The sequence below is a fragment of the Ignavibacteriales bacterium genome (assembly GCA_016700155.1).
GTDB lineage: Bacteria > Bacteroidota > Ignavibacteria > Ignavibacteriales > Ignavibacteriaceae.
Map to the genome: position 1 here is coordinate 519,042 of CP065001.1, position 57,671 is coordinate 576,712.

Here is a 57,671-nt window from a genome sequence, read left to right on the forward strand (position 1 = left end):
AAATGCAAGCCTGATCGATATATCATCTTCAAAAGGGGAAACAGTCTCTACATAAAGTGACGTAGAGAACGAACCGATAGACGGCGTTTCTCCGCTAATAGTTCCGCCGCCTATTGACGCGCCTGCGCTGATTGTCTGCGCGTTTGAGATAAAAGTTAACAACAGGCTTATTAAAACTGAAAATATAAAAGTTTGTATTCTCATAAATTTTTCTGAAATGATTTCAAAAATCTTAATCCCAAAATGAAGAATTAATTGTTAAATTTGAAGAAAGAAATTTAGTATGGATGATGGTTGAGTGTTGATGTGTGTGGCAAAAGAAAAGAGAAATTTCAATTAAACTACTTCTTACTGATCGTAAGCAAGAATAATCAATATCGAACAAGAAATACTGAATTTTAAAGTAGCGTCAAAATATCCGGTATCCGGTATCAGCTAATCACACAACACTACCAGATCATTGTATGAATTATCATTATAAAAAATAACGAGTACAAATCATGCCCAAAACAACTTTTATAAATCTGAGAATACAACTTGATGATAACCGCGTGCCTGAAAAAATTGAATGGGAAGCGCCGGACTCCGGCAACGAATCACTGAGCGAATGTAAATCACTGATGCTTTCTTTGTGGGATAAAAAAGATAGTGTGACGATGGGAATTGATCTGTGGACGAAAGAAATGACTGTCGATGAAATGAACATACACTTTCACCAGACATTGATAAAAATGGCTGATACATTCCAGCGCTCAACAAAAAACACTGAAGCCTCAGATATGATTAATGATTTCAGCAGAAAATTTGCTGAGAAGCTTGAGCTTGAGAAGAAGGTGAATAAGGGGTGAGGAATCAAATCTGAATACAAATATATAAGTTGTGGTTGTATTAACTCGATGGGAAAGTACTAAACACTTAAAGAATATGTAATTTTATCTCAGTAACATCATTAAAATCTTTTTCATTAAATGTTGCTATTGTATTGATTTGATGTGATAATCCAATGCTTATAATTTCATAATCGTGTATTTGTAAACCTTTAGGCTGATATTTACTTAACAATTCTTTGAAAATTTTAGATGATTCTCCATCTGGATATAAAATTGTCATAACCCTAGCAAAGTCATCGAATAACAATAGGGCATCACTTAACGACAATGGATTTGGTATTCTTGTTATTACCGAAAGGAATTCGGATATGTTTTTTGATGTAGTAAAAAGTTCGTGTTCTTCTGAAAAGATATTTTGTGCTTGTCTGAAATATTTTGAATCCTCATCAATAGAGTAAATAAGAACATTCGTATCGAGTAAAAGTTTACTCATAGGCTCTTTCTCTTATATTTACATTATCTAACTGTCCTTTTAGGTTAAATGTATGAATCTTATTTTTCGTAGTCTTTTTGGTACTTAGAGAACTAATATACTGATACACTTTTTCTAATAGTTCATTTGGCATCTTCTCAATTTCTCTTTTAACTTTTTCTTTTGTTGTCATTTCGACACCTATATTTTATTTATTGAGTCAAAATATAAATTTTATAAATAAGCAACCAATGATTTCAGCAGAAAATTTGCTGAGAAGCTTGAGCTTGAGAAGAAGGTGAATAAGGGGGGGGAACTATTTACTGAATGGATCCATTAATAATAAAAATTGCTATAAACAACTCATAGAGAGTTGTTACGGTTAAATTGTTTTATAAATTTTAAAAGAGATATATCGTTATTGATATCTTTTGCAATCAATCCTCTTTTTGTTTCAATAACATGTTCTAGTATTTCTTCGCTATTCCTATCAATCTTCAAAAAATTTAACACATTATTAAAGAGAATAAATGGCGCTATAATAATGCCAATTCCCCACCAACCCAAGAAAAAAGTAATTAAAGAATATTTTATGACATTTTTTCTGGCGCATCTTTCACAAAGAAATTTAATCGAGGTATGATTATTAGTAAAACGCAGAAAACAAATTATGAAACTATTTTTTATGCCAATAATTCTTGTTTGCTTACTCCCACAACTAGGACAATTTAAAGAAGAAATTCTTTTTTTTATTTGATCAATAGGTAATTCACGATTTTCTAAATCAATCCAAGTTATAAGCTTGAGATTTAATTTACGTCGTTTAATTTCTTCAATGAGTATTGGCCGTACATCATCTCTTAGTTCTTTCGATTCATTTCGTGCGATAATATATATTTCTTCATCTGATTTATCTCTCAAGTTTTGTTTTATTTTTTCATGTTCAAGCATATTATTCTGTCATCTATTTTATTGCTTAGACTGCGTGAATATGTTTTTTAAAACATAAGTATGAACGCTGTTCAATATCTATAACACAGTCGTTTTGTTCTCTATCCTATTTCTTGATATTAAAATTTGCTACTGCACAAGCCAGATCAAATTATCCTGAATCTGTCATCCGGTATCAAAGACTGAATAACAACTTAGTGTTTCTAAGTGCTCTTAGTGTCTAAGTGGTAAAGTCACACCGTCACATTTCGATCCCAAAGGGTCAAGCAGCTCAGGGTGACAAAGTGATCAACTCTGTTTTTCAAGTTTAAACACTTTAAATAAATAATACAGCGATGGAAAAATTATTAACGAACCGATTATCAATGCCCATCCTAGATATGCGAGTGTAACATCAGGCGCTTTGTGTATCATCAGGTCATAGCTTCTTCCGTTATCCAAAATTAATATCGATGGAAAGTAAACAGCGTAAAATGCGGCGAGTATCAAAAACAATTGCGCACCGACTAAAACTCTCGCCAGCCAGTTCATCACTTTATCCAATGAATACCATAAGAAAGGAAGAAGCAACGTCGCTGCGGCGATAAGAATATTTGCAAGTGTGTTATCCATAAATGATTCAGCGAAGTGAACCTGCTCAATTAAGGATGTAACAAAAACGAGTCCGCCGCTTAATACCATAATTATTGCTGAGCGTTTAGCTTTTTTAACGATCATTAATTTTGTCTGAATATCTGATGCTTCACCAATAAGGTAAACCGAAGCGGTGAATGCAAAAATTGCGGATATAAAAATTCCCGTTGAGACTGAGAATAAATTAAGCCAAGGGTATATGTAACTCTCGGCAAATCCTGTTGATGATGATTGTATTTTTCCTGAAACTAATGCGCCGATTATCAGTCCGAAGAAAAACGAAACCATTACACTTGAGTACGCAAAAATCCTGGAATAAATTTTTTGTGAATCATCTTTTATCGCATCATAGTAGCGGAATGTAAAAGCTGTTCCCCTTAAGATTATTCCCACTAATAAAAGTATAAGTGGAATGTAAAGTGAGATTGAAATTTTACTGTATATCATCGGGAAGCCGTTGAACAAAATCACAACTGCAATTATCAGCCACATGTGATTTGCTTCCCAAATCGGAGCCATTGCTTTGTTTACAAGTTTTTGTGTTACTTCTTTAGAATTCTTTCCGGAAAATAATTCAATTATTCCCGCACCAAAATCAGCGCCACCTAATAAACAATATAGGTAAAGAGAAACGAGCAGGAAGAATATTACAACTTCAAGCATTTGCGCCTCCGTTCAGTTCGGGATCGTTATCTAAAACTTTTATTTGCCTCTTCAACAACCAGAACGCAATGACGGAAAGAGCAGAATAAATAATTGAGAATAATGCGAGATGAAAAGCCTGTCCGGGAACAGGCGTAACAGCTTCACTTGTTTTCATTATGCCGTAGATTATCCATGGCTGCCGCCCGACTTCTGTTACAATCCATCCGGCTTCAACTGCAATAAAGCCGAGTGGTGTGCAAAGAAAAATTATTTTTAAAAAGTTTTTATTGAGCAGCAAATGTTTTTTCTTCCATTGAAAGAAAAGAAAAATAACACCTACCAAAGCAAGTACTGTTCCGCATCCAACCATAACCTGGAATGCAAGATGTGTTATTAAAACGGGAGGCCAGTGTTCTTCAGGAAATTCATTTAGTCCCTTTACTTCTGCATTAAAATCACCGTAAGAAAGAAAACTTAGTGCGTGTGGAATTTTTATTCCGAAAGAGGTTGTTCTTGTTTTTTCATCCGGTATGCCGCCGATCGTTAACGGCGCTCCTTTAAGAGTTTCAAACTGTCCTTCCATCGCAGCTAATTTTATCGGCTGTCTCTTTGCTACATCTTTCGCACTGAAGTCCCCACTTAGTGGTTGTGCGATTGCGGCAACGGCTCCAAACCACAATGCAATTATCATAGCTTTTTTATGAAGAACATTTTCTTTTTTCTTTAATAATAAAAACGCGTGAACACCCGCGACAGCAAAAGCAGTTGCTTCAATTGCTGCAATAGTCATGTGAAGTGTCTGGCTTACCCATGCATCATTGAACATCGCGGCAAACGGATCAATGTTGTGTGCCTGTCCGTTTATCCAATCGAATCCTGCGGGAGCGTTCATCCATGCGTTTGCACATACAACAAAAATTCCAGAGGCAATTCCTGATAAACCAACAAGTAATCCTGAGAACCAGTGAATCCATTTATTAATTCTGTTCCATCCGTAAAGGAATAGTCCAAGGCATATTGCTTCAACAAAAAAAGCGGTGCCTTCCCAGCTAAAAGGCATGCCTATAATTGCGCCGGCGTGTTCCATAAATCCGGGCCAGAGTATTCCAAGTTCAAACGAAAGTGCTGTACCTGATACTGCGCCTATCGCAAAAAATATTGCAACTCCTTTTGACCATGCTTTGGTGAGTTTGAGGTAAACATTTTCTCCTGTTTTAATGTGAAGCCAGTGTGATACGACCATTAGCAGAGGCATTGTCATTCCAATGCATGCAAAGATGATGTGAAAGGCTAATGACAGGGCCATTGTGGAACGGGCAGCGAGAAGATCATCCAATTTTAACTCCAGAGAAAAAAACAATAATCAATAGTTAGTAAGACTTACACTGAGAACCACGGAGTAGACACAGAGGAACACGGAGTTAAAAAACAGATTCCGGACAAGTCGGAATGACTTTTAGTTTATGCCGCAGTATTCTGTTGCTTCTCCATGAAATTTTTAATTTTTATTCGGGTCTTTGATAAGTGACACGATAAATTCTTCCACCGTAATCATCGGAAATTAGCATTGAACCATCGGGCATTATCTGAACATCAACAGGTCTTCCGCTTACGGCTTCACCTCTTAGCCAACCTTCAATGAATGGTTCATAGCTTACGGCTTTGTTATCTTTTAGTTTTACAACGCTTACTCTGTATCCGATTTTTTCTGAACGGTTCCATGAACCATGTTCAGCAATGAATATCTGGTTCTTATATTCTTTGGGAAACATATCTCCTGTATAAAATCTCATTCCCAATGCGGCAACGTGCGGACCGAGTGCAATTGCAGGGGTTCTATAAATACTCAGGTCTTTATCTTTACTGAATTCAGGATCGGGAACATTATTGCCGTGTAAAAATGGAAAACCAAAATGATAACCTGAATCCGGTGCGTTATTCAATTCATCGGGAGGAATATCATCACCAAGCATATCGCGACCATTATCTGTAAACCACAATTCCTTTGTCTGCGGATCCCAATCAAATCCAACAGTGTTCCGTATTCCTTCAGCATAAAGTTGAAGATCACTTCCGTCGGGATTCATTCTTAATATCGATGAGTATCTTGTGTCCTTCTGAAAGCAAACATTACAGGGCGCACCAACTGGAACATAAAGTTTTCCATCAGGACCAAAACGAATGAACTTCCATCCATGATGAGTATCAGTCGGAAAGCTGTCATTCACAACCGTGTAGGAAGGTGAGTTTTTATATGTCGATTCTATATTTTCAAACTTTATAACGCGATGAACTTCCGCCACATAAAGATCGTTACCGCGAACGGCAACTCCATTAGGCATATTAAGATTTTCAGCCACTACATAAATGCGGTCAGCTTTGTAATCTTTATTGTTATCTTCAATCGCATAAACCATTCCGTTGCGCTGACGGGTACCAACAAACAAAACTCCGTTATCGCTAAGAGCCATAGACCTGGCGTTGGGAACTTCATCAGCATAAACATCAATCATAAAACCATCAGGTAAATCCATACCAAGATTATCATGAACCTGTGACTGGTTTTCCGAATTACACACAATCCCCAAAAGCATCATAAAAAAAACGATCACATAGGTGAAGTTATTTTTCATACTTAGTCCAGACTTAATTATTAATGATATTTCAATAACGCTGTTCTGCGGGCGGCATCACTACCCACAGAATTATATAAACAAGTATTCCCGGGAATGCTGCGCTGATAACAGAGAGCAGAACGTAACCGACTCTGACAATTGTCGGATCCCATCCAAGCCACTCTGCGATACCTCCGCAAACTCCGGCTAACATTGCATTGTTTGATCTTTTTAAAGGCATAAGAATATGATCTTTCAGAAATAAAAATTTTAACACTCAAATATTAATGATTATTGATGAAAGAAAGTATGAAAAACGAAATGATGTAGAATCCGTTTAAATTTGGATTCCGGAAAAGTGGTTACAGTTTAAACAGATTAACACCGTGCCCGATTTTAAAATCAGTATAAGGTAAAGTAATTGGCAATCTTCCCGATACATCACTCAATCCGAAAAGCGCATTCGTCATTGCTCTTTGCGATGAAGGTGTATTACCGAACGAGCAGATGTATGTTTCTGCATTATCGAAGAATGACAGCATATACGGACTATCAAAACTAATGAACACAACCGGCTTCTTTAGTTTTAAAATATTTTTTATCAGATCAGTATTCGTTTTTGAGACAACCGGTGCATCACTTCCTGATTTTACTTTGATGAATGATGATATAATTACAAGGTCTGATTTTTTTATTGTATCAAGAGCTTTTCTTAATGCGGCTTTTTTTGTTTTCTTATTGATGAAAATCTTTTTCACACCATTGAGATGTTTATCAAGTCCGTTCTGAAAATTCATTATTGAAGATGAACCTATTCCATCTGTTATTGTAACGCAAACTGCTTTTTTATATTTGTTTGCCTGTAACGGAAGAAGTGAATCAACATCCTTTACAAGTGTTATTGATCTTTGTGCAATGGAGTCAGCTAGATTAATATGCTCGGGTTTTGTCAATTCATTTTTTACAGCGGATAATTCCTTTGTCTGATATTTATTTATTCCAAGCCATTTCTTTGAAGCAAGTATTCTTCTTACACTTTCATTAATTCTTTCGAGTTTAATTTCGCCGGACATTACAGCACGGTAAACAGCATCAATCGCTGTGAATTCATCAGGCGGCATTAGCAATATATCCGCACCGGCTTTCACTGCAAGAATAGCGGCTTCTTCATCGGTGTAATAATTTGTAATCGCGTTCATATTTAATGCATCGGTAATTACCAGACCGTCAAATGAAAGCTCACCGCGCAAAAGATCATCTATAATTTTTGGTGAAAGACTTGAAGGAATATTATCGGGCTCAACAGCAGGTACATTCAAATGTCCTATCATTATTGCCTGAACACCGGCTTTAATTGATTCAATGAACGGGACAAATTCATTTTGAAGCAGACTGTTCCGGTCAACATTTATTATGGGAAGATCATGATGCGAATCGATTCTTGTATTACCGTGACCGGGAAAATGTTTTGCCGTAGAAATGATTCTTCCTTCAATTGAACCGCGAATGAATGAAGAACAGAATTGCGATACCATCCACTTATCTTCTGAATAAGCACGAAGATTAATAACCGGGTTTGCATAGTTATCATTTATATCAGCGACAGGTGCAAAGTTAAGTCCGATACCTAATGCGCGTGATTCTTCTGCAATGACTTTACCCATCTTGAATGCAAACTCATAATCACCGGTTGCACCAAGTGCCATGTTATATGGGAATTCAGTAGCATCAATAATTCTTGTTCCGAGACCTCGTTCAAAATCTGCTGAGAAAAGTAAGGGAAGATCGCTAAGATTATTAAAATAATTTATGATGTTGATCCGGCTTTCAAGATCACCCTGGAAAATTATAAGTCCGCCTACTTTACAATCAGCTACAAGTGATTTTAATTTTAAATTATCACTTGAACCTTCCACAATAGCAGATGAATTCACCATCGGCATAATCATTTGGGCGCAGCGCTCACGGATGCTCATTTTGCTTAGTGTTTCTTCTATCCAGTCTTTTTCGTCTTCGGTTAAATCAAATACGGTGGGATATTTTTTTAATGAAACTGTTTCAGAAGAAGCATCTTCATCACTATTAAAAATTACGATTGAAGAAATAATATCAGGCGGGAATAGTATCAGTACGCTTATTAAAAATAACCGTGAGAATAATTTATACGAGAGTTTCCTGAAAAATATTTTCATCAGTTAATTTTATTCTTAGAGATCGTTTTGATGATTAAATCGTGAAGTGCCGGACGCACATTAATAATTTTTTTATTCTCACGCGAAGGATAAACTCTATTTGTCAAAAAAACAACAATTAAATTTTGCTCAGGGTCAGCCCAGATGGAAGTTCCGGTAAAACCGGTATGACCAAATGAACTATCACTAAAATACTGTCCCGCAGATGAACCTGTTTTGCTTTTTGCATCCCAGCCGAGTAGTCGGGATTCAGTGTTGGATTCTCTCTTCAAAAAATCCTTTATTGTTGATTGCGATATGAATTGCGTATTCTCTTTCTGTCCATCATTCATTAATACTTTAACAAGTTTGTACAGATCTTCGGCTGTTGAAAATAACCCTGCGTGACCTGATACACCATTCATTATAGATGCGGTTTCATCATGTACTTCACCTTGAAGTAACCTGCTGCGCCAGTAGTTATCAACTTCAGTTGGTGCAATCGTCGTCTTTAAATTTTTTTCATCGGGGTTGAAGAAAGTATTATTTATTTTTAATGGTTCAAAAATCTCTTTAGTGCAAAAACTATCCAGGCTAATACCGGAAATTTTTTCAATTATTATACCAAGAGTAATAAATCCAAGATCGGAGTATTGAGTTTTACTTCCGGGCTTAAATTCGGGTGTTATGTTACAGATATCATCGAGAATTTCCGTCTTATTTTTTTTATCGGGATAAAATTTCTTCCAGGCAGGTAAACCGCTGTTATGCTTAAGTAAGTTCCGGATGGTGGTTCCTTCTTTACCATTCTTACCAAATTCTGGAATGTAAACGGAAACTTTATCATCAAGTGATAATATCTTTCGGTCAACCAATAACATGATTGCTGTGGTTGTGGCGATTACTTTTGTAAGTGAAGCCAGGTCGTATATTGTTGAAGTTGAAACATTCGGCGAATTCTTATCATAAGTAAAATGACCAAAAGCTTTTTGATATAGGATGCTGTCCTTATTCCCAATCAATAACACCGCACCGGGGAATGCAGAATTGGAGATCGATTCTTTAATGAATTTTTCGATGGTTGAAAAATCAAATTTAAACGGGTAGGGATTTGTAGAAACACTTCCAGAAGATTCTTTTTTACAACTAAATAATAAAAAGAAAACCAAAAGAAATAGTAGAGCAGTATTCCTTACGATGAATGTAATTATTTTTTTTAGATGTTGCTTCAAATTTTGAATAAGATAATAAGGTTAATATTTTGATTTATAGTACTGGTTACTAAGGTTAAAACATTTTTATTTTTTGTCCGGTTGTCAAAGTTTGCTTGAAACTATCTAACGCTTTATAAATTGCCTCTTCTAATGTCCAAAGTTTTCTGGTAGAATTTTATAAATTTTTCATACTCTTCTGTAAAACTGAATTTTTTATGATGTCTGGGCTGATTCAAAATATATTTGCATACTTTGTCCACATCGGACTTTGAGACAGAAAAAGCTGATGCTGATTGCTGCCAGGCAAATTTATCATTACATAATTTATTTTCCTTAATGAATCTTTCGGTACTATCAGCAATGCGCGTTGCTAAAGATTCTTCAGACACTTTTGGCGAACGTGATACTAAAAAATGAACATGCTTGGGGTTTGCATATATAGAATACAACCTGCACTCATTATTGTTTACAATACCTGTGATGTACTTTTCGATACGTTCACGATTCATTTCATTTATGAAAGGGAAACGATCTTTAGTTATCAGTATAAAATGTGTGTATAAGTTATTGAATTCTATTTTCATCATTAAAAAAAGAAATGATATGATTTACTTTCACCTAACCAAATAACAGGAGATATAGAGTCATTTTTTACTATTAAGAAAAAATAATCATTATGCACAAGCAATAACTGAATAAATGAAACATAATAAAACTCTTATCATAATAACTGTAATTAACCTTAGTAACATATATTAAAGCAAAACTACTCAACCTTATAACCTTATATCCATTGGCAATATTAAAATTATTAAAGTGTTATCACAAGCATGAGTAATAAGAGGATTCAATTTTCATGTTTCTTCCCAAACTCTGGATCAACTTTAACAAACAATGCCATCATAAAACATGGAATGGTTGATATACACACCCATACAAAAAAGCTTTTGTAACCAATCAACTCCTGCAGCCATCCGCTGAACATTCCAGGAAGCATCATCCCGAGAGCCATTATTCCTGTCGCGATAGCATAGTGGGAAGTTTTATGTTCGCCATCCGATATATAAATAAGATAAAGCAAGAACGCAGTGAAACCAAATCCATATCCAAATTGTTCTATGGCAACACAAACATTTATTAATATAAAATCAGCGGGTTGAGTGAAAGATAGAAAAACATACACAAGGTCGGGAATATTGATAGCAGCTATCATCCACCACATCCAGTATTTTAAACCGTTGCGTGATGCTACTACTCCGCCAAGTATTCCTCCGGCTGCAAGTGCTGCAACACCAACGGTTCCATATACAAAGCCTACCTGACCAGTGGTGAGATTCAATCCGCCTTTTGAAAAGTTATCCAATAAAAAAGGAGCTGCTAATTTTACAAGTTGTGCTTCTGCAAAACGGTATAAAAGGATAAATCCAATTGCTGCAATAACATTTTTCTTTTTGAAAAAGATGACAAACGTAGAAAAAAAGTTTCTGAATAATTCCGGTGTATTGGAAATACTCCTTTTATAATCTTCTGCTGGATGAGGAAGCATAATTTTGTGGTAAACAAAAAAAGCGATGAACATAACCGCAAGCAGATAAAATGAAATCGACCACGCCGAAGTTATGTTTCCTGATTGAACAGTAAACTCAGCATCAGTTGACTCACTAAGTTTATGATCTAATTGTATTAATACTGCGGCAGGTTTATTAAAGTTATTTTTGTTGAATGAATATCTTCCACTGCTGACAAGTGAAATACTTTTGTCACCGGAAGTCTGATCAACATGAACAATTAACTCATCCTGCTCATTATCAAACTTTGATATGCCAATCCAAACCAAAGCAATATTACCTGTGGAATCAGTTTGTTCTACATTAAATTTATTTTCACCGAAATTATTCCTAAGAAATTCTTCAAGAGGGATGACAAAATGTTTTCTAAACCAGGATGGTTCTGCTTCTAAATTTGTTCCGGTATTTGTAGTCGCAATGGGCTTTTCAGTAAAATTATTTTCTTCATTCCAGTTCTTTGCAAACGAAATCAATGAATCAGCGTAAGACGATGGAACATTTTTATAATTTAATTTTATTTCTGAAACCGAGGTGAGTATCCGAAAATCTTTTAACGTCGAATCATTCTTTGCGACGAATGATTCAGCATCTATATGTTGAATAACACTAACTGAGTCGGCATTAACCGTTATTGTTGTTTTGAATCCCGAACTACTTTCCAGATAACCGGCGAAAATTATAAGGATACCCTGTCCGAAGATCATTGCGAACCTGTAAAACAAACTTCTTATCCCTACAAAAAATGCCTGCTGGTGTTTTGATAAACCAAGCATATAAAATCCATCAGCCGCGATGTCGTGAGTTGCTGAACTAAATGCAACTAACCAGAAGAATATTAATGTGTATCTAAAAAAATCAGGAGCGGGAATGCTTAAGCCGATAGCTCCGAAAGAAACTCCGATGACTAACTGCATACTTATCGTCCAGAATCTTTTCGTTGATATGTTATCAACAATCGGACTCCACAATGGTTTTATAACCCACGGTAGGTATAACCAGCTTGTATATAATGCAATGTCTGTGTTTGAAATACCGAGCCGCTTATACATTATAACTGAGATAGTCATAACTGCTACATAAGGCAGTCCTTCAGCAAAATACAGTGATGGTATCCAACTCCAAGGATTTTTTTGCCTGCTTTTGCTCATCATCTGCTTTCAGTTCCAATCAGCTTTTTTGCGATTAGTACTGCACCATACTCAGGAGAATGTTGAGGTTGAATTATTTTGATCCCGGGAAAATTTTCTTTGATTTTTTTCTTTAAAAGTTTTGAATAGAAATTATCATTTGAGATCAGGCTGCCGAGCAAACATATTTCAGATTCATTTGAGTTAGTAAATTTTAAATATGGAGGAATGTGATTGACAAGTTCGTCACATCCTTCATTCAATATTTTTTGAGCGGACTTATCATTTTCATCTGCCGCCTGCAATACAAGAGGTGCAATTGAAGCTATATCAAAATTACCCGAATAAATATTCTTAATAAGTGAACCTGAATCATTAACTTTCATTGATTCAGAAATTAGTTCGTCAAGTTTTGTTTTCTCTTTTCGATTATCCAGGAAATGTGAATAGAGTTGTAGTGCTTTTCTTCCGATAGAATAACCACTTCCTTCATCGCCAATTATTTTTCCAAATCCACCGGCTCGGAAGAAATTATCATCCTTATCTTTCCCAAATAATATTGAGCCTGTTCCTGCAATTAGTATTGCGCCTGCTTTTCCGGTAAACGCACCTTCAAGAGTAATAACGGCATCGGTCACAATCTTTATAAATATTTTGGGAGAGTATAGTTCGTTTAACTTTTGCCTAAGAATCTTTTGTAATGATTCAGCTTCATCTGGTCTTCCAGCACCCGCAAGACCTGCAACGACTGAAATATTTTGGGTTGAGGATAAATCAACTGAGTCTATAAACTGAATAATATTGTTTAAGATCAGGTTAAAAACATTTTCTATTCCATAAGTTGTAAGATTTGAAGCACCTGCCGAAGAGGTATGAAGAGTATTTAAGTTATCTTCCGCGAATAAAAAGTTTGTTTTAGTTCCGCCGCCGTCAATACCAATTAAAAGATTTTTTGATTGAATTACATTTAACTTTTGCGGCATACTTTAACCAGGATAATTTTTGTTTTACAAAATAGAAAAAAAGCATCTGGCATAAAATACTGTGATTCTGCAAATTGAAAGCAATGTCATAGTTTCTCAGTTAAAATGCTGCTATAAATTGTCTATCTGAACATAGCTTGCCGTCAGGCAGGTTTAATTTAGATTCTTCTTCATCAAAAAGATCCCGAAATAAATTCGGGATGACGAGTTGTAGAATTAGGTCACCTCAAATTTGGCTGTTCTCTTTCCATAAATTTTTATTTATTTTGCCATCAAATAAGAGAGCAACTGATGAATATGTTAGAAGAACATTTTAAACCATTCCGCGAAAATACAATCGGTTTTGATAAATCGTTTTTAACTCCTTATGGAGAGCAAAAACTTATTTATGCAGATTGGATTGCAAGTGGAAGATTGTATGCACCGATTGAAAAAAAACTTGTTGAGACTTTCGGTCCGATGGTGGGTAACACACATTCTGAATCAAGTGTTACGGGAACATCAATGACTCTTTCTTATCATAATGCTCACAAAATTATTAAGCAGCATGTTAATGCAGGACCTGATGATGTGATAATATCTGCAGGATCAGGTATGACCGCAATGATCTGTAAGTTTCAGAGGATATTAGGATTGAAAATTCCAGAGCAGCTAAAAGGATACTTAAATCTTCCGGAAGAATTACGCCCCGTAGTTTTTATAACTCACATGGAACATCATTCAAATCAAACAACGTGGCTTGAAACCCTTGCTGATGTTGTTGTTTTGAATCCTGACCCTACCGGTCTGGTTGATGTTAACGAATTAACGAAAGAAATATCAAAATATAAAAACAGGCAATTGAAGATCGGCGCATTCACTGCTTGTTCAAATGTTACAGGTATTGAAACGCCTTACCATCAACTTGCAAAAATAATGCATGAGAATGGCGGTTACTGTTTTGTTGATTTTGCATGCTCGGCTCCTTATGCAAAAATAAATATGCATCCAGCGGACAAGCTGGAAAAACTTGATGCAATATTTTTTTCGCCGCATAAATTTTTAGGAGGACCGGGAACAGCAGGTATTGTCATTTTCGATTCCAAACTTTATAAAAATCGTGTGCCGGACATGCCCGGCGGAGGAACTGTTGACTGGACTAATCCGTGGGGTCAGCATAAGTTTGTTTCCAACATTGAAGCAAGAGAAGACGGCGGTACACCTGCTTTTCTTCAGACGATTAAAGCTTCATTATGTATTAAGCTTAAAGAGCAAATGGATGTTTCGAAAATAAAAGAACGGGAAAAACATCTTGTCAAAATTGCATTTGACGGATTAAGAGATTTGAAAGGACTTCACATCCTTGCCGGACATATTGAAGAGAGACTTGGAGCAATTTCATTTTATGTTGAACATATTCACTACAACCTGATCGTAAAAATTTTGAACGACAGATTTGGAATACAGGTAAGAGGCGGCTGTTCGTGTGCAGGAACTTACGGGCATTATCTGCTTCATGTCAGTCCAACTCAGTCAAAAAGAATTACGGATAAAATTAATCACGGTGATCTTTCCGAAAAACCCGGATGGGTCAGAATGTCAATTCATCCGACAATGACAGATGATGAATTGTTATTTATAGTTGATGCAATAAAAAATATTATCAAAAATATTTCTGATTGGGAAAAAGATTTCAGGTATGATTCATCGAAAAATGAATTTATAAATATTCATTCAAACGGAAATGAAGAGGAAAAAATTAAACATTGGTTTGAATTGAGCAATGTTAATCAACTTGCTGCTGAAGTTGATTGAAACAAATATTATAAAATAGATTTTCAAAATGCGGCTAACTATTTATTAACATGATAGGAGGCTTTGAAATGAAAACTATCGGGGCATACGAAAAATGCAGGCAGTATATCGAATCACATTCACATCTTAAAGACGATTCAGAGAGATACATAACCAATCAACAGTTGCCGTTCATTACAATTTCACGCGAAACAGGTGCGGGCGCTGATGTGGTGAGCGAATTACTTGTAGAATTATTACAAACTTTTGATAAAAAGAATTCCGTTCACTGGACTGTTTTCGATAAGAATCTTATTGAAAAAGTTTTGGAAGATCATAACCTGCCTAAACTTGTCAGCAGGTATATGAGTGAAGATAAACATTCTGATCTTAGTGCGGCTCTGCACGAAATGCTTGGGTTGCAGCCATCAAGATGGACACTTGTTCATCATACGACTAAAACAATTATTCAACTTGCACGGATTGGAAATGTGATCCTTGTCGGTAGAGGGGCTAATGTTATAACCGCTGATTTCAGGAACGCAGTTCATGTGAGATTAATATCACCGGTTGAAAATAGAATCAATCACGTTATGGAATTCTATAATCTCAACAGGAAGGACGCATCTGAATTTATTAAAAGGGAAGACGTTGCCAGAAGAAAATATGTTCTTAGCAATTACTTTAAAGATGTTGAAGATCCCGGACAATATCATCTTGTAATAAATACCGGATTAACAGGATATGAGCATGCTTCGGAAATAATTTTTGAATTTGTAAAGAAAAAATTTTCAGAGGTGTTTTGGGAAAACGATTAAAAAATTTAAAAATTATTTTATCCTGAAATCCCGAATGATTCTGTCAACTTCTGATCTGGATATTCCTGTTCCGTATTTAACATCTTTCTCTGTCGTTTGTTGAACAGGTGTATCTTTCTTAACCTGTGGTTTGAATGGTTCGGAAATAATTTTATTTCCAGCCCGTGCTTTTAATCTTTCCTCAATCTCCTTCATAAAACTGCCGGATGAAGAAAATGTTTTTGCAGATTTCGTTTTTGAAAATGATGTGACACTTTGCCCTTTGTTAATCGGCTCGGTTTCAAATGCCAGGCTTTTAATATTCATCAAGTGTTTAGCACTCACGTTATCTGAGATAATTGAACCGCCCCATGTTCCGGGTCCTAAAGTCATTGATGGTGTTAACGATGTTGTATAACCTACAGCGCCGATTGATCCCACGGTATTAACTAGAATTCTGAATGCGGGTTTTTCAAGTGCGAATTTCATGATTATCGGTTCATCGTTTGAATGAATAACCATTGTGTGTCCAATACCACCAAACTTTAAAAGTTCAATACATTTGTGACACCCCTCTAGCCAGCCGTCAACCGTGTAAAATGCAAGTACCGGAGAAAGTTTCTCCATTGATAATGGTTCTTTTCTTCCGACATCATAACAGGTTGCGACTAAAACTTTTGTTCCATCAGGAACTCTGAATCCTGCTAAGTCCGCAATAAATTTTGCAGGCTTGCCGACTATATCAGGATTTATTCTGAAATCTTTTTGAACGACGTTTGCAAGTTTTTCTTTTTCATCAGCATTGACAAAATAACAGCCTTGTGATTTTGCTTCTTCAATTACTTTTTCTTTTAAAGGAAGATCAACAATCATTGCCTGCTCGGATGAACACAAAGTACCGTTATCGAATGTTGTCCCGTAAATAATATCTGCGACAGCTTTTTTGTAATCTGCTGTTCGTTCAATGAATGCCGGAACGTTTCCTGAACCAACTCCATAAGCGGGTTTTCCTGAACTGTACGCTGCTTTCACCATTGGATTGCTTCCTGTCGCAAGAATAACAGCAATCAATTTATCATGCATCAAAGCTTCGGTTCCTTCGATAGTTGGATTTTGCATGCATTGAATTAATCCCGCAGGCGCACCAGCTTCTATTGAAGCATCGGACAAAATTTTCAATGCTTCGTAAGTGCAGTTTGCAGTTCTTGGATGAGGACTTGCCACGATTGCATTTCTGCATTTTAAAGATATCAGCGCTTTGTACATTGCAGTAGATGTAGGATTGGTTGATGGAACTAACGCGCAGACAACTCCCATTGGTACAGCAATCTTTATAACTTTTCCGTTTTCTGCTATATCAATTATTCCGGCTGATTTTAAATCTTTTACAGACTCATAAACATTTTTAGTAGCGAACCTGTTCTTGATAATTTTATCTTCATACTTACCAAAGCCGCTTTCCTCAACTGCAAGCTTAGCAAGTTTTTCTGAAGCTAAATATCCGGCTTCTGCCATCGCTTTAATTATCTTATCAACTTGTTCCTGTGAAAAATCTTTGAACAGTTGTTGAGCTTCATAAGCTTTTTTTGCTAGGGTTCTGGCTTCCTGGATTGAAGCGAGGTCTTTATCAAGATTCATCATACTGCCTTTATTAATCGGACAGAATATAGTTATAGCATCTTGAAGTTTCAATCAGTTGAGTTACAAAAGGTCAGCTTTAAATTAAAGAATGGATTTGAGTTTGGTTAAACCAGTTTTACTTACGGGAAGGTGTTTTTCATTTTTCAGAATAATTCTGTATGAATCTTTTTCATGAAGTTCAAGATGTTTTATTGAATCAATGTTTATTATGTATGATCTGTGAATCCTTATAAACATATTTTCGTCAAGATGATCTTCAAAAAATTTCATTGTCTTTTGTTTTAGATATTTACTTTCATCAGTATAGATCATTACATAATCGTCCTGTGCTTCGATAAACTTGATACGGTCAACAGGGACGATATTTATTTTAGGTCCATCCTTAATTACAACTCTTTCAAGCTTTTCCTCTTTCTGATCATTATGGTCAATCAGACTTTTTATAACTGCTTTTTGCTGGAACCTGTCCCGCAAATGTATGAATGATTTATCAAGGGCTTCCCTGAATCTCTCTTCAGAAAATGGTTTAAGAATATAATCCGCGGCGTTAACTTCAAAAGCTTTAATTGCAAAATGATCATAAGCAGTTGTGAAAATTATAACAGGAGGATCTTCGATAAGTTCAAGCATTTCAAACCCGGTTATTTTTGGCATCTGAATATCAAGAAAAACTATGTCGGGTTTTTCTTCAGCAATTACTTTTATTGCGTCGAAGCCGTTTGAACATTCACCGATAATTTCGATATGCGGATAAGCTGCTAAATAACCTTTGGTTATCTGCCGGGCAAGACTTTCATCATCAACAATTAATACGCGGATTTTATCTGACATTTTACTTTATGATTAAGAGCAGGTTACACAATTCATTAAATAACATTTTCACCAAGCGGAATATATAAAATTACGCTGAATGTTTTTTCGTCCTTTTTTACTTCGATAAGATTATTCTGATGGTAGAGAAGCTCAAGTCTGTTTTTAATATTCTGAATACCAACACCGGCGCCTTTTTTAGCAATTGCTGTGGGATCAAAATTATTTTCAAGTGTCAACTTTAAAAAATTATTTTCAATCACACTGTTCATTTTCAATGTTACTTTTTCAAGTGTTTCATATACAGCATGCTTTATTGCGTTCTCAAACAGTGGCTGTAATATCATATTCGGTACAGGAATAGATTTTGTATCCTCTGCAAGTTCTTCGATGTATTCAAACTTATCTTCAAATCTTATCTTTTCTATCTCAAGATAAAGACGGATGTTCTTTAACTCTTCACTTAGCTTATTTGTCTGACGAACGTTGTTAGCGAGTGTATATCTTAAAAAGTCAGCAAGTTTCAGAATCATTTCCTTGGCTTTTGAGGGATCAAGTGTTGTTAAAGCGCTCATTGAGTTTAGACTGTTGAAGATAAAATGAGGATTAATCTGAAATTTAAGTGATTTTAATTCAGCTTCGGTAACAAGATTGCGAAGGTCCGCTTCACGCAAAATTCTTTCATGAAATCCAGTGTAATAAATTATGATATAGTAAAGAGATGTTATAAGAAAATAAATCAGAAGCCCTATAATAAAACGCCAGCTTAAGGTACTGTAAAAGAAAGTCGAATATGTTTCACCTAAACCAAGAGTTGCAGTAATAAAATAATAGCCTGTGATAAGCCATATTGTGGATGCAAGTACACTGCCGGTAAGATGCGCTAAAAATATTTTCCCGACTTTGTTAGATTCAAAGGAAATAAACCTTGCCGGATACCAGAAGCTTAGCCCAAGAAAACTAAGTATAAAATTAAATACGAAACTATCGGCTAAGGCAGTGCTGAGAGTTGTTCCGATTACAAGGTAAAGCAGTAAAGCATAAACGACAGACAGCGAAACCCAGAATAGCAGGTATAAATAAACACTTCGGAAATTTTTTAATAACGGGTTACTTAGCATAAGTCCGGTTTAAGTTAAAATGTAGTTTTAACTTCACCACCTCCGAACATTGCAAGACCCTTCACTATAAGCGTTCTTGAATTATCAACCGGTATTGATGGATCTCTGAACATCTTATTTGAAAATCCTCCGAATATCGGTGTAATATTCAACTGGACATTCCAATCTCTTGGAACAATAAGAGTTGTACCACCGAATACTGCAAGTACATCTATTACCTGCACACCTTCAGCAAGTTTGCAGGCAACTAAATTAATTTCTGAACCACCGAATATTGCTGTGATACTTCCGCCTTTAAAATTTTCAGATGCAATAAATTTGGTACCACCGCCGAAAATCGCGACATCATCGATTACGTCTTTGTTTAAAGACGCGGTAGGATCTGTAGGATTTTCACTTTTTGCAGCACGCTCTCTTTGCTTAAGTATGATATAAATTCCCAGTCCAATAAGGATTACAGGAATTACAACGTGACCTTCAATCCTGATAGTGGGAAAAATTTTTGGCAGTAAGAATATGAATCCTATAGCTGTAAGAATACCGCCGAATATTTTTTTTGTAGAATTAACAAGAATAATAATGCCGGCAATGAACAGCATAAATGGAAATGAAAAGATTATTCTTGGAAGATAAAAATCAATTATGTTAAAAGAGTTTAACAGGAACAGACCTCCGAGAACGATTAAAATCAACCCGAAGATTATTCTTTTATCGATTGTATTATTGGTTGTTTGCATTTTGAACTCCTGCTTACCAATTAGGGAATTTCTTTTGGTGCCAAATTAAAGAATGAGGGTTTGTTGTCCAATAGAAAATCGGTGAATGGCAGTATTTTATCGGTAATTGGCGGTTAAATCTATATAAGTACAGAAAGTTTGGATTTTCTCGGAATGTGCAGCTCTCAATTAACGGCTACCAATAAATTAAAATAATCTCTTATCACACTAGATCATGATAGCCGCAATATTCAATCAGCGAATCTGCTCTTTACGCGTTCCATCTCCAAATAAAGAAGGATCGAACATTGCAGCTATCTTCCGTGCCCCTTGTTTACATACGAAAATACTTTTTCAGAATAGCCGCAGCCTGATCATTTCCTAAACTTCTTGCTGATATTAAATCAATTGAAGCTTCGTTTCTTTTCCCATCATAATATTTTGCAAGTCCGCGATAGTAATATGCTTCATCATAAAGCGAATCAAGTTTAATAGAGGTGGATAGATTTTTGATTGCATCGGGATATTCATTTATACCGATGTAACATCTACCCAGATATAAAAATAATTCTGCATCCAAAGGGTCTTCATTAATTGCATCTGTAAGTTGATTGATTGCTAACAAGTATTCTTCGTTATTAAAGTTTGATATTGCCGATTGTTTTATAGTTAAGTAAAGTATATCGTCTAAATTTGTGGACTCATCTGGTGGATATAGTATACAATCCGGATCAGGATAAACTTCAATTATTTCAACGATAACAGGTTCAGGTGCATAACAAATTGGTGTTGATTGTACTGGTGTGGGATCATGATATACAGGCACAGTTGGTTTAACAGGAGGTTGAACTATTGTAGTTGGTGGTTTGTTGTCAACTCTATCGAGCCTTCCGCCGTCTCCATCCCGGATGTTTCCACTGTCTCTTCGTTGTGCCTCACTGGTAATACTGATTAAAAGAAAAGCCGTTAAAAGAAATGTAAAAGTTTTCATTGAATACCTCCCGCAAAATTTGAAAACTTTAATTCTACAATTATGCCACAGATTTTAGGGGATATAAAAAAAGTGGTCAAGTTGTTAGACCACTTTTGAAACAGGGATTGTCAGAAATGTTAAACGTGAACTGCGACTTCTTTAAGATGTGCCTCTTTAACTTTTTCGAGTGCCTGCTCAAGATCATTTATGATGTCATTAACATTTTCAATTCCAACTGAAAGCCGAACAAGTCCTTCTGTAATTCCTCCGGCTAATCTTGCTTCCTTACCCATGGAGTAGTGTGTCATACTTGCAGGGTGTTGAATAAGGCTTTCAACTCCACCTAGACTTACAGCAAGCTGACATAGCTGAACAGAATTCATCATCACCTGACCGGCTTCAAATCCTCCTTCAAGTTCAAATGTTATCATACCGCCTGGACCTTTGTGCTGGTTCTTTCCAAGTTCATATTGAGGGTGACTCTTTAGTCCGGGAAAACTTATTGTTTTAATGAGCGGATGTTTTTCAAGCCACTCAGCAATAATCTGCGCACTTTCACAATGACGTTCCATTCTAAGAGCTAAAGTTTTTAATCCACGGTGTACAAGGAATGAATTGAATGGATCAATTACTCCGCCGATTTGATTAAGTGTTTTTCTGAATAGAGTATAAGTTTCTTCATCTTTCACTACAACAATTCCGCCTACTACGTCTGCATGACCGTTTAAGAATTTTGTAAGACTATGCATCACAACATCGGCACCGAGTGCTAAAGGATTTTGAAGTGCCGGACTCATGAATGTATTATCAACCGCAACTTTTGCATTATGTTTATGAGCTACTTCAGAAATAGTTTTTATATCTGAAATACATAATGTTGGATTTCCGGGAGTTTCCAGATATACAACTTTCGTATTCGGTTTAATAGCATCAATTACATTTTGAACTTTTGAAGTATCAACGAAAGTTGTTTCAACTCCGAACTTCTTCATAATTGTGTTTAGAAGAGTTGTTGTCGGTCCGTAAACAGCTGCAGAACAAACAACATGATCACCAGCCTGAGTAAGTGCTGCAAAGATTGTATGAACAGCAGCCATACCGCTTCCGCAGCCCAGTGCTTTGTGACCTCCTTCAAGTTCAGCAATAGCATCTTCCATTGCCTGAACAGTCGGGTTTAACATTCTTGTATAGATGTAACCTTTTTCCTCACCAGCAAAAAGTGAAGCACCGTGTTGAGCTGATTTAAATTTAAATGTAGAGGTTTGATATATTGGAGGAACTACCGAGCCGTATTCATATTCATCGATACCTGCGTGTACACATTTGGTCTGAAAATCTTCATTATTGTGTTTTTTCATTTTGATCTCCCTTGATCCTATAATATTATTTTTTTCGCTGTTACAAACATAGGCAATTTTATTGTGAGTAGGGAATAGCTCAAATAATCCTAAACAGATGAACATTCAGAGACCGTTCCCTACAAAACAAATACTTATAATCTATTATCGCATTAATGATGGATTTTCTTGAATTCATATTTTGTAAACTCAATAAAATCATCAACACTTAGAGTTAAAGATTTTACAATTCCATTTTCAATTTCAAACGGAATTACTTTAACCCCGTAAGTCGGATCACTGTAAGTACAAAGGAACCTGTTTTCGTTTATGAATTCAAGTTTGCCCTTAAGTTTTGAATGATGTTCGAAATTTATTTCAAGAATATTTTCATTTTTTGTGATATCTATGTAACCATAAACTTCATTCTCATATCTTCCGGTAAGTTTTCCTAAATCAATTGAAGATGCCAGGTTCATGCTGACTGAATCGCGCATATCTTTAATCCATTTTGCCCTGTTGAGGTTTCTCCGGTTAAATGATTCATAAAATGTTGAATCATAATTTCTATAAGGTAGCCCGAGATAGGCATCAATTATTTCCCATTTCAACGAGACAAAAAAAGGATTCTGATCAGTATTTGTTAACACAACTACACCGAGTTTTTCTTCGGGAACAAGTGTAACAGAAGTCACAAAACCATTAACACCGCCGGTGTGCTGAACGAGTTCGCGTCCTTCATAATCCTGAAATTCCCAACCGAGACCATACAAAGTAAAATGCGTTTTGTTATAGGGATGACGTGATCTTCCTTCGATTGATTGTGGTTGTCTTGTTCTTTGAATCACTGAATATGGAATTATATTTCCTCCATCCAATTTACCGCTGTCTAATTGTGCGATGAGCCAGTGACTCATATCACTAATTGATGAACCGATAGCTCCGCATGGTGCTAGATTATCAAAACTTTGAAACGGAATGACAGACATTTTCCCATCTACATACGAATGTGCTTTTGCAATATTTTCAGAATTATAAAATTCAGCTGACAGAGCGACAGTTCTATTCATTTTTAAAGGAGTGAAAATTTTTTCTTTAAGGTATTGTTCCCAAGTTAAACCGGTAATAGCGTGAATAACTTTTCCTGCGATAGCATAACCGGCATTTGTGTATCCCCATTTTGTTCTGAAACCATAATTTGGAGTAAGCTTCCCGAATTTCTCAACCACTTCATCACTTGTAAGATCAGAAGTCCAGTACATAAAATCACCTTGGAAAGTTTCCATTCCCATTCTGTGCGAAACAATATCAATGAGATTTAATTCTTTAGTTACCCACTCATCCTTCATTTTAAAATCAGGAAGATATTTGACCACCTTGTCATCAAGTGAACAAAGTTTTTCATTTTCCATTAAAGCTAAAGCGGTTCCTGTAAACGCTTTTGTATTTGAACCGATAAGGAAGAGAGTGTTTTCATCAACCTTGTCATTTGTTCCGAGTTCTTTAACGCCATAACTTTTTATTAAATCAATCTTGCCGTCCTTAATAACACAAACAGCAACACCGGGAATGTCATATTTTTCAAGAGCGCGCTGTACATAGCTGTCGAGACTGTCAGTCACAAATACAGGCTGAGAATAAATTTGAAATGATAGTATCAGAAGGAAGAAGAGGGTAAATATTCTTTTCATTTAATTTCCTTTCAGAATTTTGTTTCAAAATTAAGAAAATAATAATTGTCGATAATCAAATAATTTGATGAGCGGATGAAAGAATAGTATTATTTAGCTCAGTAAATGTGTAACTAAAATTATCCTAAAAAAATAATATCCAGTTAGAATTAACAGAACTATACTCCAGACTGGAACAGTTAAATTACAGGTAAGGTATTATTTTTATAATTCTTTCATTACCTTTAAATACAAAATCAGAGACTTCTATGTCAAAAAGATTAAATATAATTATCGAAAAAGATGAGTTTGGTTATTACGCTTACTGTCCTGATCTTGAAGGATGTCAAACTCAGGGTGATACATTGGATGAAGTTAGTGAGAATATAAAAGAAGCGATTGAACTTTATCTTGAAACATTGACAGAGCAAGAGAAAATAAAATTAACCGCAAGAGAAATTTTGACTACCAGTTACGAGGTTTCGATTGCCTAAAGACCCCGCTTGAAAGCCGCCGAAGCTGAAAAAATTCTACTTGAAAATGGATTTATATTCATACGTACAAGAGGGAGCCACAAAATATATATGAAAAATGAAGCACGGGTGGTAATCCCATTTCATAAAGGAAAGATATTGCATCCTAAAATTGTGAAACAGGTTCTTAAAGCGATTGAATAATATCTGTCTTATTTCCTTCCAATTTTCCTTATATTAATCCTTCAAATTCAGCTAATATGTTTTTACGGAAATTCAGTGCCTAAAGAAAAAATTCTTGTTACTTCCGCGCTTCCTTACGCAAACGGACCTATTCATCTCGGACATTTAAGCGGCGCATACCTGCCTGCGGATATTTATGTACGTTATAAAAGATTAAACGGTGATGATATTATTTACATCTGCGGTTCTGATGAACACGGTGTTCCAATTACCATAAGTGCTGATAAAGAAAAAGTCTCACCAAATGTGATTATTGACAGGTATCACTCACAAAATAAAAAAGCGTTTGAACGGTTCGGGATGAGTTTTGATAACTATTCTCGTACAAGTCTCCCGATTCATCACGAAACTGCAAAAGAATTTTTCCTGGAATTTTTTAATCGCGGACTTCTGATAGAAAAAAAGTCAAACCAGTTTTATGATGAAAAGGCAAAAATGTTTTTGCCTGACAGATATGTAGAAGGTACATGTCCCAAATGCGGTTACGAAGAAGCGAGAAGTGATGAATGTGAAAATTGCGGTTCATTGTATGACCCGGCGGAATTAAAAAATCCAAAAAGTAAAATTTCAGGAGGCACACCGACTTTAAAAGAGACTTCGCATTATTATTTCCCCCTTGGCAAATATCAACCGGCACTTGAAAAGTATATCGACGATATGAATAACAAGTTTGGTTGGAAAGAAAACGTACTTCAATATTGCAGAGGCTGGTTTAAGGATGGACTAAAGGACAGGGCAATTACAAGAGATCTGGATTGGGGAATAAAAGTTCCTGTGGATAGCGCTGCTGGTAAAGTTATTTATGTCTGGTTTGAAGCGGTACTCGGTTATATATCTTCCACAAAAGAATTATCACAACAAAAAAATAATCCTGAACTCTGGAAAAAGTACTGGCAGGACCCCGAAACAAAATATGTCGCTTTCATCGGGAAAGATAATGTTGTATTTCACACAATAATTTTTCCGGCAATACTTATGGCGTGGAATGAAGCGGGCAGAGAGAAATATTGTCTTCCGCAGAATGTTCCTGCAAATGAGTTCTTAAATTTTGAAGGAAAGAAGTTTTCTAAAAGCAGGGGATGGGGAATTGATGTTGATGAGTTCCTCGATATTTTTCCTGCCGATCCGCTTCGTTATACACTTGCAGCTAATCTACCTGAAACACGTGACACGGATTTTTACTGGAAAGAATTTCAGTTAAGAAATAATTCTGAACTTGCTGATATACTAGGTAACTTTATCAACAGAACTTTCACATTTGTGTTTAAACATTTTGATGGAAAAGTTCCTTTAGCAGGAAGGCTTGAGAAAATTGATGAAGATATGCTGAATGAAATATCTGAATATCCTAAACGTATTTCAGAATATTTTGAAAAGTATAAGATACGCGATGGTGTAAACGAAATAATGAATCTTGCCCGCGATGGCAATAAATATTTTAATGATTCAGAACCATGGAAAACAGTTAAGTCAGATAAAGAAAAATGCGGGACAACTTTAAATATTTGTCTTCAGGCGATTTATACACTTGCAGAATTATTTTCACCTGTTCTACCTTTTACAACTGAAAAATTATTTAAAATGCTGAATGCAAAATCTGTAGATTGGATTGACTCAGGAAAACCTCAGTTGAAACCCGGACATCAGCTAAATGCTGCAGAAATACTTTTCCCTAAAATTGAAGATGAAAAAATAGAAACACAGATGAATAATCTTTCCGGTAATAATCAAAAACAGGATGAACTAATTTCTTACGAAGACTTCATGAAAATCGAGCTAAAAGTTGCTGAAGTCATAGAAGCTGAGAAACTTGCCAAGAGTGAAAAGTTAATAAAATTAAAAGTTCGTCTCGATAATGAAGAAAGACAGGTAGTTGCCGGTATTGCAAAAAGTTATAAACCGGAAGATTTGGTAGGTAAAAAAGTTGTAATAGTCGCAAATCTTAAGGCTGCAAAGCTAATGGGTACTGAGTCGCATGGTATGATTCTGGCAGCAGAAACATCTGGCGGGACATTGGAAATATTGAGTCCCGGCAGCAATGTAAGTAATGGAACAAGAGTTAAGTAATGATAAAAACAAAGGGAAAAAGATGAAAAAAATTTTATTTACAGTCTTGATATGTGCAGTAACAGTATTGGCACAATCACCGCTCGAAAAAGTTTCCCCTCTTCTTCAACAAAAAGTTGAACAGGTAAACAGCCAGGAGAAAATACTCGTCTGGATTTTCTTCAACGACAAAGGAACTGAATTAAATACTTTCTATTCTGACCCGAGAAGTGTGGTAAGTGAAAAATCACTTAAACGTCGTGAAAAAGTTTACCCGGTAAGTCAGCTTATCAACTATCAGGATTTACCTGTACAGACAAACTATATTGAAACTGTGCAGTCTTTTGGATTTGAACTCAAACAAAAATCAAAATGGTTCAATGGAATAAGCGGTTACATTACAAAATATGAAATCAATTCAATCGTAAATCTTCCTTTTGTGAAAAATCTGGATATAGTTTACGCATTAAAGAAAAATTATGAACCACTTGTTCAGGAATCATCGGTTGAACCTGTTTTATTGAAGCAGCCGGAGAATACTTATTCTTACAATTATGGTAGTTCATTCACTCAAATGAATCAGATCAGTGTTCCTGCTGTTCATGATTCAGGTTATACAGGACAGGGTATAACTATATGTGTACTTGATGCGGGGTTTAACAGGCTTTCGCACATCGCGTTTGCTGATATGAATATCATTGCTGCCTGGGATTTCGTGAACGGGGATCCGGATGTTGGTGATGGAAATGATATGGGTACAGGAACACATGGAACTCAGACATTATCCACCATTGGAGGATTTAGTCCCGGAAATCTTATTGGTCCCGCCTTTGACTCTGATTTTATTCTTGCAAAGACTGAAAATACAGAGAGCGAAACCCCTATCGAAGAAGACAACTGGATAGCCGCTGTTGAATGGGCTGATAGTATAGGTGTCGATGTTACATCTACATCATTAGGTTATATAGGTTTTGACACTCCGTACCCAAGTTATACGTGGCAAAGTATGAATGGAAACACCTGCCGTATTACAATTGCGGCTGACCTTGCGGTTGCAAGGGGAATAGTAGTAGTTAACTCAGCAGGAAATGAAGGAAGCAACAGTTCACACAATACACTTGGCGCTCCGGCAGATGGCGATAGCGTTATAGCTGTTGGTTCAGTTACAAGTACAGGTACAAGATCATCGTTCAGCAGTGTTGGACCTACTGTTGATGGACGAACAAAACCCGATATTATGGCTATGGGCTCTTCCACAAGAGTTGCCAGTCCATATAACAACAATAATTTTACAACAGCAAGTGGAACATCGTTTAGCTGTCCGTTAGCGGCCGGTGTTGCTGCGCTTATCCTGTGTGCAAATCCAAATCTGACTCCACTGCAGGTTCGTGATGCGATGAGAAATACAGCATCACGGCATACAAATCCTGATAACGAGTATGGCTGGGGTATTCTGAATACACTCGCAGCAATACAGGTTTTTCCGCTGCCGGTTGAATTGACTTCGTTCAATGCACGTTACTCTAACGATATTGTGAATCTTGAGTGGATCACATCATCGGAAAAAAATAATTACGGATTTGAAATTCAAAGGGAGACTGAAACTAATTCTTATGAAACTATAGGATTTGTTGAGGGTAAAGGTACCACATCAAATAACAGTTTCTATACATTCACAGATGAAAAATTTAGTACAGGAAAAAATTATTATCGCCTGAAACAAATTGATTATGATGGTTCTTTCAAATACTCAAACGAAATTCTGGTTGATATTGCTTTGGCAACTTCATTCAGGCTTTCACAAAACTATCCAAACCCATTCAATCCATCAACCAAAATTGATTTTACCGTTCCTGTTAAATCAAATGTAAAAGTAAAAATATTTGATGTGCTTGGAAATGAGTTGATGGTTATTCTTAATTCTGAAGTCGAAAAAGGAATCCATTCTGTTAATATCAATATGAACGATTACCCGAGCGGAATCTATTTCGTAAATTTATCAGCCGGAGATTTTAATCAATCTATAAAAATAAACCTGTTAAAATAATACCAGGGTTTTCAGGGAAGAGGGCGATTGAGGGCTTATTTCCTTGATTTTCAGGAACCCTATTGCTAAAATTGGCAGCCAAAATTATAACTTAATTTAAAAAGGAGACCGATTAAATGTTTTTGCGATTTGCAACTCTATTTTCGATTGTCTTATCAGTAATATTATCATCCTGTTCTCCACAGCATTCGGAAATTGTGTTAGCGGAGTTCAACGATCGAGCAATTAAAATGAAAGAATTTGAAGACGTTTATGCCAGCAACGTTGGCGGCGTTGAAATTGCTAAACAGGATAGCCTTTCCAAACTTAAAAACTTTCTGGATCTGTACGTTAATTTCAAAATGAAATTAAGAGATGCAGAAATCAGAAATTATGCTGATGACCCGACTATAAATGCCGAACTATTGGATTATAAAAAGAAGGTTGGCGTTACTTTCCTTCTTGAGAAAGAGATAGTTGAGCCCGGCGTAGCTGATTTATATGAAAAAAGAAAATGGGAATGGAGAGTAAGTCACATAATGTTCCGTCCCGATTCCGCCGGAGAAGGTGCAGCAAAATATGAAGCATTATCTGTTCTTGACAGTATAAAAAAAGGCGCTTCATTTGAGTCTATGGTGAAATATTCTGATGATCATTTTTCAACGGCAAACCAGGGAGATATATTTTACGTAACTGCAGGACAACTGCCTGTTGAGTTTGAAGATGCATTTGTAAACACAGAAGTCAACCAGGTTTACCCTGATGTTGTAAAAACTCGTTTTGGTTATCACATTGTTAAAGTAACAGATAAACAGGAAAGAGTTCCCCAGCTAAGAGCAAGCCATATCCTTGTTTCATTATCAAACCAGGAAGGTCCGGTTGATTCCATTGCCGCAAAAAGCAGGATAGACTCAGTAATGATGCGGATAAAGAGCGGTGAGGATTTTGGTGAACTTGCAAAAGAATACAGTGATGATACTGGTTCAAAGCCAAATGGCGGCGATCTTGGATTTTTTGAACGCCGGCAAATGGTTAAAGAGTTCGATGAAGCTGCTTTCAAAATGAAAGTCGGTGATGTGTCTGATGTAATCAGAACGGCTTATGGTTATCACATAATTAAATTGACCGAGAAAAAAGCATATCCTTCATTCGATGAAGAAAAAGAAAACCTTAAAAAAATCTATAAGCAGACTCGCTACCAGTCAGAACTTGATAAACTGATGACATCATTAAAAGGAAAATTCAGATATAACCTTAACGAAGATAATCTGAATACTATTGTAGCAAAAAGTGACTCAGTAAAATTCAGTACCATGCATCCTAAAATGGAAGAGTTAAAAGACCTGACCGTCTTTACGTACAGTGGAAAAACTTACCCGGCTTCAAAACTGTTCGAGATTCAGGGAAGCATGAATGATTTTTCAAACAGGTTTATAAACATAACCTTACTCCACGATGCAGTAAAAAAAGCTACAGAAGATGTGCTGCTTGAAGAAGAAGCATTGACTTTGGAAAAAACACGTCCGGATTTTGCAGCATTGATGGATAATTACAGAAATGGTACTTACATCTTCAAAATACAGGATGATGAAGTCTGGAAAAAAATCGAGATTGACAGTGTAAAACTTTACAATCATTATCAGCAGACAAAAGAAAAATATGTTTGGCCTGACAGAGTTCGTTACAAAGAAATTTTTGCAAGGAAAGATTCGGTGATAAATCATTATTATGATTTACTTGTTGCCGGAGAAGAATTCGACTCACTTGCATTCAAATACACTGAGCGACCAGGCTTCAAAGAAAAACATGGAGACTGGGGAATGGTTGATGTCAACTCTTCGGAAAATGCAAAGCTTGCATCTACACTTGAGAAACCCGGTCAATACACCAAACCTGTGCAGAGTCCAAACGGTTATTCGATTATTATGCTCGTCGAAAAAGATCCTTCTCGCATAAAAACTTTTGAAGAAGCAAAAGCAGAAGTTTCCGGTTCATTCCAGGAACTTGAAAGCAAAAGGCTTGAGCAGGAATATATCGAATCATTAAAGATGCGGTACAAACCGGTAATCAATTACGATAAACTTGAAAAAGCATTTAAACAAAATTAAATTCAATTCAATAATATTCATTATCGCAGCTCTAATTTGGGGCTGCGATAATGAAAAATCCCGAACCGATTACGTAGCAAAAGTAAACGACTCCTACCTCACCGGTAAAGAATTAGCTGAGTTAGCCGATACTTCAACCGGGAAAAAGTATTATAAGAATGAAGTTATTAATAACTGGATAGAACGTGAATTGTTATACCAGGAAGCTGTTAAGGAGGGTATAACAAACGAAGAATCCTACAAACAGCTTATTGAAAACAGCAAAAAGGAACTTGCGGTATCGATGTATCTGAATAAATACCTTGAAGAGGAAACGATAAGATATACGCGAAAAGATGTTGAGAGTTATTTTGAGGAAAATAAAAATGACTTTAAACTGATAGCCGATACCTATATTATTAACCGTGTTGATTTTATAAATGAGGATAAAGCCATACTCTTTCGTAATACTGTGATTGAAAGCAACTGGAACAAAGCCCTGAACAGTTTTAATTCCGATTCAGCTTTCATAAAAAGTTATGCTGCACAGCGGCTTTATGATTATGAAATTCATCCGGCTGAACTTTATAAAGTGGTTACATCCTTGGATCCCGCTGAGGTTAGCATACTACTGCCGATATACGCAGGGATGTACACGATTGTACAGGTTGAGAGCAAATACAATAAAGATGAAATACCGGCATTCGACCTGGTTAAAGATGAAGTTGAAAGCAGGTATGTTCAGATAAGAAAGAACAAACTTTTTAAAGAACTAATGGAAAATTTATATTCAAACAATGATGTTGAGATTAAAACCAGGTGACAAATGAAGTATAAAATTATTTTTCTATTCTTTTTATTTACATCAGTTATGCTTCCACAGCAGGTGCTGGACAAAGTAGTTGCTGTTGTTGATAATGAAATTATTTTATTAAGCGAACTTGATTTCCAGACCAACCTTCTTGCCGCTCAGCGAAAGATCGATCCTTCAACTCCGGGTCTGCGTGACCAGGTATTAAAGGCGATGATCGACGATAAACTTGTGTATGCACAGGCAAATTTTGATTCCATAATTGTTTCCGATGATGAGGTAAACAACCGCATAGATTACCAGATTGAAGCGTTCAAACAGCAGTATGGTTCAAAAGAAAAAGTTGAACAGGTTTATGGAATGACAATTGAAAAAATAAAAAGAGAACTGAGGGATGAAGTCAGGAAAAACATTATGGTTCAGCGTCTCCAGGAAAAGAATTTTTCCGGACTTGAAGCAACAAGACGTGAAGTGGAAGACTTCTTCGGAATTTATAAAGATAGTCTTGGTATGATTCCTGAAAAAGTTCAGATATCTCACATATTCAGAAATCCCAAAGCAACTGATAAGGTAAAAGAAAAATACCGTGAATTAGCTCAGTCAATTCTCGACTCGATAAAAGCCGGCGCCGACTTTTCAACGATGGCAAAAAGATATTCTGAAGATCCGGGAAGTGCTGCCCAGGGCGGTGACCTTGGCTTTGTTAAACGCGGAATATTTTACCCTGAGTTTGAATCGGCTGCATTTCTGTTAAATGATGGTCAAATGTCCGAAGTAGTTGAATCACCGGTGGGATTTCACATCATTCAAATGCTGGAACGAAGAGGCGAGTCAATTCACACAAGGCACATTCTTGTAAAAATAAAAATTGATGACGCTGCTGATCTTAAAACAATTGAATTCCTTACAGATGTCAGAGACAGCGTAACAAGAGGATTGGCAACATTCAGCGAGTTGGCGAAAAAGTACAGCGAGGATAAAGAGACAAGTGTGTTCGGAGGCAACCTCGGTACATTTTATCTTAATCAGCTTGATAAAACTTTACTTGATATTGTATCAAAACTTAAAGAAGGCGAAATAAGTTTTCCAAGAAGGATAGAATATTCTGCCTCCAGTTATGGATATCACATTGTTTATCTTGAAAAGAAAACTACTCAGCATATTGCTAACCTTGAACAGGATTATAATGAAATAAAAAGACTCGCGGATGAATTTAAACGACAGAAAAAGTATGAAGAATGGATCGATGAATTAAAATCAAAAATTTTCTGGGAAATAAGGATCTGAAATTCCAAACTTATTAAACAATACGGAACATAATTTTGAAAAACGGCGAAACCACCAAAGATGATATAGAACTTGTTTCCTCACTGAGTGAAAATGTTAAGAAAATAAAAACTGAAATAGGTAAAGTTATTGTCGGGCAGGAAAAAATAATCGACGACCTTATCATTTCACTACTGTCAAAAGGACATTGCCTGCTCATTGGTGTTCCCGGTTTAGCAAAAACACTTCTCATTAAAACACTTTCGGAAGTACTGGATCTTTCTTTTAGCAGGATACAGTTTACTCCCGATTTAATGCCAAGCGATATAACAGGAATTGAAATACTTGAAGAAGATCAGTCGAGTAAGAAAAGAAATTTCAAATTTGTAAAAGGTCCTGTTTTTGCAAACGTTATACTTGCCGATGAAATAAACAGAACACCTCCCAAAACACAATCTGCATTACTTGAAGCTATGCAGGAACACAAGGTGACCGCAGCAGGAACAACTTATCATCTTCCTGAACCGTTTTTTGTTTTAGCAACTCAAAACCCCATTGAGCAGGAAGGTACCTACCCGTTACCGGAGGCACAGCTTGACAGATTTATGTTTAACCTTTGGCTCGATTATCCAAGCTTCCAGGAAGAAGTAAAAATCGTTCACTCAACAACGAGCGGATATAACCCGCAGCTAAACAAGGTTGTTGGTGCGGATGAGATAATGGGATTTCAGGATTTAGTTCGACGCGTTCCTGTAGCGGATAATGTTGTTGAATACGCTGTTAAAATTACAAATATGACCCGTGCAAATAATTCGCACTCACCGAAGTTTGTAAAAGACTGGATAACATGGGGCGCCGGACCGCGTGCATCTCAGTATCTGATACTTGCGGCAAAATCCAAAGCTGTTATTGACGGCAGATTCACACCGAATATTGATGATGTTAAATCATCGCTAACACCCGTGCTGCGCCACAGAATAATAACTAACTTTAGTGCTGAAGCTGAAGGAATAAAATCAGAAGAGATTATTAAGAAGCTTCTTGAAGTGGTTTAAATATCAAAGCTTGGCGATCTTGTAATTCTTAAGTGCAAAGTAAATTTCTTTTACCGCTGTTCTCATTACCGTTGCAAAGGGGACAGCCAGTAGCATCCCGATTATCCCAAACAACTGACTGCCTGCAATTATCAGAAGAATAATTACTATCGGATGCATATCAACACTTTTTGAAAATACATATGGCTGAACGAAACCATTATCCAATGTATATACTATCGCTACCAGCATTGCAATGTATGGTATCTGCGAGAGATCACCGAACTGTATAATAGAAATTATTGCCGCGGGTATACCGCCAATGATAGGACCAAAATAGGGAACAAGGTGACCTAAGCCTGAGATGACACCTAATGGCAGAGAGTTTTCCAAACCGAGAATATAAAAGCCGATACCTAATGCAACACCAACAAAAGTGGCATCGAAAATCCATCCGCGGACAAATCTTCCTAACTGAACGCTGATTCTTTTGATTATCCAGTAAGCCAGTTCAAAATATTTATTCGGCATTACGTGAAGTATGCTTTTCGTAATTGCCCTGCTGTCTTTAAGTACAAAGAATGTTATAAATGGTACTATCACAAGTATTGCAATGATTGAAACAATACTTGAAAGTACTGTACTTATCTGGTCGAATGAATTAATAATCTGACCTGAAATAAATTCCTCGATCTTGGTTGAAAGTTCACCGGGATCAAAGAATGGGAGATACTTTTGAATTTCCTTTTCAAGCGAAATTATCTGGTCGTGCAGCGAATAATATCTTAATGATTGAATTAGTTCATTCATCTGAAGTACAAAAGTAGGAATGAAAACCGACATCAGCAGGTAAACCGAAAACCCGAATGCAAGAAATATAATTGCCGTTGCCCTGCCGCGTTTTATCCCAAGCTTTTCAAGGAATAGAACTGCGGGGTGAAAAATAAATGCAAGCAGAATTGATATTACTAAAATGATGAAAACATCAAGCAGCAGGTAGAAAAGGATTAACGCGCATATACCGGCGCAAAACCAGAGAATTATTTTAGCGGCTCTTCCTGTCGTTACTGATGGCATAAGTTGGTCTGCTCAAATTAAGGAACTGAATGAAACAGATTTATTTAGTTGATTTAAAGTAAAAAAATATTCTGTCAATCAATAGCTTCAACTCTTCTTACGGCGGGTACTTCTTTCATCAATGCGCGTTCAATTCCGGCTCTTAAAGTCATTTGAGACATCGGACAGGTTTTGCATTCACCTGTAAGTCTTACTTTAACAATTCCGTCATCACTAACTTCAACAAGTTCAATATCCCCGTTATCAGCCTGAAGAAAAGGTCGGATAGTTTTCAGCGCAATGACAATTTCATCTTTCATAAATTAAATATTAATCATCACCAAGAATGATTTCAATTTTAGAATTCCCTTCTGCATTTCTTTTGTTAACCTGTTCTTCAAGGTTCAAAGAAATTTTTGAAAGCATATTTGCGTGCTCGGAATCAGGCATATCAAAAACAATCGGTGTTCCATTGTCACCGCCGATTCTTATTCTCGGGTCGATAGGAATTCCACCGAGGAAGGGAACATTCAGTTCATTTGAAATTTTTTCACCGCCGCCGCGACCGAATATATCATATTGTTTCCCGGTATCAGGAGCGATGAAGTAACTCATATTTTCAACTACACCCAGCACCGGTACATTAACACGCGTAAACATTTTTAATGCTTTGCGTGCATCGATCAGTGATACTTCCTGCGGTGTTGTAACAATTACAGCCCCTGTAAGCGGGATTGTCTGAACAAGTGTTAACTGTATATCACCTGTTCCCGGCGGCATATCGAAAACAAGGTAATCAAGTTCACCCCAGTCAACATCGGACATGAACTGTTTAACTGCACCGCTTGCCATTGGACCGCGCCAGATAACCGGTGCGTTATCATCAACAAGTAGCCCGATAGAGATCAATTTTATACCATAACTTTCAAGCGGAATCATCTTTGTTACATTGCCGCTTTGATAAACTTTTGGTTTTTCATTTATGCCAAGCATAAGAGGAATACTCGGTCCGTATATGTCTGCATCTATCAGACCGACACTTGCACCTTCTTTAGCGAGCGTGACAGCGAGATTTACTGCGACTGTGCTTTTACCGACTCCACCTTTGCCGCTTGCAACTGCAATTCTATTCTTAACGCCCGGAAGTATTGAATCTTTTTTTGCATCCTGGTGCGTTGATACTTTTGCCGAAATATTTATATCAACTTTTTTAACCGCACTAAATTCTTTTTGAAGATGTGAGGAAATATTATTCTTTAGCTTATCTGTTATCTCCTGATCTGTGATAGGCAGTGAAACATCTATTGCAAGCCTGCTGTTATCGAAATCAAATTTTCTTATTGTGTTTAATGTAAGCTTGGAAACATCGAGTCCCGGGTAATTTATTTTCTTTAATGAATTAATAACTGCGTTCTTTGTTACATCGGTCATGAATACCTTTTACTTTTGAGTTAATTGAAATTTCAAATTTTATTTTTTGCGTATTTATGAGCGGCTTTTATTGCGTAACTCATAAGCGATTCCTGTGAATTAATTTCCTTTTGATTTTTTTTGTCGGCTCTTTTATAAGTCATATCCGGCTGCAGCAATCTTGCTTTAACATTATCTTTCATCGCAAAGCCAAGTACACTTTTTATTATTTCACGTTTAATATTTTCATCTTCAACCGGGAATGCCACCTCTACGCGCCTGTCAAGGTTACGCTGCATAAAATCGGCGCTGCTTAAGTAAATTTCTTCTTTACCGTTATTATAAAAATAAAAAACCCTGCTGTGTTCCAGGTATCTTCCTACAACACTGGATACCCTTATATTCTCACTTAGATCTTTTATTCCGGGGATAAGGCAGCAGATCCCGCGCACCAGCAGTTCTATTTTTACACCGCAGTTGGATGCTTCATACAAAGCGCAGATCAAGTGAGGATCAACAACCGAGTTCAGCTTGAGTATTAATTTACCTTCAACACCGTTTTTCACATTATCTATTTCACGGATGATAAGTGAAAACAATTTTTCCCTTAAGTTAATCGGCGCGACTAATAGTTTGCGGAATTCATTTTGTTTTGAATATCCTGTCAGGTAATTAAATATTTCTGAAACATCGGCACATATATTTTCATTTGAAGTAAAGAATCCAAGATCAGTATAAAGTTTTGCAGTGCCGGCATTATAGTTACCGGTTGAAAGATGAACATATCGTTTTACACCGTCAAATTCTTTTCTTACAACAAGAGTCATCTTCGCGTGGGTCTTCAATCCCACCAATCCATATACTACGTGCACACCGACTTTTTCAAGTTCACGAGCCCAGAAAATATTATTCTGTTCATCAAACCTTGCTTTAAGTTCAACAAGCACTGCAACCTGTTTACCGCGTTCAGCCGCTTCAATTAAATATTTGATGATCGGCGAATTAGAACCAACCCTATACAATGTCTGTTTGATTGCAAGCACATCGGGATCTTTTGCAGCCTGCTTTATAAAATCAATTACCGGAGAAAATGAATGATAAGGATGGTGAAGCAAAACATCTTTTTGTCTTATCACCGAATAAATATCCTCTTCTTCATCAAAGGCTTTTGGCTGAACCGGGTAAAATGGTTTTTCTTTTAACTGATGAAGAGGAAGATCGTATAATGAAATCACATCACTCATTCCAAGCGGACCATCAAGGATGTGCACATCATCACGGGTTATTTCAAGATTTTCTATCAGTGTCTCAATCATAAAGTCAGGCATACGGCTCGCTACTTCCAATCTAACAACACTGCCGAACCTACGCTGGCGTATATTTTCCTCAATCACACTTAACAAGTCATCGGCTTCATCTTCCTGCAATTCTATATCGGTATCACGCGTAATTCTAAAACGGTGTGCTTCAAGCACTTCCATGCCGGGAAATAACATTGCAAGGTTGGCTTTTATAAGATCACCAAGCCACAGGAATTTTGCTGAGAACTGTCCGTTTGTTGAAATCTTTTTCTGCGGGTTCAGGATTTTATCAACCTGCATCAACCTTGGAAGAATACTCGGAACCTTTACTCTTGCAAAATGATTTTCACCATTCGGCATACGAACATGAATTGCAAGACTCAGACTTAAATTTGATATATAAGGGAAAGGTCTGCCGGGATCAAATGCAAGAGGAGTAAGTACGGGATAAATTTCTTTTCTGAAATATTCATTAAGAGTGTCCTTATCCTTTTTAGCAAGCTTATTGTAATCACAGATATCGATTCCGTTTTCTCTAAGCTGGGGAACTATCTGCTGATGCCACAATTCCATTGCCTGCTTTATCATCGGGCGGACGGTTTTTTCAATCTTCTGGATTTGTTCAATCGGAGTTAAACCATCAATAGTCGGCTCAAGAACATTTGCTGCAACCTGTTCCTTCAAACCGGAAACACGTATCATGTAAAATTCATCAAGGTTTGAATGAAAAATTGAAATGAACTTTACCTTTTCCAGCAGGGGAAGTTCGGGGTTAAGTGCCTCTTCAAGAACGCGCCTGTTGAACTCAATCCAGCTTAAATCACGGTTAAAGAAATTTTTTGGATCGTTATATTTTTTAAATAATTCTTTTGAAGTCATAAAAATCAATATTGATTTGGATGCAAAATATATGATTAATAAGCGTAAAAATCAGAGTAATAATCATACCAATTAACAATCCAACAAAATGGGGAGTAATTGAAAGGATTAAGATTGCCCTAATTAATTGCGGTCTTTACTTCTTCCAGAATGATGTAGACAACAATATAAGCACCGTAAACAATTCAAGCCTGCCGACAAGCATAAAGAAACTTAATATCCATTTACTCAAACCAGGCAAGTCTGCAAAATTACTTACAGGACCCACAACACCCATTCCCGGTCCAACATTTCCTATGCACGTTGCAACAGCACCTGCGGCTGTTAAGAAATCGAGTCCAAGTAATGAGAGCAGAACAGAACCTAACACAAACAAAAGAATGTAAAGAATAAAAAATGCCTGAACATTAGAAATTATTTCCTGGTTAACTGCCTTTCCGTTAAACCTCACTGGTATTACCGCTCGGGGATGAATTAATCTTTTTAACTCAAGCAGTCCATTTCTTAATAATAAATAATGTCGCGCAAACTTTATTCCGCCTCCTGTTGAGCCTGCACATCCGCCAACGAAAAGAAGAATAAAAAAAATCATTCTTGAAAACGGTGCCCAGTTTTCATAATCAGAAGAAACATAACCTGTAGTTGTTACAAGCGAAACAACATGAAATAACGTCTGCCTGAATGATTCTTCAAGATCAAATGTGTGATGCGGACGGTGTATCAGCATTATCAATATTGTCGCGACTAAAAGAAATAAAATATAAAACTTGAACTCAGTGTTTCGTTTAAACGATTCAAACCTGAAATGAAGCGCATAGTAATGAAGTGTGAAATTCATTCCGGCAAATATCATAAACACTATGAACACATATTGAACGTAGGGTGAAGTGTAATATGCAGTGCTTGCATTTTTTGTTGAGAACCCTCCCGTCGCCATTGTTGTGAATGCATGGTTTATCGCGTCAAATAAACTCAAACCGCCGACAAGCAGTAAAAGGATTTCCGCGGCGGTGAGTATCACATAAATTCCCCATAATCTTTTTGCGGTTTCTTTTACTCTCGGGTGAAATTTATCTTTTGTAATACCCGGGACTTCGGCAGAAAAAAGCTGCATACCACCAATGCCTAACAGCGGAAGGATTGCAAGCGACAATACGATGATTCCCATTCCGCCGAGCCATTGTGTTAAACTTCGCCAGAATAAAAGTCCTGCCGGCACTGATTCAATATCTTTTAAAATAGAAGCGCCTGTTGTTGTGAACCCTGACATTGTTTCAAAAAAAGCATCAGTATAATTTGGAATGGAACCGTGAACAACAAATGGCAGCGCACCGAACAATGACATGAATATCCATCCGAGTGAGACAACAAGATAACCTTCGCGTTTGCCTATGTCAGACCGGTCAACACTTCTTGTTAAGTACCATGTAAGCAATCCGATAAGTGATGTGCCGGCTCCGCAAATCAGCAATGATAAAATGTCATCTGAGTTATAGTAGATTGAGAAAGGAATTCCAGTGACAATAAATCCCCCGGTTAGGATAAGAAGAAAGCCGACGATATTAATTACAATTTTATAATTCATTAAGCTCAGGATTTCCAGAAGCCCGGCGAAAGAACAACAAGTACAGTGTAAATCTCAAGTCTTCCGAGCAGCATAAGAAAACTAAGTATCCATTTAGCAAAATCAGTTAAATGTCCAAAGTTTGATACGGGTCCCGTTGAACCAAGCCCCGGACCTATATTTGCCATACATGCAGCAGTTGATCCCATTGCTGCGTCAAGTTTAAGTCCTGTTAAAGCAAGCATTACAGAACCAATTGCAAAAATAGCAAGATAGATCAAAACAAACGCAGTAACTTTTGAAATAATATCCTGCGGCACAGCTTTTCCATTGTGCCTTACAGGCAGCACCGCACTTGGATGTATCAATCTCTTTAATTCTAACAGACTGTTTTTTATTAATAGCTGGTAACGAAGCATTTTAACGCCGCCGCTTGTTGAGCCTGCGCATGCACCAAACATCAAAAGTATCAGGAATATAATCGACGAGAATGATGCCCACTTTTCATAGTCAACAGTTGCAAATCCTGTTGAACTAAGTATTGAAATTATACTGAAGGCTGAGTCACGTAATGATGATTCAGCGGTTTGGTTGTTATTAAGTGTTAAGTAAGCCGCTATCGAAAGCACAACACAAGCAGTAAATACAAAGTAGAATTTAAATTCACTGTCCTTCCAGTATGCGCCGATCTTTCCGTGTAATGCGTAGTAGTGTAATGTAAAATTTGTTCCGGCGATGAACATGAAAATAATTATTACGTACTCAATAAAAGGTGAGTTGTAATAGGCAATGCTTGCATTTTTAGTTGAGAAACCTCCGCTGGCAAGTGTACCGAATGCATGGCATACAGCATCAAATAAATTCATTCCTCCGATCAACAATAAAACAACTTCAACAAAAGTGAACATAACATAAATGAACCATAACCTTCTTGCCGTATCCTGAACTCTTGGATGTAGTTTGTCCTTTGTGGGACCTGATACTTCAGCTTTATATAACTGCATACCTCCAACTCCAAGAAAAGGAATTATGGCGATTGATAAAAGAATAATCCCCATTCCGCCAATCCAGTGAGTCATTGATCGCCAGAATAAAAGTCCATGCGGAACAATTTCAATATCTTTAAGTATTGTAGAGCCGGTTGTAGTAAAGCCGGACATTGTTTCGAAAAAAGCATCAGTAAATGAAGGTATTGACCCGTGAATAATAAATGGTAAAGTGCCGAATGCTGCCATAGCTATCCAACCAACTGTTACAATTATATAACCTTCACGCTTTGAGATTTCTTTTGAAGCATTCTTTGTTAGGTACCATGCACAAAAACCTGCCCCGATGGTTATACCGGCAGAAATTATTATTGAAATAATATCATTGCTGTGATAGTACAGCGAGAACGGAATTCCCGTTAACATAAAACCACCGGTAAGTATAAGTAAGAAACCGGTAATGTTAACAATAACTTTGAAGTTCATATAATTTTAAAGTTTATCCGGAGCAAATATAATAAATACTTTTTTGCCGTTTTGATTTTAACTCTTTCCCGAACTTTGTAAGTTTCATCACGAAAAAATATCCGGCTGAAAAATGAAAGATTCAATTTTAATAATTGATGATGAGAATGAGTTAAGAATACTTCTTTCAAAACTTTTAAAGCTTGAAGGTTATATTATTTTCGAAGCAGACAACGCTGAGAAAGGAATTAATATTCTTAAGAAGGAAGACATCTCGCTTATAGTAACCGATGTAAGACTACCCGGGGTAAACGGAATCGATCTCATACAACAATTCAGAGAAATAAATCCTGTTTGCGAAGTTATCGTTCTTACCGCCTACGGCACAATTGAAGACGGAGTTCGCGCAATAAAAGAAGGCGCATTCGACTACATAACAAAAGGTGATGAAGACAATAAAATTGTTCCGTTAGTCCAGCACGCTATTGAAAAAGTTCATCTAAAAAAAAGAATTGAACATCTTGAAAAAAGTGTTGGCGAAAAATATAACTTTGATATTATTTCAGGTGAATCGGAAAAAATAAAAAAAGCTAAAGAGCTTGGAGTTAAAATATCAGCTACAGATGTTCCTGTTTTATTGCTTGGTGAAACTGGTACAGGCAAAGAATTATTTGCGCAAGCAATACATTATTCGGGTTCGAGAAAAAACAAACCGTTTATTCCCGTTAACTGCAGTGCAATCGCAAAAGATATTCTTGAATCTGAAATGTTCGGTTATAAAGCAGGCGCTTTTACAGGTGCGAATAAAAATAAAAAAGGTTTGTTTGAAGAAGCACATCACGGCACTTTATTCTTAGATGAAATTGGTGAACTTGATCTTACACTACAGGCAAAATTTTTACGAGTACTTGAGACAAATGATTTTATTAAACCGGGCGATACAAAACCCACGCAGGTTGATGTACGGATAATAGCCGCAACAAACCGGGATATTGAAAAGGAAGCAAAGGAAGGAAACTTCCGGCTGGATCTGTATTACAGGTTAAGCGTAATGAAAATTGAACTTCCTTCTCTGAAAGAAAGAAGTGAAGATATACCTTTGCTTGTTGAGGTATTTGTTAAACAGTTCAGTAAAAAACTGAACAGGAAAATAAATGAGATCACCCCGGCGTTTACAGATAAGATAAGGCATTATAACTTTCCCGGTAATATTCGCGAGTTAAGAAATGTTATTGAACGGGCTGTCATACTTTCTGAAGGAAATGTGCTTACAGAAAATAGTTTACCAAAAGAATTTTTTAGTTCAATGCATAATTCTGATTCATCAAGACTTGAGGACATTGAAAGAATTCACATATTAAAAATTCTTGAATCAGTCGAAGGTAATAAAACACGCACGGCAGAGCTACTTGGAATTGGCTTAACCACACTTTATAGAAAACTTCAGTCTTACGGAATTGAATAACTTTCATTTAAGCTGTAATGAATAATTAATTCACGCCTGTATCCTTACCACACCATTTTGAAAAAATACCTTTCCGTTATGGAATAGTTTTTCCTGCTTATCAATTCTCATCTTTCATCTAAGTGATTGTTAATACTTCAATTAACTCTCTGGCATTTTTTTAGGGACATCAATCAGAAAAATTACAGGTAAATAAAATGCTTGAAATAGCAATGATACCGTTAGGGATTCTTTGCTTCGGAATATTTATTAAATCAATTCAGTTTTTTGACAAACTTTAATCCGTTAATTAGGAGTTAATAATGATCGCTCTGTTGATAATAAGTGTATTTGTTTTTGCTTATCTCTTTTACGCACTGATAAAACCGGAAAAATTTTAGAGGAACAATTATGAATTCAGAAATATCAGGAGTTGTTATGATCCTCCTGCTCACATTTGTTTTTGCTTATCCGTTAGGGAAATATTTCAGCAAAGTATTTAAAGGTGAAAAAACCTGGAGTGATTTTCTTTCACCTTTAGAACAGTTCATCTTCCGGGCTTGTAAGATAGATCCGAATGAATCAATGAACTGGAAAGAAAATATGAAAGCTCTGCTAAGGCTTAATCTTGTTTTCTTTCTCTGGTCGATAATCATACTAATGATTCAGGGATCTATCCCGATCTGGAATCCTGTTGAAATCATTTCGATGGAAGCAACATTGGCTTACAACACAGCAACAAGTTTCGTTTCCAACACAAACCTTCAGCACTATTCCGGGGAAACAGGATTATCTTATTTCTCACAGTTGCTGGTAATTGGTTTTATGCAGTTTGTATCTGCTGCTGTTGGAATTGCAGCACTTGCATTGTTGTTTAAAGGAATTGTTCAGAAACGGGCAACAGATATTGGAAACTTTTATAATTTATTTTTGAAAAGTTTAACAAGAATTTTACTTCCGCTTTCAATTGTTGTTGCAGTTATTCTTCTTTTTAATGGAATGCCTCAGACTTTTAATGGTTTGCAGGAAGTTCATACACTTGAAGGTGATACGGTTCTGGTTGCAACCGGTCCAGTATCATCTGTTATTGCTATTAAACAGCTCGGAACAAACGGCGGCGGATATTTTGGACCAAACTCAACCCATCCATTTGAGAACCCAAATTATTTAACAAATGTAGTTGAGAATTTTTCAATTTTAATCATTCCTGTTGCATTGGTTTTTGCTTTCGGGTTTTATTTAAACAAGAAAAAGTTTGCCTGGATTTTATTTGGTGTAATGACAATTGTCTTTCTATTATTTGTAAGCAGTTCAATTACTTTTGAATCCGCAGGAAATCCTGAAATAGCAAAACTTGGTATTGAACAACCAATGGGAAGTATGGAAGGCAAGGAAGTTCGTTTTGGTTCTGAAGCTTCTGCTCTGTGGGGTGTGTCAACAACTTCAACTTCGAACGGTTCTGTTAATTCAATGCACGACAGCCATACTCCGTTATCCGGTGGTATATTTTTACTGGATATGATGATCAATGCAATTTATGGCGGAGTTGGTGTTGGCTTTATAAACTTTTTTATGTTCGTAGTGATTGCAGTATTTATCGGTGGATTGATGATCGGAAGAACTCCGGAATTTCTTGGTAAAAAAATTGAAGCAAGAGAAGTTAAGATTGCATCGCTGATAATTCTTCTTCACCCGTTTTTAATTTTGATAGGAACCGCGATAGCATCATTTATAGTGGCAAATGATTCAAACATCGGCTGGTTAAATAATCCATCCTTTCACGGGTTTTCCGAAATGTTATATGAATTTACATCTGCCGCAGCAAATAACGGTTCGGGTTTTGAAGGACTCGGTGATAATACTCCGTTCTGGAATATCGCAACCGGCACTGTGATGCTTCTTGGAAGATACCTGCCAATCATTGGTCCCATCGCAATCGCAGGTTCACTTGCATCAAAGAAAACTGTACCTCAATCAGAAGGAACTTTGAAGGTTGATACAGTTGCCTTTGGTATTGTATTGCTTGGAGTGTTGGTAGTTGTTGCTGCCTTATCATTTTTCCCGGCACTTACACTTGGTCCAATTGCAGAATATTTTTCAATGTGAATTTGACAAAGATGACATCTTTCTAAAAGATGTCATCTTTTAATATAAAAGGAAAATAAAATATGAAACGACAAAAAAACATAAATCTGTTTACACCGGAGTTAATTAAAGAAGCCGTTATAGAATCATTTGTAAAACTTAATCCAAAAGTGATGATTAAAAATCCTGTAATGTTTACGGTAGAAATAGGGACTGTGATAATGACGGTGATCACATTTTATTCTATTTCACCTGCAAGCGGTCAGGGTTCGGTCATTTATAATTTTGTAATCACTTTACTTCTTCTGTTGACTGTATTGTTTGCAAACTTTGCGGAAGCAATTGCCGAAGCAAGAGGCAAAGCACAGGCGGCATCATTAAGAAAAACACGGCACGAAACCCAGGCAAAACTTATTCAGAAAGACGGTACAATTAAACTGATCAGTTCATCACAACTAAAAAAAGGCGATGTGTTTTTAGCTGAAGCAGGCGATATCATATCTATTGATGGTGAAATAATTGAAGGAATTGCATCAATAGATGAATCGGCGATAACAGGTGAATCAGCTCCGGTGATAAGAGAAGCAGGAACGGATCATTCGGGCGTTATTGGCGGAACAAAAGTTTTATCAGATAAAATAAAAATCCAGGCAGCCACACAACCCGGTGAAACTTTTCTTGATAAAATGATTGAACTTGTTGAAGGCGCTAAGAGACAAAAAACTCCGAATGAAATTGCATTAACAATTTTGCTTGCGAGTTTTACAATTGTGTTTCTTCTTGTTACTGTAACCCTTCACCCGTTCAGTACGTATGCAAATACAGCAATAACTATTGCGTCACTCATTTCATTATTCGTCTGCCTGATCCCAACTACAATTGGCGGGTTGTTATCTGCAATTGGTATCGCCGGTATGGACAGAGCGCTTAGAGTGAATGTAATTGCAAAATCCGGTAAAGCAGTTGAAAACGCCGGTGATATTGACACAGTTCTTCTTGATAAAACCGGAACAATTACAATCGGTAACCGCAAAGCTACAAACATGTTTCCACTGAACGGGATAGATAAAAAAGAATTTGTCAAATATTGTTTATTAAGTTCGCTTGCTGACCCGACCCCTGAAGGAAAATCAATTGTTGAATTAGCCCCTAAGCTTGAGCCATATGTATTACAAAAAACTGCTAAGGATGGAACATTCATTCCGTTTACTGCGGAATCAAGAATGAGTGGAATCGATTTGCCGGATGGAAATTCAATCCGAAAAGGATCATGGGATGCAATATCAAACTGGATTGAAAAAGAAGATCATCTTAAATCAGAAATTGAAAAACACATAAATGAAATTGCAGAGAAAGGTGGAACTCCTCTTGTTGTTGCCCTAAGTAAAAAAGCAGTTGGAGTTATACAACTTGAAGACATTATAAAACCAGGTATTAAAGAGCGGTTTGCCCGTCTTAGAAAAATGGGAGTTAAAACAGTAATGGTTACAGGTGATAATCCGTTAACAGCAAAGTTTATTGCAACACAGGCTGGTGTTGATGATTTTATTGCTGAAGCAAAACCTGTTGATAAAATGAACTACATTTTAAATGAACAACGTGAAGGGAAACTTGTCGCAATGATGGGCGATGGTACAAACGATGCGCCTGCACTTGCACAGGCAGATGTTGGCGTTGCAATGAACTCAGGAACTCAAGCGGCTAAAGAAGCTTCGAACATGGTTGATCTTGATAGCGACCCGACAAAACTTCTTGAAGTAATTGAGATTGGAAAGCAGATGCTCATCACAAGAGGAAATGTAACAACGTTCTCAATTGTTAATGATGTGGCGAAATATTTTGCAATAGTTCCGGCGTTATTTGCGGCAACAATTCCCGGCTTAAATGCATTGAATATTATGAAACTTGAAAGTCCTGAATCCGCGGTTTTATCTGCAGTAATATTTAATGCACTTATCATACCTGCTTTAATTCCGCTGGCATTAAGGGGAGTAAAGTACAAACCGATTGGCGCTTCAGCTTTACTGACAAGAAATTTATTAATCTATGGATTAGGTGGTCTGATTATTCCATTCATTGGAATAAAGTTAATTGATTTGATGGTATCAGTATTTATTTAATAGGTCATCCCGTACTTGTTTCGGGATATCAATAATAAAATAAGATGCTGAAACAAGTTCAGCATGACGGAGAAAAAATGAAAAACATTTTAAAAGATATAAAACTTCACTTTGCAACTTTAATTTTATTTGGATTGTTATTCCCGTTACTTATCTGGGTGTTCGGATTGATATTCCCATCACAGGCAAACGGCTTGCCTGTTTATAAAAATGGTAAGCTCGTCGGATTTGAAAATATCGGGCAAAAATTTTATTCGGATAAATATTTTTGGGGAAGACCTTCTGCTGTTGATTACAATGCTGCTGCAACAGGCGGCTCAAACAAAGGTCCGACAAACCCAGATTACATTGCTGAAGTTGAGAAAAGGATTGATGACTTTTTACGAAAAAATCCTGAAATAAAAAGAAATGAAATACCTTCAGACCTTGTTACTGCATCAGGAGGAGGACTTGATCCTCATATCTCGCCGCAAGCAGCGTTCATACAAATTCCAAGGGTTGCAGATGTAAGAGGAATAGAGAGGACAGTAATCAAAAAATTGGTTGAAGAAAATATTGAACCTCCTCTATTCGGAATGTTTGGAACTGAAAAAGTAAATGTTCTGAAATTAAATATGGCACTTGACGAACTAAAATAAAATCAGGAATTAAAAATGAACTCGATTAAAATATTATTAGTGTTAGAAATTATTTTTGTCTCAAATTTGTTTTCACAGGACAAAGTACAGTTAAATACAAATGTTGATCTTGTCAGCAGGTATATCTGGCGCGGTATTGACGTTGCTTCAACACCAAGTGTTCAGCCTTCGCTTGGTTTAGCATACTCAAACTTCATGGTTGGATTGTGGGGTGCATATACTTTATCAAATCAAACATCATCATCAGATGAAATAGATATTTGGATAAGTTATAATCTTAAGGTCGGAGAATTCATAATATCACCACTGATTACAGACTACTACTATCCGAATTCCGGGAAGAGACTTTTTGATTTTAATGAGGGGAAAGGTGCACATCTTCTTGAAGCCGGATTAAAATTAAGCAAAGAAGCTTTCCCGATCATCGTTTCAGGTTATTACAATTTTTACAATGAACCAGGCAACAATACCTACTTTGAGATAAGTTATACTGCAAATGTGAATGAGTTTAAAGTTGATTCATTTATCGGTGCGGCAGGCGGAAGCAAAAGTAATTCTTTATTTTATAACACAGAAAATTTTAATGTTATTAATATCGGAATGAAAATTACAAAGCCATTATTTGTAACTGGCAAGTTTACCATTCCTGTATTTGCATCAGTTATATTTAATCCGAGAAACGAAATTGCAAATGTAATTGCCGGAATAACTTTATAATAAAATGGAATCACAGATTTCCATATCGGCAGAAAGATTTCTTAATCTAATAAGATCATCCAAACAGGGAAAGCTTAAGATCTATATAGGAATGGCTGCTGGCGTCGGTAAAACCTATCGGATGTTACTTGAAGCTAAAGAACTTCTTGACAGTAATGTTGATGTTGTAATAGGTTACATCGAAACACACGGGAGGAAAGAAACTGTTAAACTCACCGAAGGTTTACCAGCAATCGAAAGAAAAAAAATATTTTATAAAGGTAAACTTCTTGATGAAATGGATGTGGATTCAATTCATCTTCACAAACCTGAAGTAGTTCTAGTTGATGAACTGGCTCATACAAATGTTCCAGGCTCTAAAAATGAAAAACGCTGGCAGGATGTTAAAGAACTTATTGAAGCGGGTATAAATGTTATAAGCACCGTAAACATACAGCACATTGAAAGTATAAATGAAAATGTTGAAAAGATAACAGGCATTAAGATCACTGAAAGAGTTCCCGACAGCATTATTCATTTAGCTGATGAGGTTGTTAATGTTGATCTTACAATTGAAGAACTGATCGACAGGCTTGAAGAAGGGAAGATATATGATCTTAAAAAAGTACCAATCGCTCTTCAGAATTTTTTTCAGAAAGAAAAACTCTTACAGCTTCGTGACCTTGCATTGAAAGAAGTATCAAGGCAGGTGGAAAGAAAAATAATCAAAGAAATTCCATTACCTGACCGCGAAAAAATTAATTCTATAGTAACTGCACTAAGCAGCAACTATGAATCGGGTAAAAGACTTATAAGAAAATCATCGCGGCTTGCCGCATTGTACAATTCAAAATGGTATGTTGTGTATGTTCAAACGGATAAGGAATCATCAGACAGAATTGATACAAAACTTCAGCGCCTGCTGTTGAACAATTTTAAATTAGCTGCGGAACTCGGTGCTGATGTGCAGGAGATTACCAGCAATGAAGTAGCGATTTCAATTGTTGAATTCGCTAAAAAGAAAGAAGCATCATTGATAGTAATAGGTAAACCTGTGTTTTCAATTCTTTACAGGTTAAAACTAAAAAATTTTTTCAGGGAACTAACTTCGCTTACATCAAAAGAGAATATTGATATTCTCATGGTTTCATCAAATGAAAACGCTAAAAAATAAAATTAACATCGGGGTTATCTTTCTTTTCTGTGTTGTGCTGCTTGTAAGCATACTCAGCATAGTCTTTATTAACCAACTCGCACAAAAAACCAAAGGTACAATCGTTGATAACTATGCATCGGTTGATTACATGCTTGACATGCTCACGAACCTTAGTGATATGCATACATTGCAGGTGGAATCACTTGTCGGAAAAAAAGATGCAAGTAAGAATGAAATCAAAGTTTATACTGATTTCAAGAATGCATTCGAAATGAATCTCCAGGATGAAACAAATAACATAACGGAAAAGGGAGAAGGTGATCTGGTTGACGAACTTCATTCAATGTATAATGATTATCTGAAGTATTACGATACTTTAACACTCAACAATGAATCAGGAATAGAATTAGAAGTGTTATATGAAAAATATTTGACGCTCAGATCAAAGATACTTGGCTTGTATAAGCTTAACATGAATGCAATAGTAAATAAGACCGGCGAACTTCAAAAAACTGCTGATGAAGTTATTCTCTATATGTCTATTGTTGTAACATTGAGTATCCTTATCACGCTTTCTTTCATTTATAATTTCCCTTCTAAAATAATTGAACCGATAAAAACTCTTACCGACAGGATCAAAGCCATCAGTGAAAGAAATTATGATCAGAAACTTGAACTTAATTCTAATGATGAACTTGGCGAACTTGCCGCTGCGTTTAACATAATGGCCGAACGACTAAAAGTTTATGAATCAAAACATATTGATCAGTTATTGTTTGAACAGAAAAGAATGAACTCGTTAGTTGAAAACCTTGAAGACGGTGTTCTGTTAATCGATGAGAACAGTAAAATTGTAATCGCTAATAAAACACTTCTTGAAATTACCGGATTAAAAAGAAATGAAATACTGCTTCATTATATAGCAGAAGTTGCAGACAGCAATGATCTTATAAGGGAAATTTATAACACGAGCAAAGTTCTTAATGAAAATTCGCAGTCAGAGATTAAGCCAATCAGGATAATTAAAAATAACAAGGAGGTGTTTTATAAGATTGAGGCAGAAGATATAATTAGTTTTTCAGAATACTCCCAGCAGGAAACATTCATCGGTAATCTTATTCTGCTGCGTGATATTACTCATTACCAGGAGCGCGATAAAGCTAAAACAAATCTGCTGGCAACTGTCTCGCATGAATTAAAAACCCCATTAGCATCAATCAATCTTAGTTTGAAAATGCTGGAAGATAAACGTATCGGTCAATTAAATTCAGATCAACAGGAATTGTTAGACGCTTTACGTCAGCAGAGCAACAGGCTTTCGCGTGTAATAAATGAATTGCTTGACTACTCGCAGATTGAAACCGGTAATATCAAACTAAAATTTAATTCCGTTCGTCCTGAAGATATAGTTGAACTTGGAGTAACAGCTTTAGTGCTTCAGGTTGCCGATAAAAGCATAGATATGGAAATTAATATTGATGAAAATCTCCCTTCCATTAATGCTGACGTTGAAAAAACAGTTTTTGTTTTTGTTAATCTTCTGAACAATGCAATACGTTATTCGAAACAGAATGACAAAATTGTCTTGTCTGCAACAAAGGTTAATAATGAAATTAGATTTTCTGTTATTGACAATGGACCGGGTATTTCAAAACAAGACCAGGAAAAATTATTTCAAAGATTTTCTCAGATAGGAAATAAAACAAAACAGGGATGGGGTCTTGGTCTGGCTATATCAAAAGAATTTATACAGGCGCAGGGAGGCAGTATATGGGTCGAAAGCGAAACCGGGAAAGGAAGCACTTTTTATTTTAGTCTTCCTGTTAAGGCCTAAGTAAAAAACTTTGTAAGTTTATCAACAGCATCCGGCAGGGAGAACACAACTACTTTATCATTTGCTCTGATCTGAGTTTCACCTATAGTAATAAAACTTTCATCACCCCGAATTATTCCGCCAATGATTGCTTCTTTAGGGAAGTGAAGATCTTTAACTGGTTTTTTTGTAGCCGGTGAGTCCGGCGCAGCGCGGTATTCAAGTACTTCGGCATCTATACCTTCAAGAGTTGCAATCGCAACAACTTCACCTTTGCGGATAAATCTTGAAATGTTATTTGCTGCAATAAGTTTTTTGTTGATGAGTGAATCAAGTCCGATAGTTTGTGTTAGAGGTATGTAATCAACTTTATCAACAAGCGCGATAGCTTTTGTAACTCCAAGATGCTTTGCCATAAGGCAGGAAATAATATTTGTTTCAGCGTCTTCGGTAACGGCAATGAAAGCATCCATATCTATGATTCCTTCCTGCGCAAGAAGGTCAATATCTCTTCCGTCACCTTTGATAACAAGAGTCTTCTGAAGTAAGTCCGCAAGTTCAAAACTTTTTTCCTCGTTTGATTCAATCAGCTTTACACGCATTTTATCTTCAAGCTGTTTGGCAACGCGTCTTCCTATTTTTCCGCCGCCGAGGATCATTATATCTTCAAATTTCAGGTTTTGTTTTCCTGAAAGTTTAAGTATCATTTCAATGCCGTTGGGTGTTGTTATGACGAACACCTGGTCATTTGGAAGAAAGGTATCATTACCTTTGGGTATAATTGTTCTGAAGTTTCTGTGAATAGCAACTATTCTGAAATCAATACTTTGATGGTCTCTCGCCACATCAATAATTTTTTTATGGATGACAGGAGCGGTCTTATCAAGTTTAATTCCGAGCACTGAAAGTTTTCCATCTTCAAATTCTAGTACATCGGTTGCAGCGGTACGCATTATAAGATTAACTGTTTCCACTGCGGCAAGTTCTTCAGGATAAATCATGAAGTCTATTCCAAGCTCCTGAAAATTTACCTGGCAATCCGGCTCAAGGTATTCCGCATTCCCGATCCTTGCAATTGTTTTTTTTGCACCGAGTTTTTTACCGATGATTGCTGTTGCGATATTCACTTCCTCGCTTGACGTAACTGAAACAAGCAGATCAGCTTTTGCTACATTAGCTTCGATCAGAGTTTTTATAGATGTCGATGAACCATTGATCGTTAATATATCTGTCATTGAATCGGTATATGATAATCTTTCCTGATCCATATCTATAGCGATAATGTCATGTGATTCGCTGGAGAGTTGTTTTGCGAGGTGGTAACCAACGTCACCCATTCCGGCAATTATAATACGCATATTTGTTGTCTGAACTTTCTCAAATATTCAATCCAAATTTAATGCATTTCAAATCAAAAGAAGAAATGCCTGATTAAAATAATGTGTTAATCAGTTAATTGAAAATGAAACTCTTCCAAAAAAATTTTTGATTGTGGGTTGAAAGCAAAAGGGCTAAGTTTCATTGAGGTTTTAAAAATAATCTTACCATAACGCGGGAGTAAACATGATTCTGCCTGTAAATTTAGAACTTGATTCATACCGTACACCAATTTCAAATTATATAATCATCCTTGTTACGATCATCATTTATTTCTTTTCGATGTCTCATTCATACGGAATTTATTTTGTTGACATGGTCCTTGTCGATTTCAATCCAGCCGGATTGTTCGGTAGTATTTTTTTACACGCTGATCTTTTCCATCTGTTAGGTAATATGCTATTCCTTTTTGTCTTTGGCGGCGCAGTATGTGCGGTATTTGGAAATTTTTATTATCCGTTAGTCTACCTTGTTTTGGGAGCGATTGCTTCTGTAATCCATTTGCTGCTTGACGGCAATCCTGCTGTCGGTGCAAGCGGTGCAGTCAGCGGTTTGATGGGATTTGTTCTTGCGTGGTTTCCAAAAAATAAAATCAAATTCATTTACTGGATAATGCTTGCACTCGGTGGATCATTCAAACTTAAAGCTATTTACGCAATCGGATTTTATTTTGTGCTGGATTTATTCGGAGTGCTTGGAGGCGGTTCTAATGTTGCACATTTTGCACACATCGGTGGATTGATTGGAGGGTTCCTGATAGGAGTTGGTTTGTTATACGCAAATGTTCTGGATATTGATGAGACAACAATCATCGACTTAATAACTAAAAAAGATAAACAGGCTGTACGAAAAGACTATGATGAACTTCAGGCAGATGCAGAAAAGCAGAGAATGGATGATGAGATGGTAAAACTTGGTTTAGGAAGAGGCACATCTTTCGAAAACATGACAGAACTTGATTTTCAAATCAACAGGGTAATGAATCAGAAAGAAGCTGTACCCAAATTCAGAGTTTTGAGATTGATTAAAAATGAAAATGAAATAAAATGTTTCGTCGTTAATGAAGGAGACACAATTACACATCTTTCATTAAATGCTTCAGACGGAATTGAATGTGAAGTAACACCATCTGATGAATTTAAATCCTCCGGAACTGGAGTGTTTTCTTTTAAGAATATTAATGCAGGTGAAGTGAAAATAAGATTTGCTATGGAATACAATAATTCAATTAACCCTGTAAGCAGCAATTACATTCTGGATATTGAGACAAAAACAATTTCCACATAAAACTTTTTTAAAAGAATATGTTTTTTGTGTTGACAATCACCCGGAAGCGATTTACGTTTGTACAGATTCAAATGTTTAATAGGGGTGATTGGCTTTGCAAACACATACGGGTATTTACTGACTGCGTTAATTTCTTTGCTTTGCCATTAACGCCTCAACAATTCACACATCATATTATGAAAGGAGCAGAGGGGAAAATGAAAAAAATAATTTTACCAATCCTTCTTTTACTAATCTTACAATTAAGTTGTAAAGACAACGGAGTTAATCCACCACCAAAGAATAATCCACCCGGCTGGCAGGAGGATATACCCTGGCCAAGTCTTGATGCAAATCCGTGGCCCATTCATCACGGAGATGCGCAGTTTACAGGAAGAAGTAAATACGCTGGTCCTCAGTTAGGACAGGTTGAATGGATGATTGAACTACCAACTACAAACCTGACACACGATTCATTTCTTTCACCTGTGGTTGGTGATTCAACAATCTATTTCGTGTCTTATAAAGACACAGCAAGCCCGGGAAGTTTTCTTTATGCACTGAGATTTGACGGAAGCATAAAGTGGACATTCCCGCTGCCGTCACCAACACAGAAAAATTCATCACCACCTGTACTTGCATCAGATGGAACAATATACGTTGCAACGTGGGGAGACAAATTGTTTGCTGTAAATCCTGACGGTACAATGAAGTGGGAAGTAACATTTGCTCAGTCAACAGGTATATACAGTATGATGAACCTTGACAAAGAAGGAAACCTGTATGCATTTGCACACAACGGAGTGTTATACAAGTTTTCAAAAGCAGGAGATACTATCTGGAGTTTAACACTTGATGATTTCGGTTCATCATCATCAGCAGTGGTATTCTCGCCAGATGGAAACACAATGTACATAACGGGCAAGAAGTTATTTGCTGTTTCTACCAGTGGTGAGTTGAAGTGGAGTTATCAGTTTGGGGCAGGAACCGGAACTTGGGGTAGCACGCCAATTGTATCATCAGATGGAACAATTTATTTGGGATTCGGATTTGTCTCTGTAAATCCAGATGGAACCATTCGAAACTGGCCGACTGGAATAGTAGGAGCAGATTACATAGATCCCTCTATTGATAAATTAGGAAATCTTTATATCGGTTTGGATTATGAATTGATTTCACTCAACCATAAGGATGAAGAAAGGTGGAGAAAGCCATATAACCTAAATGTCTTCTTCAGTATAATTTCTGATAAGGACGGAAAAATTTACTTCTTTACTGAAGATAATAATCTTGTAAAAATAGATTCTCTCGGTAATGAAGATTGGCGAATACAACTTGATGGTTACGTGTACTATTCGCCTGCAATTTCTTCAAATGGTAGAATGTTCTTTGGTTCTGTTCGCGGAACTAAAAAGTATTTTTATTCAATAAAATGAAAGAGAAGTGAAACGAAATTATTTTTTGTTTCGATATTTTTAGTTTTTCTATCAATGTAAAAAGAAGGGATGCATTTGCATCCCTTCTTAATTTTAAATCTTATGCTAAAGATTTTTCTTCTTTGTATAACTTCTGGAATTCTTTCGGCTTCCTGTTTTTCCATGAACCTTTGTGATAACCGTAACCTGCAACCAAAGGCATTGCAATAGTAGCTTCAGAATAAACCATCTGTTCAAAAGTTGTTTCAACTTTTCCCCATGAACTTGCTTCTTTTAATGTTGAACCTGAAAGCGCACCGTCTCTTTCATCAGCGACAGTTATTTGAATTGCGTACTTGTGCATTGGTGCGTCTTCCTGCAGAATGTCAGCGGCAACAACAATATCCTGGGTAAAGTTTTTGGGAACTCCGCCGCCGATCATAAAGATTCCAGTATCACGGCAATTCAATTTTATTTTTGTCAGTTCAAGAAAATCTTTTGCTGCGTCAAGTGATAAATGTTTATCAGGATTGTTTGTCTGATGAACTATAAATCCAAATCCTGCTGAGCAATCAGAAAAAGCCGGTACAAAAATCGGAACGTTCTTTTTATAAGCCGCATAAATTACAGAATCATCCACTTTTGGTCCGCCATTATTCTCTAAGTATTTGCCAAACTCCCAGAGTAATTCTCTTGATGAATAAGGTCGTGGTTCAAGACTATCAAAAATTTTCCCGGTTGTATCATCGCAAATTCTTAATTCATCTTCATCGATGTATGTATCATAAATCCTGTCGATATGGAGATCCCGTAATTCATTATCATCACTGAACGGAGTTCCTTTATAATGTTTGAAGCCTAATGCTTCAAAGAAATCCTGGTCAACCATAATTGCGCCGGTTGAGACAATAGCGTCAACCATATTGTTAGCTATCATATCGTGAACAACTTTTTTTAATCCCGCACTAAATAAACTTCCTGCGAGAGTAAGAATGATTCCGCATTCTTTGTCATTTAACATCATATCATAAATGCGTGCCGCACGGTTAAGATCACGTGCGGAGAAAGCCATATGTTCCATTGCGTCAACAAGCTGAACCACATTGTGCTGCTTGATATCAATGTGCTGCACCACTTCTTTCAGATAATCTTTTTTATTTGCCATCCTACTACTCCTTTTTATTTATTCAGTCGTGATTAAAATCATTTTAGAAAAATGCTTTGGCTAGTTTTAATATGCCTTGTTTCCATGGCACCCTGTGCGAAACTCCGCTTGTGTTTTCAAACTCGTGAAGATGTTCAAGATACCATTTGTAATTTCTTACCAATGCATCTTTGTTTGAAAACTTTGGTTTGTAGCCAAGAATTTTTTCCGCTTTTTCAATTGATACGAATGAATCTTTTGATGCAGTTTCATAAACCCATTTGTAGAGCGGGGAAAGTTTTAAAGCTTCAAGAATTCTTAGTGTCCAGATAATTGGTGTTTCCGGTAAACCTGTAATTTTTTTACCGAAGCCAGCAACATCAAGAACAGCCTGGTAATCTTCGCGCATCGTTGTGAAATTTTTTGCGCCGATGTTGAAAGTATCGTTAACAATTTTTTCATCAAGTGTTGCTGACAGATAAATTGATTCACAAAGATCTTCAACATCAAGAAGCTGATAACGGTTCTTTCCGTTACCTATCATTGGAAATCCTTTGCCGTCTTTTGCCCAATCATAAAACAGTGCGAACACGCCAAGTCTTTCAGGACCAATAAAAGATTTCGGACGAAGTATCGGAACGATCATTCCCTGTTTACGCATTTTCAAACATTCTTCTTCAGCAAGGATTTTTGCTTTACCGTAAGGACCTACTCCATCAAGTTTATCATCTTCAAGTAAAGGATGATGATCTGGAATTCCATAAACCGCAGTTGATGAAATATGAATGAAACGTTTTACATTATTCTTTCTTGCATGCGCAAG

The 57,671-nt window shown here is 36.5% G+C and carries 50 protein-coding genes (2 of these 50 cut by a window edge); 21 read left to right on the plus strand and 29 right to left on the minus strand.

The window, feature by feature from the left end; all coding sequences use genetic code 11:
• Positions 1–204, minus strand: partial view of a hypothetical protein gene (locus tag IPM56_02060; GenBank protein ID QQS36767.1) — the 5' portion only. It extends 339 nt beyond the left edge of the window; 204 of the gene's 543 nt are visible here — the first part of the coding sequence; its start codon is at positions 202–204; its stop codon lies beyond the left edge, outside the window.
• Positions 205–500: 296 nt separating this feature from the next.
• Between IPM56_02060 and gldC the strand changes: the two genes are divergently transcribed.
• The gene (gene gldC / locus IPM56_02065; protein QQS36768.1) at positions 501–848 is read left to right on the plus strand and encodes a gliding motility protein GldC; all 348 of its coding nucleotides are present in this window, start codon (positions 501–503) and stop codon (positions 846–848) included.
• 67 nt (positions 849–915) lie between these two features.
• Here the strand turns inward: gldC and IPM56_02070 are convergent, their stop codons facing one another.
• From IPM56_02070 to IPM56_02125, 12 genes are all read right to left on the minus strand, one after another.
• Positions 916–1,323, minus strand: coding sequence for a PIN domain-containing protein (locus IPM56_02070; protein QQS36769.1), 408 nt, complete (start codon positions 1,321–1,323; stop codon positions 916–918).
• Complete coding sequence (locus IPM56_02075; protein QQS36770.1) at positions 1,316–1,495, minus strand: hypothetical protein; 180 nt, start codon at positions 1,493–1,495, stop codon at positions 1,316–1,318. The genes IPM56_02070 and IPM56_02075 overlap by 8 nt, the downstream gene beginning before the upstream one ends.
• Positions 1,496–1,665: 170 nt before the next feature.
• A complete protein-coding gene (locus IPM56_02080) occupies positions 1,666–2,253 on the minus strand; it encodes a hypothetical protein (protein QQS36771.1) in 588 nt (195 codons plus the stop codon).
• Positions 2,254–2,541: 288 nt separating this feature from the next.
• Positions 2,542–3,549, minus strand: coding sequence for a cytochrome d ubiquinol oxidase subunit II (locus IPM56_02085; GenBank protein QQS36772.1), 1,008 nt, complete (start codon positions 3,547–3,549; stop codon positions 2,542–2,544).
• The gene (locus IPM56_02090; GenBank protein QQS36773.1) at positions 3,542–4,867 is read right to left on the minus strand and encodes a cytochrome ubiquinol oxidase subunit I; all 1,326 of its coding nucleotides are present in this window, start codon (positions 4,865–4,867) and stop codon (positions 3,542–3,544) included. The genes IPM56_02085 and IPM56_02090 overlap by 8 nt, the downstream gene beginning before the upstream one ends.
• Positions 4,868–5,036: 169 nt before the next feature.
• On the minus strand, positions 5,037–6,164 hold the full coding sequence (locus tag IPM56_02095; GenBank protein ID QQS36774.1) for a sorbosone dehydrogenase family protein: 1,128 nt from the start codon (positions 6,162–6,164) through the stop codon (positions 5,037–5,039).
• Between the two features lie 31 nt (positions 6,165–6,195).
• Complete coding sequence (locus IPM56_02100; GenBank protein QQS36775.1) at positions 6,196–6,387, minus strand: PspC domain-containing protein; 192 nt, start codon at positions 6,385–6,387, stop codon at positions 6,196–6,198.
• A gap of 121 nt (positions 6,388–6,508) precedes the next feature.
• Positions 6,509–8,338, minus strand: coding sequence for a glycoside hydrolase family 3 C-terminal domain-containing protein (locus IPM56_02105; GenBank protein ID QQS36776.1), 1,830 nt, complete (start codon positions 8,336–8,338; stop codon positions 6,509–6,511).
• Positions 8,338–9,549: a serine hydrolase gene (locus IPM56_02110; protein ID QQS36777.1), complete on the minus strand. Its 1,212-nt coding sequence runs from the start codon at positions 9,547–9,549 to the stop codon at positions 8,338–8,340. Before IPM56_02110 ends, IPM56_02105 begins: the two co-directional genes overlap by 1 nt.
• A gap of 113 nt (positions 9,550–9,662) precedes the next feature.
• Entirely contained in the window at positions 9,663–10,118 is a 456-nt protein-coding gene (gene tnpA / locus IPM56_02115; GenBank protein ID QQS36778.1) for an IS200/IS605 family transposase, read from the minus strand.
• A gap of 260 nt (positions 10,119–10,378) precedes the next feature.
• On the minus strand, positions 10,379–12,247 hold the full coding sequence (locus IPM56_02120) for an MFS transporter (protein QQS38202.1): 1,869 nt from the start codon (positions 12,245–12,247) through the stop codon (positions 10,379–10,381).
• Positions 12,247–13,209 carry a hypothetical protein gene (locus IPM56_02125; protein QQS36779.1) on the minus strand — a complete coding sequence of 321 codons (963 nt, stop codon included), beginning with the start codon at positions 13,207–13,209 and terminating at the stop codon, positions 12,247–12,249. Before IPM56_02125 ends, IPM56_02120 begins: the two co-directional genes overlap by 1 nt.
• Positions 13,210–13,500: 291 nt before the next feature.
• On the opposite strand from IPM56_02125, the gene IPM56_02130 reads away from it, so the two are divergent.
• Positions 13,501–15,003 carry an aminotransferase class V-fold PLP-dependent enzyme gene (locus IPM56_02130; GenBank protein QQS36780.1) on the plus strand — a complete coding sequence of 501 codons (1,503 nt, stop codon included), beginning with the start codon at positions 13,501–13,503 and terminating at the stop codon, positions 15,001–15,003.
• Between the two features lie 68 nt (positions 15,004–15,071).
• On the plus strand, positions 15,072–15,800 hold the full coding sequence (locus IPM56_02135) for a cytidylate kinase-like family protein (GenBank protein ID QQS36781.1): 729 nt from the start codon (positions 15,072–15,074) through the stop codon (positions 15,798–15,800).
• A gap of 12 nt (positions 15,801–15,812) precedes the next feature.
• Here IPM56_02135 and IPM56_02140 read toward each other — a convergent pair whose 3' ends face one another.
• The 7 genes from IPM56_02140 to IPM56_02170 form a co-directional block, all read right to left on the minus strand.
• Entirely contained in the window at positions 15,813–17,420 is a 1,608-nt protein-coding gene (locus tag IPM56_02140; GenBank protein QQS36782.1) for an aldehyde dehydrogenase family protein, read from the minus strand.
• An 81-nt stretch (positions 17,421–17,501) separates the two neighbouring features.
• The gene (locus IPM56_02145) at positions 17,502–18,251 is read right to left on the minus strand and encodes a LytTR family transcriptional regulator DNA-binding domain-containing protein (protein QQS36783.1); all 750 of its coding nucleotides are present in this window, start codon (positions 18,249–18,251) and stop codon (positions 17,502–17,504) included.
• A gap of 35 nt (positions 18,252–18,286) precedes the next feature.
• Positions 18,287–19,351: a histidine kinase gene (locus IPM56_02150; protein ID QQS36784.1), complete on the minus strand. Its 1,065-nt coding sequence runs from the start codon at positions 19,349–19,351 to the stop codon at positions 18,287–18,289.
• 14 nt (positions 19,352–19,365) lie between these two features.
• Entirely contained in the window at positions 19,366–20,088 is a 723-nt protein-coding gene (locus IPM56_02155; GenBank protein ID QQS36785.1) for a hypothetical protein, read from the minus strand.
• Positions 20,089–20,401: 313 nt separating this feature from the next.
• On the minus strand, positions 20,402–21,058 hold the full coding sequence (locus tag IPM56_02160; GenBank protein ID QQS36786.1) for a tetratricopeptide repeat protein: 657 nt from the start codon (positions 21,056–21,058) through the stop codon (positions 20,402–20,404).
• Between the two features lie 119 nt (positions 21,059–21,177).
• Complete coding sequence (locus tag IPM56_02165; protein ID QQS36787.1) at positions 21,178–22,398, minus strand: PLP-dependent transferase; 1,221 nt, start codon at positions 22,396–22,398, stop codon at positions 21,178–21,180.
• 152 nt (positions 22,399–22,550) lie between these two features.
• Positions 22,551–24,068: a serine hydrolase gene (locus IPM56_02170; protein QQS36788.1), complete on the minus strand. Its 1,518-nt coding sequence runs from the start codon at positions 24,066–24,068 to the stop codon at positions 22,551–22,553.
• A 248-nt stretch (positions 24,069–24,316) separates the two neighbouring features.
• On the opposite strand from IPM56_02170, the gene IPM56_02175 reads away from it, so the two are divergent.
• From IPM56_02175 to IPM56_02210, 8 genes are all read left to right on the plus strand, one after another.
• Positions 24,317–24,541: a type II toxin-antitoxin system HicB family antitoxin gene (locus IPM56_02175; protein QQS36789.1), complete on the plus strand. Its 225-nt coding sequence runs from the start codon at positions 24,317–24,319 to the stop codon at positions 24,539–24,541.
• 9 nt (positions 24,542–24,550) lie between these two features.
• Positions 24,551–24,724, plus strand: coding sequence for a type II toxin-antitoxin system HicA family toxin (locus IPM56_02180; GenBank protein QQS36790.1), 174 nt, complete (start codon positions 24,551–24,553; stop codon positions 24,722–24,724).
• A gap of 75 nt (positions 24,725–24,799) precedes the next feature.
• Positions 24,800–26,830 (plus strand): methionine--tRNA ligase, encoded by a 2,031-nt coding sequence (gene metG / locus IPM56_02185; GenBank protein ID QQS36791.1) that lies wholly within the window; start codon positions 24,800–24,802, stop codon positions 26,828–26,830.
• Positions 26,831–26,852: 22 nt separating this feature from the next.
• The gene (locus tag IPM56_02190) at positions 26,853–28,856 is read left to right on the plus strand and encodes a S8 family peptidase (protein ID QQS36792.1); all 2,004 of its coding nucleotides are present in this window, start codon (positions 26,853–26,855) and stop codon (positions 28,854–28,856) included.
• A 230-nt stretch (positions 28,857–29,086) separates the two neighbouring features.
• Positions 29,087–30,943, plus strand: a complete 1,857-nt coding sequence (locus IPM56_02195; GenBank protein ID QQS36793.1) for a peptidylprolyl isomerase — start codon at positions 29,087–29,089, stop codon at positions 30,941–30,943.
• Entirely contained in the window at positions 30,918–31,745 is an 828-nt protein-coding gene (locus tag IPM56_02200; protein ID QQS36794.1) for a hypothetical protein, read from the plus strand. The genes IPM56_02195 and IPM56_02200 overlap by 26 nt, the downstream gene beginning before the upstream one ends.
• A gap of 3 nt (positions 31,746–31,748) precedes the next feature.
• Positions 31,749–33,020, plus strand: coding sequence for a peptidylprolyl isomerase (locus tag IPM56_02205; GenBank protein ID QQS36795.1), 1,272 nt, complete (start codon positions 31,749–31,751; stop codon positions 33,018–33,020).
• Between the two features lie 35 nt (positions 33,021–33,055).
• On the plus strand, positions 33,056–34,054 hold the full coding sequence (locus IPM56_02210) for an AAA family ATPase (GenBank protein QQS36796.1): 999 nt from the start codon (positions 33,056–33,058) through the stop codon (positions 34,052–34,054).
• Positions 34,055–34,057: 3 nt separating this feature from the next.
• Here the strand turns inward: IPM56_02210 and IPM56_02215 are convergent, their stop codons facing one another.
• The 6 genes from IPM56_02215 to IPM56_02240 form a co-directional block, all read right to left on the minus strand.
• Positions 34,058–35,110, minus strand: a complete 1,053-nt coding sequence (locus tag IPM56_02215) for an AI-2E family transporter (protein ID QQS36797.1) — start codon at positions 35,108–35,110, stop codon at positions 34,058–34,060.
• Between the two features lie 74 nt (positions 35,111–35,184).
• Complete coding sequence (locus IPM56_02220; protein ID QQS36798.1) at positions 35,185–35,409, minus strand: NifU family protein; 225 nt, start codon at positions 35,407–35,409, stop codon at positions 35,185–35,187.
• 10 nt (positions 35,410–35,419) lie between these two features.
• Positions 35,420–36,520, minus strand: a complete 1,101-nt coding sequence (apbC, locus tag IPM56_02225; protein QQS36799.1) for an iron-sulfur cluster carrier protein ApbC — start codon at positions 36,518–36,520, stop codon at positions 35,420–35,422.
• A gap of 32 nt (positions 36,521–36,552) precedes the next feature.
• Positions 36,553–38,679 carry a polyphosphate kinase 1 gene (ppk1, locus tag IPM56_02230; GenBank protein ID QQS36800.1) on the minus strand — a complete coding sequence of 709 codons (2,127 nt, stop codon included), beginning with the start codon at positions 38,677–38,679 and terminating at the stop codon, positions 36,553–36,555.
• A 136-nt stretch (positions 38,680–38,815) separates the two neighbouring features.
• Positions 38,816–40,264, minus strand: a complete 1,449-nt coding sequence (locus IPM56_02235) for a TrkH family potassium uptake protein (GenBank protein ID QQS36801.1) — start codon at positions 40,262–40,264, stop codon at positions 38,816–38,818.
• Positions 40,265–40,269: 5 nt separating this feature from the next.
• Positions 40,270–41,715, minus strand: coding sequence for a TrkH family potassium uptake protein (locus IPM56_02240; protein QQS36802.1), 1,446 nt, complete (start codon positions 41,713–41,715; stop codon positions 40,270–40,272).
• 112 nt (positions 41,716–41,827) lie between these two features.
• Between IPM56_02240 and IPM56_02245 the strand changes: the two genes are divergently transcribed.
• From IPM56_02245 to IPM56_02280, 8 genes are all read left to right on the plus strand, one after another.
• A complete protein-coding gene (locus IPM56_02245) occupies positions 41,828–43,159 on the plus strand; it encodes a sigma-54-dependent Fis family transcriptional regulator (GenBank protein ID QQS36803.1) in 1,332 nt (443 codons plus the stop codon).
• Between the two features lie 302 nt (positions 43,160–43,461).
• On the plus strand, positions 43,462–43,539 hold the full coding sequence (gene kdpF, locus IPM56_02250) for a K(+)-transporting ATPase subunit F (protein ID QQS38203.1): 78 nt from the start codon (positions 43,462–43,464) through the stop codon (positions 43,537–43,539).
• Positions 43,540–43,549: 10 nt separating this feature from the next.
• Positions 43,550–45,244, plus strand: a complete 1,695-nt coding sequence (gene kdpA, locus IPM56_02255; GenBank protein ID QQS36804.1) for a potassium-transporting ATPase subunit KdpA — start codon at positions 43,550–43,552, stop codon at positions 45,242–45,244.
• 62 nt (positions 45,245–45,306) lie between these two features.
• Entirely contained in the window at positions 45,307–47,343 is a 2,037-nt protein-coding gene (gene kdpB / locus IPM56_02260; GenBank protein QQS36805.1) for a potassium-transporting ATPase subunit KdpB, read from the plus strand.
• Positions 47,344–47,420: 77 nt separating this feature from the next.
• Positions 47,421–47,981 (plus strand): K(+)-transporting ATPase subunit C, encoded by a 561-nt coding sequence (locus IPM56_02265; protein ID QQS36806.1) that lies wholly within the window; start codon positions 47,421–47,423, stop codon positions 47,979–47,981.
• A 15-nt stretch (positions 47,982–47,996) separates the two neighbouring features.
• On the plus strand, positions 47,997–48,698 hold the full coding sequence (locus tag IPM56_02270) for a hypothetical protein (protein QQS36807.1): 702 nt from the start codon (positions 47,997–47,999) through the stop codon (positions 48,696–48,698).
• A gap of 4 nt (positions 48,699–48,702) precedes the next feature.
• Positions 48,703–49,851 carry a sensor protein KdpD gene (locus IPM56_02275; protein QQS36808.1) on the plus strand — a complete coding sequence of 383 codons (1,149 nt, stop codon included), beginning with the start codon at positions 48,703–48,705 and terminating at the stop codon, positions 49,849–49,851.
• Positions 49,832–51,667, plus strand: a complete 1,836-nt coding sequence (locus IPM56_02280) for a HAMP domain-containing protein (GenBank protein ID QQS36809.1) — start codon at positions 49,832–49,834, stop codon at positions 51,665–51,667. The genes IPM56_02275 and IPM56_02280 overlap by 20 nt, the downstream gene beginning before the upstream one ends.
• Here the strand turns inward: IPM56_02280 and trkA are convergent.
• Positions 51,664–53,004 carry a Trk system potassium transporter TrkA gene (gene trkA / locus IPM56_02285; GenBank protein ID QQS36810.1) on the minus strand — a complete coding sequence of 447 codons (1,341 nt, stop codon included), beginning with the start codon at positions 53,002–53,004 and terminating at the stop codon, positions 51,664–51,666. The two genes, IPM56_02280 and trkA, sit on opposite strands and share 4 nt — an antisense overlap.
• A gap of 205 nt (positions 53,005–53,209) precedes the next feature.
• Here trkA and IPM56_02290 point away from each other — a divergent pair, with 205 nt between their 5' ends.
• Positions 53,210–54,310, plus strand: a complete 1,101-nt coding sequence (locus IPM56_02290; protein ID QQS36811.1) for a rhomboid family intramembrane serine protease — start codon at positions 53,210–53,212, stop codon at positions 54,308–54,310.
• Positions 54,311–54,507: 197 nt separating this feature from the next.
• On the plus strand, positions 54,508–55,725 hold the full coding sequence (locus IPM56_02295; GenBank protein QQS36812.1) for a PQQ-like beta-propeller repeat protein: 1,218 nt from the start codon (positions 54,508–54,510) through the stop codon (positions 55,723–55,725).
• Positions 55,726–55,825: 100 nt separating this feature from the next.
• On the opposite strand, the gene IPM56_02300 is transcribed toward IPM56_02295, so the two are convergent.
• Together IPM56_02300 and IPM56_02305 are read right to left on the minus strand one after the other, a co-directional pair.
• Entirely contained in the window at positions 55,826–56,869 is a 1,044-nt protein-coding gene (locus tag IPM56_02300; protein QQS36813.1) for a deoxyhypusine synthase, read from the minus strand.
• Positions 56,870–56,912: 43 nt separating this feature from the next.
• Positions 56,913–57,671: the 3' portion of an NAD-dependent epimerase/dehydratase family protein gene (locus IPM56_02305; GenBank protein ID QQS36814.1), read on the minus strand. The gene runs 279 nt beyond the window's last position; the window shows 759 of its 1,038 coding nt (coding positions 280–1,038); its start codon lies off the right edge, out of view; it ends in the stop codon at positions 56,913–56,915.

Excerpts from the sequence above, each read along its gene's own strand:
- gldC (QQS36768.1), top strand. The coding sequence starts at position 501 with ATGCCCAAAACAACTTTTATAAATCTGAGAATACAACTTGATGATAAC.
- IPM56_02070 (QQS36769.1), bottom strand. The coding sequence starts at position 1,323 with ATGAGTAAACTTTTACTCGATACGAATGTTCTTATTTACTCTATTGAT.
- IPM56_02075 (QQS36770.1), bottom strand. The coding sequence starts at position 1,495 with ATGACAACAAAAGAAAAAGTTAAAAGAGAAATTGAGAAGATGCCAAAT.
- IPM56_02080 (QQS36771.1), bottom strand. The coding sequence starts at position 2,253 with ATGCTTGAACATGAAAAAATAAAACAAAACTTGAGAGATAAATCAGAT.
- IPM56_02085 (QQS36772.1), bottom strand. The coding sequence starts at position 3,549 with ATGCTTGAAGTTGTAATATTCTTCCTGCTCGTTTCTCTTTACCTATAT.
- IPM56_02095 (QQS36774.1), bottom strand. The coding sequence starts at position 6,164 with ATGAAAAATAACTTCACCTATGTGATCGTTTTTTTTATGATGCTTTTG.
- IPM56_02100 (QQS36775.1), bottom strand. The coding sequence starts at position 6,387 with ATGCCTTTAAAAAGATCAAACAATGCAATGTTAGCCGGAGTTTGCGGA.
- IPM56_02105 (QQS36776.1), bottom strand. The coding sequence starts at position 8,338 with ATGAAAATATTTTTCAGGAAACTCTCGTATAAATTATTCTCACGGTTA.
- tnpA (QQS36778.1), bottom strand. The coding sequence starts at position 10,118 with ATGATGAAAATAGAATTCAATAACTTATACACACATTTTATACTGATA.
- IPM56_02120 (QQS38202.1), bottom strand. The coding sequence starts at position 12,247 with ATGAGCAAAAGCAGGCAAAAAAATCCTTGGAGTTGGATACCATCACTG.
- IPM56_02125 (QQS36779.1), bottom strand. The coding sequence starts at position 13,209 with ATGCCGCAAAAGTTAAATGTAATTCAATCAAAAAATCTTTTAATTGGT.
- IPM56_02130 (QQS36780.1), top strand. The coding sequence starts at position 13,501 with ATGAATATGTTAGAAGAACATTTTAAACCATTCCGCGAAAATACAATC.
- IPM56_02135 (QQS36781.1), top strand. The coding sequence starts at position 15,072 with ATGAAAACTATCGGGGCATACGAAAAATGCAGGCAGTATATCGAATCA.
- IPM56_02140 (QQS36782.1), bottom strand. The coding sequence starts at position 17,420 with ATGATGAATCTTGATAAAGACCTCGCTTCAATCCAGGAAGCCAGAACC.
- IPM56_02145 (QQS36783.1), bottom strand. The coding sequence starts at position 18,251 with ATGTCAGATAAAATCCGCGTATTAATTGTTGATGATGAAAGTCTTGCC.
- IPM56_02150 (QQS36784.1), bottom strand. The coding sequence starts at position 19,351 with ATGCTAAGTAACCCGTTATTAAAAAATTTCCGAAGTGTTTATTTATAC.
- IPM56_02155 (QQS36785.1), bottom strand. The coding sequence starts at position 20,088 with ATGCAAACAACCAATAATACAATCGATAAAAGAATAATCTTCGGGTTG.
- IPM56_02160 (QQS36786.1), bottom strand. The coding sequence starts at position 21,058 with ATGAAAACTTTTACATTTCTTTTAACGGCTTTTCTTTTAATCAGTATT.
- IPM56_02165 (QQS36787.1), bottom strand. The coding sequence starts at position 22,398 with ATGAAAAAACACAATAATGAAGATTTTCAGACCAAATGTGTACACGCA.
- IPM56_02170 (QQS36788.1), bottom strand. The coding sequence starts at position 24,068 with ATGAAAAGAATATTTACCCTCTTCTTCCTTCTGATACTATCATTTCAA.
- IPM56_02175 (QQS36789.1), top strand. The coding sequence starts at position 24,317 with ATGTCAAAAAGATTAAATATAATTATCGAAAAAGATGAGTTTGGTTAT.
- IPM56_02190 (QQS36792.1), top strand. The coding sequence starts at position 26,853 with ATGAAAAAAATTTTATTTACAGTCTTGATATGTGCAGTAACAGTATTG.
- IPM56_02195 (QQS36793.1), top strand. The coding sequence starts at position 29,087 with ATGAAAGAATTTGAAGACGTTTATGCCAGCAACGTTGGCGGCGTTGAA.
- IPM56_02205 (QQS36795.1), top strand. The coding sequence starts at position 31,749 with ATGAAGTATAAAATTATTTTTCTATTCTTTTTATTTACATCAGTTATG.
- IPM56_02215 (QQS36797.1), bottom strand. The coding sequence starts at position 35,110 with ATGCCATCAGTAACGACAGGAAGAGCCGCTAAAATAATTCTCTGGTTT.
- IPM56_02220 (QQS36798.1), bottom strand. The coding sequence starts at position 35,409 with ATGAAAGATGAAATTGTCATTGCGCTGAAAACTATCCGACCTTTTCTT.
- apbC (QQS36799.1), bottom strand. The coding sequence starts at position 36,520 with ATGACCGATGTAACAAAGAACGCAGTTATTAATTCATTAAAGAAAATA.
- ppk1 (QQS36800.1), bottom strand. The coding sequence starts at position 38,679 with ATGACTTCAAAAGAATTATTTAAAAAATATAACGATCCAAAAAATTTC.
- IPM56_02235 (QQS36801.1), bottom strand. The coding sequence starts at position 40,264 with ATGAATTATAAAATTGTAATTAATATCGTCGGCTTTCTTCTTATCCTA.
- IPM56_02240 (QQS36802.1), bottom strand. The coding sequence starts at position 41,715 with ATGAACTTCAAAGTTATTGTTAACATTACCGGTTTCTTACTTATACTT.
- IPM56_02245 (QQS36803.1), top strand. The coding sequence starts at position 41,828 with ATGAAAGATTCAATTTTAATAATTGATGATGAGAATGAGTTAAGAATA.
- kdpF (QQS38203.1), top strand. The coding sequence starts at position 43,462 with ATGATCGCTCTGTTGATAATAAGTGTATTTGTTTTTGCTTATCTCTTT.
- kdpA (QQS36804.1), top strand. The coding sequence starts at position 43,550 with ATGAATTCAGAAATATCAGGAGTTGTTATGATCCTCCTGCTCACATTT.
- kdpB (QQS36805.1), top strand. The coding sequence starts at position 45,307 with ATGAAACGACAAAAAAACATAAATCTGTTTACACCGGAGTTAATTAAA.
- IPM56_02265 (QQS36806.1), top strand. The coding sequence starts at position 47,421 with ATGAAAAACATTTTAAAAGATATAAAACTTCACTTTGCAACTTTAATT.
- IPM56_02270 (QQS36807.1), top strand. The coding sequence starts at position 47,997 with ATGAACTCGATTAAAATATTATTAGTGTTAGAAATTATTTTTGTCTCA.
- IPM56_02275 (QQS36808.1), top strand. The coding sequence starts at position 48,703 with ATGGAATCACAGATTTCCATATCGGCAGAAAGATTTCTTAATCTAATA.
- IPM56_02280 (QQS36809.1), top strand. The coding sequence starts at position 49,832 with ATGAAAACGCTAAAAAATAAAATTAACATCGGGGTTATCTTTCTTTTC.
- trkA (QQS36810.1), bottom strand. The coding sequence starts at position 53,004 with ATGCGTATTATAATTGCCGGAATGGGTGACGTTGGTTACCACCTCGCA.
- IPM56_02290 (QQS36811.1), top strand. The coding sequence starts at position 53,210 with ATGATTCTGCCTGTAAATTTAGAACTTGATTCATACCGTACACCAATT.
- IPM56_02295 (QQS36812.1), top strand. The coding sequence starts at position 54,508 with ATGAAAAAAATAATTTTACCAATCCTTCTTTTACTAATCTTACAATTA.
- IPM56_02300 (QQS36813.1), bottom strand. The coding sequence starts at position 56,869 with ATGGCAAATAAAAAAGATTATCTGAAAGAAGTGGTGCAGCACATTGAT.